This is a genomic window from Achromobacter sp. SIMBA_011, assembly GCF_046535435.1.
GTDB lineage: Bacteria > Pseudomonadota > Gammaproteobacteria > Burkholderiales > Burkholderiaceae_B > Achromobacter > Achromobacter dolens.
Genome location: NZ_JAWRWN010000002.1, coordinates 1,082,971 through 1,139,816 on the forward strand (window position 1 = coordinate 1,082,971; position 56,846 = coordinate 1,139,816).

The window sequence follows — 56,846 nt, forward strand, 5'->3', positions numbered from 1 at the left end:
CGCCCCGCTGGTTCCAAAACCCGCCTTCTGGCGGGTTTTTTTATTGCCGGTCGCCGGCGGACCCGCGGCGCGGCTCGGGTGTGCCGGCGCCGAGGGGCGGCGGCCAGGCAAGGCTTCGGCGGTCCGGGGAGGGCTGATTCGTGATCGGGTGTTTCGGGGTTTTCCCTGTAATTTCTCAATCAGTGGGAAAAATTTCCATCGTTACCACCATAAATTGATAATCTCGCTGCCATCACCACCAGGAGTGCTTGTTGATGGATCAGTCGGTAGGACCGGGCGCGGACCGGGTGCTTTACGTGTTGGCCACGCTGGCCCGGCACGATGGCCCGCTGAGCATTGCCGCGCTGGCTGAGAAGACCGGCCTGGCGCAGAGCACGCTCTACCGCCAGGTGGCGCTGCTCAAGCGCTGGGGCTTCGTCGCCGAGCACGAGGGCGAGTACGGCCCCGGTCCGCTGTGCGTGCAACTGGCCTGGGGCTTTGACCAGTCGTCGTTCCTGATCCACGAGGCGCAGCCGGACATGGCGGCGCTGGCGGCCGCGTCGGGCGAGACCATCGGCCTGCTGGTGGCGGTCAAGGACCAGGCCGTTTGCCTGGACATGGTCGAGAGCCAGCATCCGCTGCGCTGCTCCTTTACCAAGGGCCGCGGCCTGCCGCTGGCGCGCGGCGCCTCGGCCAAGTCGCTGCTGGCCTTCATGCCGGCGCCGCGCCTGCAGGCCGCGCTGGTCATCCTGGCCCGGGAGTCGGGCGTGGATCCGGCGCGGCTGGCCGACGAACTCGAAGCCATCCGCGCCCAGGGCTACGCCGTGACCGACAGCGAAGTCGACGCCGGCGTCTGGGGCGTGAGCGTGCCGATCTTCCAGCGCGCCAACCAGGCGGTTGCCTCCATCACGCTGATGGCCCCGTCCACCCGCGCCGCCCAGCGGCCGCAGGCCTTCATCGACCTGACCGTCGCGGCCGCCCGCCGCATCTCGGGCAGGCTGCAGGCGCACTGACGCCGCCCGTTTCCGGATTCCATGTTGTCCCCGATATTCCTGCCGCCTCTCTAGACGCCATACCCCACGCCGTACCGATCGCCGTATCCGTATCCACTTTCTCCTATCAGGATTTGCCATGACCACTCGCCGCACCCTGCTGACCGCCGCCCTGACCCTGGGCCTGGCCTGGAGCATGGGCACCGCCCACGCTCAGGAAACCATCCGCGCCGTGACCGACGCCACCTTCCCGCCCATGGAGTTCGTCAAGGACGGCAAGCGCACCGGCTTTGACATCGAACTGGTCGAGGCCCTGGCCGCCGCCATGGGCAAGAAGGTCGAATGGATCGACATCGACTTCAAGGGCCTGATTCCCGCCCTGCAGGCCGGCCGCGCCGACATCGCCGTGTCCGCCATCTACATCACGCCCGAGCGCAGCAAGGTGGTGGATTTCACCGACCCGTACTACGCCGGCGGCCTGGTCGTGCTGACCAAGAAGGATGGCCCGGTCAAGACCCTGAAGGACCTGGACGGCCGCAAGGTGTCGGTGCAGGTCGGCACCAAGTCGGTCAACTACCTGAAGGAACACTATCCGTCGGTGCAGCGCGTCGAGGTCGAGAAGAACCAGGAGATGTTCAACCTGGTGCAGATCGGCCGCGCCGATGCCGCCGTGACCGGCAAGCCGGCCGCCAAGCTGTTCGCCCAGAGCACCACCGACCTGACCGTGCTGGCCGACCAGGTCACCACCGAGGACTACGGCATCGCCGTGCCCAAGAACAAGCCGGAACTGACGCGCGGCCTGAATGAGGCGCTGCGGAAGATCAAGGCCGATGGCAGCTACCAGGCCATCGTCAACAAGTGGTTCGAGGCGCCCGCGAAATGAACCTGGATTTTGCTCCCGTCTTCGCCGACTTCGACGCCCTGCTGCGCGGCGCGGTGGTCACCATCGAGGTGACCGCCGGCGCCTTGCTGCTGGGCTGTGTCATCGGCCTGCTGGTCGGCGTCGGCCGGCTCAACCCGCAGCGCAGCATCATCTACAACCTGTGCAGCGTCTACCTGCTGTTCTTTCGCGGCACGCCGCTGCTGGTGCAGTTGTTCATCTGGTTCTTCGGCCTGCCGCAGTTCGGCGTGACGCTGCCGGCGTTCGCCTGCGGCGTGCTGGGGCTGGGCATGTATTCCGGCGCCTACGTGTCGGAAATCGTGCGCGGCGCGATCCAGTCGGTCGACCGCGGCCAGACCGAGGCGGCCCGCTCTCTGGGCATGTCGTCGGGCCAGGCCATGCGCATCATCATCCTGCCGCAGGCGGTGGTGCGCATGATCCCGCCGCTGGGCAACGAGTTCATCGCGCTGATCAAGAATTCGGCGCTGGTGTCGCTGCTGACCATCCATGACCTGATGCACGAAGGGCAGAAGATCATCAGCGTGTCGTACCGGTCGCTGGAAACCTATCTGGTGGTGGCGCTGATCTATCTGGTCCTGACCACGGCCGCCATGTTGATACTGCGCAGGATCGAGCAACGCCTGCGCGCGGGGGGGATGGTGCAATGAACGCCGCGAATCCGAAAGAAATGATCCGCATCCGCGGCCTGCAGAAATCCTACGGCGACCACGCCGTGCTGCGCGGCATCGACTTCGATGTGTTGCCGTCGCAGGTGGTGGTGGTGATCGGCCCCAGCGGTTCGGGCAAAAGCACCTTGCTGCGTTGCTGCAACGGGCTGGAAGTGGCCCAGGGCGGCACCGTCGAGATCTGCGGCCAGATGCTGCAGAACGAGGGCGAACAGTTGCCCGAGGCGGCGCTGAACCGACTGCGCATGCAGGTCGGCATGGTGTTCCAGGGCTTCAACCTGTTCCCGCACCTGTCGGTGCTGGACAACGTCACCGTCGGGCCGCGCACGCTGCGCGGCATGGGGCGTGACGAGGCCAACGCGCTGGCCGAAGACCTGTTGCGCAAGGTCGGCCTGGCGCAGAAGATGTCGGCCATGCCGGCCAGCCTGTCGGGCGGCCAGAAGCAGCGCGTGGCGATCGCCCGCGCGCTGGCCATGCAGCCCAAGGTCATGCTGTTCGATGAACCGACCTCGGCGCTGGATCCGGAACTGGTGGGCGAAGTGCTGCAGGTCATGAAGCTGCTGGCGCGCGAAGGCATGACCATGATGGTCGTGACCCACGAAATGGGCTTTGCCCGCGACGTGGCCGACGTGGTCGCGGTGATGGACGGCGGCGTGATCCTGGAATCGGGCGCGCCCGAGGTCATCTTCAGCCAGCCGCGCGAGGCCCGCACCCGCGAGTTCCTGCAGGCCGTGCTGAGCACGGGGCAGGGGGCGGCATGACGGCGGCGCAACTCGACCGGAGCCTGTGGACCGCGCGCGACGACAGCGCCGAGCGCGGCGACACGCGCCGCCTGGCGCACATCGTCGAGCCGGCCGCGGGCCAGGCGCCGGTGGCGGGCGAGCCGGTGCTGCTGGGATTCGCCTGCGATGCGGGGGTGGCCCGCAACCAGGGGCGCGTAGGCGCGGCCGCCGGCCCGGCCGGCATCCGCAAGTACATGGCCGGCCTGCCGGCGCATGGCCTGACGCGCCTGCTGGACGCGGGCGACGTGGCCTGCGAGGGCGACCAGTTGGAGGACGCGCAGGAGCGCCTGGGCCTGGCGGTGGCCGACCTGTTGCGCCAGGGCGCGCGCCCGGTGGTGCTGGGCGGCGGCCACGAGATCGCCTGGGGCAGCTTCCAGGGCCTGGCGCGCTGGCTGGCGGACCGGGGCGATGAGGGCCCGGTGCTGGTGCTGAACTTGGACGCGCATTTCGATCTGCGCACCGGCCGGCCGGGCAGTTCCGGCACGCCGTTCGACCAGATCGCGCATTACTGCGAGGCGCAGGGGCTGGCGCTGCAATACGCCTGCCTGGGCGTGTCGCGGCTGGCCAATACGCCGGCGCTGTACGCGCGGGCGGCCGAAGTGGGCGCGGTGTGGGTCGAGGACCGCGACATGCAGGAACGCCATCTGGCGGCCCGCCTGGCGAACGTCGACGCCTTGCTGGCGCGGGCCCGCCACGTCTACCTGACCATCGACCTGGACGTGCTGCCGGCGGCGGTGATGCCGGGCGTGTCGGCGCCGGCGCCCTATGGCGTGCCGATGGCGGTGATCGAGGAGATCGTGCTGCGCGTCAAGGCCAGCGGCAAGCTGCGCCTGGCCGACATGGCCGAGTACAGCCCGCGCTTCGACATCGACGGCCATGGCGCCCGCGCGGCGGCGCGCCTGGCCTGGCAACTGCTGTCCGCCTGACACGGTCCGCGGCGGACTTCCGGCCCGCCGTCATGGCCGCTCGCGCGGCGCATGGCGGCGGGCTTTTTCACGCCTGCGGCGCGGCCAGCGGGATCGACATCTCGTGGTGGAAGAGATTGTCGGGATCGACGCTGCGCTTGGTGGCGATCAGCGCGGCGGTCTTGTTGCCGTAGTACAGGTCGAGCCACTGCGGATCGACGTGGCTGTGGCTGGCGTCGGTGTACTTCATGTCGGTGTCGGGGTAATTGATGTAGCACCCCTCGAACGGCGAGCCCGGCTGGTTGCTGGGCTTGCCGCCGTACTGCGCGAAGTACTCGTCGTACAGGTCGGCGATCCACTTGATGTGGAAGGCGTCCTGCGCCGGATCGGTCCAGTACACCTGGAACTGCGACTTCAGCAGCGACGAGCGCTGGCATACGCTGGTCGGGTTGGCCGTCTCGTCGTTGCGGTTGATGCGGCCGCCGTACGAGTCGATCTGCACCAGCGCCTGGTTCAGGCGCGGATCGTCCGAGCCGTTCAGGTATTCCCACAGGGCCATGATCTCGACGTCGCTGAAATTGGCCTTGTGATAGGCGGACTTGTACTTGCCGCGCTGGTTGCTGCCCGAGCCGTTGATGCTCTGCGTCAGCCACAGCCAGTCCATCTTCTGCGCATCGTTGACCGCATGGGCCAGCATCCGCGGCGCCGGATGGACCACGCGGTGCGACGGGCCGTGCCAATGCGTGGACAGGTTGACGGCGGGGGCGGCGCTGGCCGCCGTGTTCATGGTGGCGACGAAGTCCAGGAACGGCTGGTCGCGCGCGCCGCCGACCTTGCCGTCCTTGCCGGTGTACTGGATGCTCAGCACCACGTCGCCGGTCGAGCGATGCTGCACCTTCAGCAGCGTGAACAGGCCGCCGTTGGCCTTGGCCGGGTCGGGGCTGTTCCAGTCGGCGTCGTGGTCGGCGAACCACTGCCAGTAGGCGCGCATGAAGCGCGCGAAGTTGGCGCGGCCCGTGGCGCCGGCGCCGAAGCTGGCCCAGGGGTAGGACAGCGACAGCCAGTAGGCTTCCTGGGGCGCGGCGGGCAGGTCGGCGTAGTAGTAGGTCAGGATGATGCCGTAGTTGCCGCCGCCGCCGCCGCGGCAGGCGATGAAGAGGTCGCGGTCGGTGCCGGCGCTGTGCAGGTTGACGTGCTTGGCGACCAGCTTGCGCGAACCCGGGCCCTGCGGCACCAGGATGTCCACGCCCGAGAGCCAGTCCACCGTCAGCCCGTGCAGGCGCGACAGCAGGCCGTAGCCGCCGCCGACGATGTGCCCGCCCGAACCGACCGAATAGCACGAGCCGCCGGGCAGGGTGCGGTTGGCGGTCTTGTACAGGTCCAGGTAGCCGTCCCAGTTCTGGTTGCCGGACGCGGCCGCGAAGCGGTAGCGCGCGGCGGGGTTCCAGGGCGAGGGGATGTCGCCGGCCTCGCGGTAGCGCAGGCCGGTCATCAGGCTCAGGTCGATGATGGCCAGCGGCTGGCCGTGGTCCTCGGGCAGTTTGTTGGCCACGAAGCCCTCGTAGCAGTGGCCGCCGCTGCGCACCGTGATGCGGCAGCCCTGGGCCAGCGCGGCGTTGGCCGCGTCGAGCACGTCCTGCGGGGTCTTGCAGACGTAGATGGCGTTGGCGCCCCGGCCCGTGGTGGGGAAGCGCAGGTTGAAACCCTTTTGCAGGGTCGCGTAACGCGGGTCATTGCTGTCAATCAGGGAAAAATCCGACATGCGCACCTCTATGGTTGATTTTCATGAGTGCAGTGATGCCAGCGGGAGTCGCCCGCCGGCAACGCGGGATGACAAGCTTTGGAACGCCGCCGGTGCCGGGTACCGCTAAAACCGGGGCCGGTTGATTCTGATTTAACTGGATGACGCTTTCAAGCAAGGTGCGACAGGCGCCCCGGGTCGAACTGACACGCGAATGTGATGTGGCGTCGGGGGGCGCAGGCAAGAGGGCGGGAGGGGGCGACCGGCGCCCGGTACGCAGGGCCTTGCTGGCGCCGGTGACTGGCCTGGGGCGAGTCGAGTGCTCGGGGCGGGCGCGCACAGGGTGGACGCTGCCGACGAGCGGGGCTAGGATAGGCGCAGCGTTTCGGCAGGCTCGGCAACGCTCGCGGTCTCCGTTTCCGTATTATGTCCCTAATTAATATTTTTTCATAAAATAGGGGGACACAATAAGGATATGGATAAAATGGCGCAACTTTGTCAGGAGAGCATGTCCATGTCTCAAACTCCCACCCATGCCTTGCCGTCTTATCTGAATGCCGACGATCTCGGCCCCTGGGGTAATTACCTGCAACAAGTCGACCGGGTCACGCCGTACCTCGGTTCGCTGGCGCGCTGGGTCGAGACCCTGAAGCGCCCGAAGCGCTCGCTGATCGTCGACGTGCCGATCGAGCTGGACAATGGCAGCGTGGCCCACTTCGAGGGCTATCGCGTGCAGCACAACACCTCGCGCGGCCCGGGCAAGGGCGGCGTGCGTTTCCATCAGGACGTGACGCTGTCGGAAGTGATGGCGCTGGCCGCCTGGATGTCGGTCAAGAACGCCGCGGTCAACCTGCCGTACGGCGGCGCCAAGGGCGGCATCCGCGTCGACCCGCGCAAGCTGTCGCAGTCCGAGATCGAGCGCATGACGCGCCGCTACACCTCGGAAATCGGCGTCATCATCGGCCCGTCCAAGGACATTCCCGCCCCTGACGTGAACACCAACGCCCAGACCATGGCCTGGATGATGGACACGTACTCCATGAACGAAGGCTCGACCGCCACCGGCGTCGTGACCGGCAAGCCGATCGCGCTGGGCGGCAGCCTGGGCCGCGTCGAGGCCACCGGCCGCGGCGTGTTCGTGGTCGGCTGCGAAGCCGCGCGCGACCTGAACATCGACGTGTCCAAGGCGCGCGTGGTGGTGCAGGGCTTCGGCAACGTGGGCGGCACCGCCGCCCGCCTGTTCCATGAGGCCGGCGCCAAGGTCATCGCGGCGCAGGACCATACCGGCACGGTGCACAACGCCGCCGGCCTGGACGTCCACAAGCTGCTGTCGCACGTGTCGCAGCATGGCGGCGTGGGCGGCTTCTCCGGCGGCCAGGCGATGGACAAGAACGAGTTCTGGACGCTCGAAACCGAATTCCTGATCCCGGCCGCCCTGGAAAGCCAGATCACCGCCGACAACGCCGCCAAGGTGCGCGCCAAGATCGTGGTGGAAGGCGCCAACGGCCCGACCACCCCGGAAGCCGACGACATCCTGTTCGAGCACGGCGTGTACGTGGTGCCGGACGTGCTGGCCAACGCCGGCGGCGTGACGGTGTCGTACTTCGAATGGGTGCAGGACTTCTCCAGCTTCTTCTGGAGCGAGGACGAAATCAACCAGCGCCTGGAGCGCATCATGCGCGAGGCCTACGCCTCGATCGCGCTGGTGGCCAAGGAGCACAAGGTGACGCTGCGCACCGCCGCCTTCATCGTGGCTTGCACGCGCATCCTGCAGGCCCGCCAGGTGCGCGGCCTGTACCCGTAAGTCCTTCTGGCGCCGGGCCCGGCCCGGCGCGCGGAGGAGCCAGAGGAAGACAGGAAAACCGCCCCGACAGGGGCGGTTTCCATTTCGGGCCGCGGAGTGGGCGGGCCGCGTCGCTTACGGCCGGATGGCGGCCACCGGCGCCGCCGGCCGGAACGCGCGGGTCCTCAGGACTTGGGCAGCAGTTCCGGCTTGAGGATGCCGCGCAGGTCCGAGTACGGAATGCTCAGTTCCGGCTCGCCATGCGAGTAGGGGGCGATCGAGTAGGCGTCGTACTTGACCACGATGCCGTCGCGCGTGAGCGCGAAGTTGTCGCTTTCCTGGAACGGCCACATCTTGTTATAGGCGGCCGGGTCGCGCTTGGCGTCGCTGTTTCCGGCCAGCCACTTGGCGTGGGCCTGCCGCAACGCGGCGACGTATTCGGCGCGGCGCCCGGGAATCAGCGCTTCGTCCAGCGCCATGACGCGGCCGCGGCTGCGTTCCCAGTTCAGGTACTGGGTGGCGGGAATGCCGTGCGCGGCGCCGGTCAGGAACTGCTCGGTGTGCAGCTCGATCGAGACGATGTCGCCCACGGTGTCCTTGACGCTGGCCTTGAAGTAGGTGGCGTCGCGCGGCCGCGCGGTGGACCAGAAATATTGCGTGTATTCCGACAGCGTCTCGTACGGGCCGCGGCGATTGGCGTCGGTGCCGGTCATGTAGGCCAGCACGTGGTCAACCAGCGCGGTCAGCTTGGGGATGCCGGGAAAGGCCACGCTGTCGATTTCGATGCGCGGGCAGTCGCCCTTGCAATCGGGCTTGTTGGACGCCCACTTGATGCGCTCGGTGGCCAGGTCGCCGATCTTCTCGGGCGTGGCCGTGCTGGCGGCCGCCGTCGGCGAGTCCAGCGTGATGTTGGCGGGGGGCGAACTGCCGCAGCCGGCCAGGGCCAGCAGGACGGCTCCCAAACCCGCGGCGGACAGGCCGCGCGGCTTGCGGGGAAGACGCATTGAACTACCTCCAGAAAACCCGGCCGCGCCCGCGGGCGCGACCGTCCGACTCAAACCCGCGGCGCCTCAGGGGACGACCGCGGTCCATTCGGGCGTGGAGAACTTCTCGGCGGCCTGAGCCTCGGCCTGCGCCAGCGTGGCCGCGCCCACTTGGCCCGGCGTCAGCCGGTGCAGGCTCGCGAAAGTGTCCACCATGCGCTGGATGATGACCTCGCGCGCCAGCCCGGTCTGGGTGCGCAGCGGGTCGACCCGCTTCTTGGCGCTGGTGGTGCCTTTGTCCGACAGCTTCTCGCGCCCGATGCGCAAGACTTCCACCATTTTATCGGCGTCGATGTCGTACGACATGGTGACGTGGTGCAGCACTGCCCCTGCGCGGCGCGCCTGGGCGGCGCCGCCGATCTTGCCGATGTCCGAGGCGATGTCGTTGAGCGGCTGGTACCAGGCCTTGATGCCCAGCCCCTGCAGGGCCTGCAGCACCCACGCGTCCAGGAAGGCGTAGCTTTCCTGGAAGCTCATGCCGTGCACCAGCGCCTGCGGCGCGCTCAGCGAATAGGTGATGCTGTTGCCCGGCTCGATGAACATGGCGCCGCCGCCGCTGACGCGGCGCACGACCTCGATGCCGTGGCGCCGGGCGCCCTCGGGATCGACTTCGTTCTTGAGCGATTGGAAGCGGCCGATCACGACCGCGGGCGCCGACCATTCCCAGATGCGCAGCGTGGGCGGGCGGGTGCCGGCGCCGACTTCGTCGGTGATGACGGCATCCAGCGCCATGTGCAGCGCGGGGCGTTGCGGCGCTTCGTGGATCAGTTGCCAGTCGTAGTCGTTCCAGTCGGTGCGGGTCATGCCAGCGCCCTCCGCAGCACCACCGCCACGGCCTCGGCCGAGAAGCCGAACATTTCGGTGTCGGGCGGCAGCGCCGACTGCACCGCCAGCGCCAGCTCCAGTTCGCCGGCGTCGGCCGGCAGGCCGTTCAGGCCGCGGTTGATGGCTTCCAGCGCCTCGGGCGGCTCCAGGAAGAAATCACCGCTGATGCGGACATCGGCCAGGCGGCCGTCGCGGACTTCCAGGTCCGCGACCACCAGCTTGCCGCCGGGGACTTTGTATTCGCCGTGCATGGGCGCTCCTTTGTGTATCAGGCCTGGCGCCGGAGGCGGCGCTACAGGCTCAGTTTCATGCCGTCATGGCTGGCCACGAAGCCGAGGCTTTCGTAGAAGCGGCGGGCGTCGGGCCGGGCGCGGTCGGTGGTCAGTTGCACCATGGCGCATCCCTGCGCCCGGCACTGCTCGATGGCCCACTCGAACATGGCGCGTCCCAGGCCCTGGCCGCGCGCCGACGAGGCGATGCGCACGCTTTCGATCTGTCCGCGCCATTGGCCCAGCCGCGACAGGCCGGGTATGAACGATAACTGCAAACAGCCGATCAGGCGCGCGTCGCGCTCGACCACCGCGAAGAACTGGTTCGGGTCCTGCTCGATGGCGGCAAAAGCCGCAGTGTAGCGGGGGTTGAGCGGAATCGAGGGATCTTCGCGCCTGGCGCCCAGTTCGTCGTCGGCCAGCATGGCCACGATCTCGGGCAGGTCGCCCAGGCGCGCGCGGCGGAACCGCAGCGGGGAATCGGTCATGGCGGCCTCGCTCAGCGCACGTTCTGGGCGGTCTGGCCGAACAGGATGCGGCGCGACTCGTCGTCGCTGACCGAGGGCGCGGTGTTGACCTTGTCGGCCAGCGCGTAGGCGCGCTGCACGGCCGGGCGCGCGGCGATGGCGTCGAACCAGCGCTTCAGGTGCGGGAAGTCGTTCAGGTCCTGGCCCTGCTTGGCGTGCGGCACGATCCAGGGGTAGGACGCCATGTCGGCGATGGAGTAGTCGCCGGCGACGAACTCGCGGTCGGCCAGGCGCTTGTTCAGCACGCCGTAGAGGCGGTTGGTTTCCTTGACGTAGCGCTCGATGGCGTAGGGGATGCGCTCGGGCGCGTAACCCGAGAAGTGGTGGTTCTGGCCGGCCATGGGGCCCAGGCCGCCCATCTGCCAGAACAGCCATTGCGAGACCTCGGCGCGGCCGCGCAGGTCGGCGGGCAGGAAGCGGCCGGTCTTTTCGGCCAGGTACTGCAGGATGGCGCCGGACTCGAACAGCGACAGCGGCGCGCCGCCGTCGGCGGGCTGCTGGTCGACGATGGCCGGAATGCGGTTGTTGGGCGCGATGGCCAGGAATTCGGGCTTGAACTGGTCGCCCTTGCTGATGTTGACCGGGTGGATCTCGTAAGGCAGTCCGGCTTCTTCCAGGAAAATCGTGATCTTGTGGCCGTTCGGGGTGGTCCAGTAATAGAGATCGATCATGGGGATTCCTCAGCGTCTTGGCGCCGCCGGCCACTGCCGGCGGATCGGAAGGTCCATGATAGCGGCGCCCCGGGCGGGCGGCCGAATACCCGGGGGCGCGGTGCGGGTTTGGCGCGGGCCCGCTCAGGCCGCGCCGGGCCGGGCGCCGCCGCGCAGGCGCCACTGCCAGTTCAGGCTGACGCCGGCGGCCGCCAGGAAGATCAGGGCCACGCCCAGCACCTGGGTGGCGTCCATGCGGTGGCCGTACACCACCAGGTCCAGCAGGATCGCCACGGCCGGATAGATGAAGCTGAGCGCGGCGGTCGAGGTGGTCGGCAGCTTCTGGATCGCCGAATACATCAGGATGTACATCAGGCAGGTGTGGATCAGGCCCAGCGCCACCAGGTAGCCCCATTGCAGCGGGGCCGCGGGCAGCGCCTGGAAGTCGGCCATCGGCAGCAGCATCACCGCGCCCAGCGTCACCTGCACCAGCGCCAGCACCTGCGGCGGGATGCCCTTCAGGCGCTTGACGATGACGGCGGTGACGCCGTAGAGCGCCGCCGCGCCCAGCCCCAGCAGCAGGCCCGACAGGTAGGCGTCGCCGCCGCTGTGGTCGGTGAGCTTGAGCACCAGCAGCAGGCCGGCGAAGGCGATCACCGACCAGGCCAGCTTGCCGCGCGTGGGGCGCTCGCCCAGGAACAGCGCGCCCAGGCCGATCAGGAAGAAGGGCTGCACGTTGTAGACGGCGGTGGCCAGCGAGATCGACGCCAGCCGGTAGGCCGAGAACAGCAGCACCCAGTTCAGCACCAGCGCGGCGCCGGCGGCCAGGGCCAGCGCCAGAGTGCGGGCCGTGAACAGGCCGGGCTTGAGCAGGCCGCGCGCCCAGCAATACAGGAACAGCGACAGGGCGCCGAAGACGCAGCGGAAGAACACCACGTTCCAGGCGCTCTGGCCGGATTCCAGGACGAACACGCCCAGGGTGCCGGACAGGGTCATGGCGGCGGCCATCTGCGCCAGGCCAATGCGATCGGATGAGGGGGACATGGAAGGCTCCAGGGGACCATGCGGTCCGTGATTCGATGGAGAAATTATCCCAGGCCGATCAGCACGGTTATATGATGTTGCTGCGGCAGTTTTGTGTTTGAACCTTCGTTCGGGTGGAATTTATGCAGAATGACCTAAAAAATGAAAGTCCGGTCCTGGACGGCATCGACCGCCGCCTGGTGGAGATGCTGACGGCCAATGCGCGCACCACCACCGCCGACCTGGCGCGCCAGGTCGGGATGTCCGCGCCGAGCGTGGCCGACCGCCTGCGGCGGCTGGAGGAATCAGGGGTGATCCGCGCCTACACGCTGGACGTCGATCCGGTGGCGCTGGGCTACACGCTGGAGGCCATCGTGCGCATCCGGCCGCTGCCCGGGCAGTTGCGGCGGGTCGAGGGCCTGATCCAGGAAATTCCGGAATTCGTCGAATGCGACAAGGTCACCGGCGATGACTGCTTCATCGCGCGGGTGGTGCTGCGTTCGATCACGCATCTGGACGGCATCCTGGAACGCGTGACCGAGTTCGCCGAGACCAACACCGCCATCGTCAAGGCGCACACCGTGCGCCGCCGGCTGCCGCCGTTGCGTTGAACGGGCACGGCGGAATCGGGCGCGTCGCCGGCGCGAAGGCCAGCGCGGCACGTCCTGCGGCGGCGCCAGGATCCGGGCGCGGCTGGCGGGCTTGGCAGCCGTCAGGCGGCCGGCGCGGCCAACGCGCGGACGATGTCGTCCTTCAGCCCGGCCGGCGTGTCGGTGGGGGCGTAGCGCTTGATCACCTGGCCGTCGCGGCCCACCAGGAACTTGGTGAAGTTCCACTTGATGCCCTCGGTGCCGAAGACGCCGGGCTTCTCGCCCTTGAGCCAGCGGTACAGCGGGTCGGCGTTGGCGCCGTTGACGTCGATCTTGGCGAACAGCGGGAAGGTGATGTCGTACTGCGTGGTGCAGAAGTCGAGGATCTCGGCCTCGTTGCCCGGCTCCTGGCGGCCGAACTGGTCGCACGGGAAGCCCAGCACGGTCAGGCCGTCGTCGCGCAGGGCGCGGTACAGCTCTTCCAGGCCCGAATACTGCGGCGTAAAGCCGCATTTCGAGGCCACGTTCACCACCAGCAGCACCCGGCCGCGGTAGGCGGCCAGCGGCTGGTCGGCGCCGTGGATGTCGCGGGCCGAGAAATCGTAGATCGTGCTCATGCGGGCTCCTTGGGGTCAGGCGTCGGAACGGGACGAGGCCAGCGCGCCGGTTTGCGGCGGCTGCGCCATCCCGGCGTGGCGCCCATAGTAGCGCGTGCCCCACAGGGTCAGCAGCAACACCGCCGCGGTGATGGCCGCCGACATCCACGGCAGGTCGGTCAGCGGCAGCCCGTGGCCCAGCGCCAGGCTGCCGAGCCAGGCGCCGCCGGCGTTGCCCAGGTTGAAGGCGCCCTGGTTCAGCGTCGAGGCCAGGTTGGGGGCCTCGGCCGCCTGGTCCACGATCAACGTCTGCAGCAGCGGCACCACGGCAAAGCCGAGGGTGCCCCAGATGAAGGTCATCACCAGCATTGGCGCCAGCGCGTGGATGGCCTGGCTGAGCGCCAGGAACACCAGCAGCAGGCCCAGGAAGATGCGGCGCAGCGATACTTCCAGATTGCGGTCGCCCAGCTTGCCGCCGAGCGTGCTGCCCACCGTGAGCGCCACGCCGAACAGCAGCAGCACGCCGGTCACGCCGCGTTCTGACACGCCGGTGATGTCGCGCAGGATCGGCGCGATGTAGGTCAGCACGCAGAACAGCGCGGCCGAGGCCAGCACGCTGGCGACCAACGGCCACAGCACGCGCACGTCGCGCAGCACGCGGAATTCGCGCAGGATGTTGCCGGGCTGCATCGGGATGCGGCCCGGCAGCCACGCCGCCAGCGCCGCCACCGCGACCAGCCCGATGCCGCTGACCACCCAGAAGGTCGAGCGCCAGCCCGCCACCTGGCCCAGCGCGGTGCCCAGCGGCACGCCCAGCACGTTGGCCAGCGTCAGGCCGGTGAACATCAGCGCGATGGCGCTGGAGCGCTGGTGGCGCGGCACCAGGTCGGCCGCCACCACCGCGCCGATGCCGAAAAAGGCGCCGTGGCAGAAGGCGGTGAAGACGCGCGCCGCCATCAAGGTGGCGTAGCCGGGCGCCAGCGCACAGAGCAGGTTGCCCAGCACGAACGTGCTGGCCAGGCCGATCAGCGTGGCCTTGCGCGGTAGCCGCGCGGTGACGATGGCCATGATGGGCGCGCCGATCACCACGCCCATGGCGTAGCCCGTGATCAGCAGGCCGGCGATGTCGATGCTGACGTCGAGGTCGGCGGCCACGTTGGGCAGCAGGCCCATGATGACGAATTCGCTGGTGCCGATGCCGAAGGCGGCGGCGGCGAGCGCGATGAGATGCAGGGGCATGTAAAAGCGGGGAGAGGGCCGGAGACGCACGGGGCCGCGGCGGCAGGGAAGGGAGCGTGGATTTTAGAGCAGCGGCCCGCGCGCGCCGGCGCAAATCCCTGTTGCCGATACGGGTATACCCTTAGTTCAGGCCAGTTTCAGGTCCAGCGGCGTGATGCCCGGGAACACCTGCGCCAGCCGCGCCGGACTCAGGCCGTACAGGCGCGAGAACAGGCCGGCGAATAGCGCGCGGTATTCGTTGAGCACCGGATAGTCGCGGTCCTGGAACAGGGTGTCGCGCCTGACCGCGACCTGGCGGCCGGCAATGCGCCCGCCCCGCACGTTGCCGCCCATCACCCAGTAGACCGTGCCGTGGCCGTGGTCGGTGCCCTTGTTGCCGTTCTCGCGGAAGGTGCGGCCGAATTCGCTGATGACCACCACCGTGGCCTGCTTCCAGGCCGGACCCATCGCATCGGCGTAGCCGGCCAGCGCCCGCCCCAACTGGCCGAGCCGGTTGGCCAGCATGCCGCTGGCGCCGCCCTGGCCGACGTGCGTATCCCAGCCGCCGACGTCGACGAAGCCGAGGTTGTAGCGGTCGCGCATGAAGCGGCCGATACGGCGCGCTTCCTGTTCCAGCCTGTCGGCCGATACGGCGTTGCCGCTGGCGGCCTCCATCTCGGCGTCGAGTTCGGCGCGCGTGGCGCCCATGATGCGCTGGCCCTCGGCGACCGAGGCGCCCAGGTCGGTGTGCTGGTACATGGCGGCGATGGCGCGGTTGTCGGCCTCGGACAGGCGCGACTTGCGGGCCGCGCCGCCCAGGTCGATGTTGGGCACGCGTTCGGCGCCGCGGAAGATCTGCGGCACCTCGGAGGTGAAGGCCGCCGCCTGTTCGTCCTTGCCGCCAAGCGTCGCGGCCAGGCGGTTCAGGAAGCCCGAGCGGAAGTCGCCGTTCCTGTCGCGGGCCGCGCCCTGGCCGAGTTCGATGCGGTTCTGGGTCTCGAAGTGGCTGCGGCTGGTGTCGTCGGTGCCGGCGAACGGCACGAAGGCCAACTGGCGCTTCTGGTAGAAGGGCATCAGGCTGTCGGCCAGCGCCGGGTGCAGGGCCCAGCCGTCGGCCAGGGGCAGCGCGGCGCCGGCGCCGCTGCCGGGCCTGGCGATGGCGATGCTCGGGCGCGACTCGTAGTAGAAGTCGCTGCCGGCCGGCACCAGCAGGCTGGCGGCGTCGTACGCGCCGCGCATGAAGACGACCAGCAGCTTGTTGCCGGCGGCGGCCGGCGCGGCGTACAGGCGGTTGGCGCCGAAGACGAGCGGCGCCGAGGCCAGGAGTTGCAGGATGCGGCGGCGGTCCATGATGGGTTTCTCCCGCGGCGCCTCAGCGCCGCATGAATTTGGGCGAGGCCAGCAGATAGGTGTTGGCGTCCCTGGGGTTCTTCGCCTGCGCGATGGCGTCGCGGGTGGCGGGCGACAGGCGCGCGAACAGGCCGTCGCCGGCGTTCTCGCGCAACAGTTCGGGCAGGCGCGGCAGTTCCACCGGCCCCTTGTCGTCGCCTTCGCGATAGAAGGCCTGCGGCGCGGCGGCGATGGCGCGCGCCACTTCGAAGCGCGCGGTCATCTGGCCCGAGCCGGCCCAGTCCGACTGCGCCTGCGGGTAGCCGTCGGGCGTCAGGCGCTGGTTCAACGGCTGACCCAATTGCCGCAGCATGGCCAGGCCCGGCCGCGGGTTGATGATGGGCGGCAGGTCGGCATAGGTCAGGCGCAGTGCCGAGTAAACGTAATGCACCGGGTCCTTGAACACGCCCGTCTTGAGCGACTGCGTGAATTCCGGCGAGCCATACAGTGTCTGCAAGGTGGCGGCGATGTCGCCGTCGCTGGCCTGGAAGGTCTTGGCCATCTTGTCGATCACGGAGGCCGGCGGCGCGTCGCCCATGAAGTAGGCGGCCAGCTTGGCGCTGATGAAGCGCGCGGTGGCGGGATGGCGCGCCAGCAGGTCCACGGCCTCGTCGACCTCGGCCAGGCCGGCGCCGCGGATGATGTGCCCCAGGAAGCGCTTGTCGCCGTAATCGTGGCGCGCCGGGTTGAACACGAACAGGCCGTCCAGCACCACCTGATTGCGCAGCGCCGGCCGGACCTTGGGCGGCCCGTCCTGGTTGTGGATGCCCAGGCCAGTGAGGATGCGCGCCAGTTCCTGCACGTCGGCCTGCGTGTAGCCGCCCTTGACGCCCAGCGTGTGCAGCTCCATCAGTTCGCGCGCGTAGTTTTCATTGATGTGCCCGGCGGCGTTCTGGGTGTTGTCCAGGTACGCCAGCATCGCCGGCGATCGCAGCGTGGCCGCCAGCAGGTCGCGGAACTTGCCAAGCGCGTGCGGGCGGATGGCGCGTTCCTCGTACTGGTCGATGTAGGTGCCGATGTCGTTCTTGGCCGCGTAGACGTTGAAGTGGTTCATCCAGAACCAGGTCATCTGTTCCTGCAACTGGTTGGGCGAGTACAGCGCGCGGTAGAACGCGCGGCTGGCGGTGTCGTCGGCGCGCTGGCGCGAGATGGCGCGGGCGTCGCGCTGGGCCTGCTGGCTGGCGTCGGGGGCGGCGTTCTTGGCGCCCTGGCGCAGGCTGCGCTGTTCGGCGTGCGCGTCCTCGGCGCTTTGGCGCGAGATCGACAGCGCGTCGATGCGCTGCTGCACGGCGGCGGGCAGGCGCGCCTTCGGGTCGGGATGCAACTGCGCCTGCAGGTAGCGCTGCGGGCCGAGTTGGCGCATGCGCGCCAGCTCGGCGGGGGTGGCGCCCCAGGTGATGCGGTTGACCAGCGCGGCCTCGAGCGCCTGGGCCTCGGAGCCGGTGGCGGGTCTGGATGCGGTGGGCGGCGCGGCCGTCGCAGGGGCCGCGGCCAGCAGGGGGGCGGCGAGCAGGTGCGCGGCGAGCGCCAGGGCCGCCAATGGCGGCCGCCGGGCCGCGAGGCGGCGCAGGAAAAAGCGACGCAGGAAAAAGCGACGCAGGAAAAAGCGACGCAGGAAAAAGCGACGCAGGAAAAGGCGGCGCGGGAAAAAGAGACGCGGGAAAAGGCGCATGTTCGGCATGAAGCGGCACCTTGCGGGTTGACGGTTGCGGCCTGCCTTCAGCAGGCGGTCAGGGTCGGCCGCGCGCGTTGCGGCCGAGTCTGAGCATGTGACAGGATAGTCGCACCGCCATTCCCGTCGCGGCGCTGCTTGAAACGCAAGGAAACCGATGCTTGTGCAATGCGCCGCCGCTTTCCCTGCGCGGCGCGGGGCCATTGCCGCCGATGGGCGGTCCGCGGCCTATCATGTGCCATCGCAGTCAGCGCAAGCGGCGCAAAGGAGGCCGGGCATGCGGGAAATGATCGATCGACTGGAAACCATGTTGGCCAAAGGCACCGACAATATGTTGTTGCGATTCTCGCTGGGCAAGGCCTACGCCGAGCAGGAATGCTATGGCGACGCCGAGACGCATCTGCGCGCCTCGCTGGTGTTCGATCCGGCCTACTCGGTGGCCTGGAAGTGGCTGGGCAAGGCCTGCCTCGGCCGCGGCGACAAGGCTGGCGCCCGCGCCGCCTGGGAGTCGGGCCTGAAGGCCGCGCAGGCGCGCGGCGACAAGCAGGTCGAGAAGGAATTGCTGGTATTCCTCAAGCGGCTCGACAAGGAGGCCGCCGCGCCGCAAGAGTGACCCGCTATTGCCGCTTGGCCGGCCCGGGTCCGCGCCCGAATCCACGCCGGCGCCGGGCTATGAGGGGCGCCGTTCCAGCAATGGTTGTCCTTGCCGGGGCGCGGTGATCAACGCCGCTGTCACGGGCGCGGCGGCGCGCTTGGGCAACACGGTCTGGGCGCCGGCGATGCGGAACACCTCGATGGCGTGGCGCAGTTGGGCCCCGCGTGTGCGCAGGTTGTCGACCGCCTGGCTGGCCTGCTCCACCCGCGCCGCGTTGCTTTGCGCGGCGCTGTCGGTTTCCGAGATGGTGCGGCTGACGTTGTCGATGCCGGTGTGCTGCTCGTTGGACGTGGCGGCAATCTCGTTGACGATCTGGGTCACCTGCTGCACCGAGCCGACGATGTCGAGCATGGCCTCGCCGGCGCGCTCGACGTGGCGCACGCCGTCCTCGACCTTGTGGTTCGACGCCTCGATCAGTTCCTTGATCTCGCGCGCTGCCGTGGCGCTTTTCTGCGCCAGGCTGCGCACTTCGGAGGCCACCACCGCGAAACCCTTGCCGGCCTCGCCGGCGCGGGCCGCTTCCACTGCGGCATTGAGCGCCAGGATGTTGGTCTGGAAGGCGATGCCGTCGATGATGCCGACGATCTCGCGGATGCGCGCGGTGCTTTGCACGATGCCCTGCATCGCCCGCACCGCGTCGTCCACAACCTCGCCGCCGCGCTTGGCCACGTCGGACGCCTGGTTGGCCATCTGGTCGGCGCCGTGCGCGTTGGTGGCGGTCTGTTTCACCGTGGACGCCAGTTGTTCCATGCTGGCCGCGGCTTCCTCCAGCGAGGCTGCCTGGCGCTGCGTGTGGGCCGAGAGGTCGGCATTGCCATCGGCGATTTCGGCGGCCGAGGTCAGCGCGCTTTCGATGCCGCTGTGGACGTCGCGGGTGATGCTGACCAGGCTCTTGCGCATCACTTCCAACGAGAATTTCAGGGCCCCGATCTCGTCGCGGATGCTGGCGGGGGGCAGCGGCGTGCTGAGGTTGCCAGCGGCGATCTGGCGCGTGAAGTCGGTGGCGGTGACCAGCAGGCCGGTGATCGAGCGGGCAAAGCCCCAGCCCGAGGCGAAGATCAGGATCACGCCGCCGGCCAGCATGGCCGCCGCCAGCGCGATCTCCTCGGTGCTCATGCGGTCGAGCATGCCGTACAGCGCCACGCCGGCCGCGCCCAGGAACAGCGTCGAAGCCAGCATGGCCCAGGCCAGCATGCGCGAGCGCACGCCGGTCAGGCGCCAAATCTTGAGACGCGCCAGTACGCCGCGCAGGCCGGTCGGCTTGACCTGGCCGCGGCTGAGCCTGAAGCCGCGCGCGGTGCCGGCGCGCAGTTGCCGGTAGGCCGCGTCCGCGGCGTCGATCTGGGCCCGGGTCGGCTTGACCCGCACCGAGGCATAACAGACCGTCTCGCCGCGCTCGATGATGGGGGTGACGTTGGCCAGCACCCAGTAGAAGCCGCCATCCTTGCGGCGATTCTTGACCACGCCGGTCCAGGATTCGCCGCGCTGGATGGTGCGCCACAGGTCCTCGAACGCCTCTTCCGGCATGTCGGGGTGGCGCACGATGTTGTGGGCCGCGCCCACCAGTTCCTCGCGGGCGAAGCCGCTGACCTCCACGAACGCGGGATTGGCGTAGATGATGCGGCCGCGGGCGTCGGTGCGCGAGATCAGGTACTGCTCGTCGTGAAGCGTGTATTCCTTGTCGTAGACCGGCTGGTTGTTGCGCATGCGTCTTTCGTCCTCTGATGGGCGGGGGCGTGTTGCTGCTGCCGGATCATCGGGGACGGGCGATATCGCCGGGTTGATCTACATCAAAATATTTTGAAACGATGCGAAACGTAAACGGCCGCAAGCGGGCTGGGCCGTGATGTGATGGACGATTTTTGGCCGGCCGGCTCAGGCCTTGGGCAGGTTGCCGAAGGCCTCCAGCGCGCGCAGGCGGCTCTGCGCCAGGTCGACGATGGGCAGGGGATAGCCGGCCGCCGCGCGTTCCATCGGGCTGGGATCGTGGATGGCGCTGTCGTCCAGGTGGGCCAGCTCGGGCAGCCATTCGCGCAGGAACACGCCGCGGGGATCGAACTTGCGCGATTGCGACAGCGGATTGAAAACGCGGAAGTAGGGCACGGAATCCGCGCCGGTGGACGCGCTCCATTGCCAGCCGCCGTTGTTGGCGGCCAGGTCGCCGTCGACCAGATGCGCCATGAACCAGGCCTCGCCCAGGCGCCAGTCGATCAGCAGGTTCTTGGACAGGAACATGGCCGTGACCATGCGCAGCCGGTTGTGCATCCAGCCCAGCGCCAGCAATTGGCGCATGGCGGCGTCGACGATCGGCAGGCCGGTGCGGCCCTGCTGCCAGGCCGCGAGGTCGTCGGGCGCGTCGCGCCACGGCACCGCGGCGGTTTCCGGCTTCATCGGCCGGTGCATCGACAATTCGGGGCAGGCCGCCAGCAGATGCTGGTAGAACTCGCGCCACAGCAGTTCGTTGATCCAGGTGGCGGCGCCGGCATTGCCGCTCTCCAGCTCGCCGTGGTTGGCCGCCTGCGCCGCGCGCAGGGCCTGGCCCGGCGACAGCACGCCGGCGGCCAGGTACGGGGACAGGCAACTGGTGGCCGGCAGGCTGGGGAAGTCGCGTTCGTCGCGATAGGCGTCGATGACCCCATCGACGAAGGCGTCCAGTCGTTCGCCCGCCGCGGTCTCGCCGGCCGGCCACAGCGCGCGGATGGCGTCGCTGGCGGGCGGGTAGCCGTCGAACGCGTCGGGCAGCGGGTCGGCCTGCCAGGCCGGCGCGGCCTGCGGCCTGGGCGCCGGCGTCGCGCGCAGCGGGGCGCTGCGCAGGCGTTCGCGGCAGGCGCGCGCATATGGGGTGTAGACACGGTAGCAGTCGCCCTTGCCGGTCACCACGGTGCCCGGACGCAGCAGCGAGGCGCCGTGGTGCAGGTGCCAGTCGATGTCGGCCTCGGCCAGCCGCTGCGCCACGGCGTCGTCGCGGCGGCGCTCGTTGACGGCCCATTCGGTGTTGGCGTGCACCTGCGCGATGCCGTGTTCATGGCAGAAGCCGGCCAGCGCCTCGGGCACCTGGTCCCAGGTGTCCAGCGTCAGCAGCTTCAGCGGAATGCCGAGGCGGCCCAGGTCCCGCGACAGCTCGCGCAGGTTGCGCAGCCAGAAGTCGACCTTGGCCGGCGCCTCGCCGTGGCGGCGCCATTGGCCCGGCGCGGCAATGAACAGGGCAGTGACCGTGCCCGCCTGCGCCGCGGCTGCCAGGGCGGGGTTATCGTGCAGGCGCAGGTCGGTGCGCAGCCAGATCAGGGTATGCATGAGGGCGGTCGTTCCGGAAAGGGGCGGCGGGAAGGGCGCGGCAAAGGCAGGCATTCTATCGCGCCCCGGCGGCGCCTCCGCGAGCCGGGCGGCTGCCCACACCATGTAAAAACTACGAGTAGATGTGACGGCGGTGACGGCGCGTGCGCCGCCAGCGGGCGCAGGGGGGGACGGCGGATGCCCGGGCGATGCCGCCCGGCCGGCGGTCAAACCATGAAACACGCTGGCGCCGCCGCCTTATTGACGCCGCCGCGGCCCGCACCATGTAATCCAATTACCGACAAAGCAAAGAATGAACGCCATGGGACATCTGATGGATTTCCGCGCGTCCTTCCTGAGGGGACGCGCACCCGCCGCCAAGACGCCAGGCGATGTGTTGCAGGATCTGTGGCGTTCCTTCGACCTGCCCGGCGAATCGCTCGAGCACGTGGTGCTGATCGGTAACGAGCCGGTGCTGCCGTCCTCATTCGCGGTGGGGACGGCGGCCCAGGTCAGCATGGCGGCGGCGGCGCTGGCCGCGGCCGAGTTGTGGCATCTGCGCGGCGGCGAGCGGCAGCAGGTCGGCGTGGACATGCTGCATGCGGCGCAGGAATGCCGCAGCCACTTCCTCATCAACGGCGCCTCGCCGGATCCGCGCGATCCGATCACTGGCGTGTATCGCTGCGGCGATGGCGGCTGGGTCCGCATCCATGCCAATTTTCCGCACCATCGCGACGGCGCCCTGGCCTTGCTGGGCTGTCCGACCGGCGACGGCGCCACCCGCGAAGCGGTCGAGCAGGCGCTGGGCCGCTGGCGCGCGCAGGATTTCGAGCAGGTGGCGGCGGACGCAGGCATGGTGGTCACCGCCATGCGCAGTTTCGATGAATGGGACCGCCACCCCCAAGGGCAGGCGATCGCGGCTCAGCCGCTGCTGACGGTCGAGCGCATCGGCGAGGCCGACCCGCGGCCCCTGCCCAAGTATGGGCACGATCCGCGTCCGCTACAGGGCATCCGCGTGCTGGACCTGACCCGCATCATCGCCGGCCCGGTCTGTGGCCGGGCGTTGGCGGCCTACGGCGCCGACGTGATGCTGGTGAATTCGCCGCACCTGCCCAATATCGCCAACCTGATCGACACCAGCCGCGGCAAGCTGTCGGTGCACGCCGACCTGGATACCGCCGACGGCCGCATCGCGCTGGCCAATCTGCTGCGCAGCGCGCATGTGTTGGTGCAGGGCTATCGGCCCGGCGGCATGGCCGCGCTGGGGTTCGGTCCGCAGGACGCGGCGCGCCTGCGGCCGGGCATCGTCTACGTGTCCCTGTCCGCCTACGGCGCCTCCGGCCCATGGGCGGGCCGGCGCGGCTTCGATTCGCTGGTGCAGACCGCCGCCGGCTTCAACCATGCCGAGGCCGAGGCCGCTGGCCAGGACGCGCCCAGGGCGCTGCCGATGCAGATCCTGGATCACGCCTCGGGCTACCTGATGGCGTTCGGCGCACAGGTGGCGCTGGCGCGCCAGGCCACCGAGGGCGGCAGTTGGCATGTACAGGTGTCGCTGGCGCAGACCGCGCATTGGTTGCGCACGCTGGGCCGCATCGAAGGCGGCCTGAACCGCGCCATGCCAGGCTTCGAGGGCATGATGGAAACGGAGGCATCGGGGTTCGGCGAATTGATCGCGATGCGCCATGCCGCGCAGTTCTCTCTCACGCCGGCCCGTTGGACCCGGCCGTCCAGCCCGCCCGGCACGCATCCGACGGTGTGGCCGTTCAATTGACGGCATCGCGGCCGCGTTATTTCTTGCCGGCCTTCCAGTCGCGCAGCGCCTTCATGGTGTTGGTGACATGGGCCTCGGGGTTCATGTTGGTGTATTCGTACAGGATCCTGCCTTCGGGCGAGATCACGTAGGACACGCGCTGGGCGCGCTCGGGCCGCGCGTCCAGCACCGCGTCGTAGGCCTTCATGATCTTGCCGTCGCCGTCGGCCGCCACTGCGAACTTGCTGCGGCATTCGCTGACCGAAAATTTGTTCAGGGTGTCGATGTCGTCGGCCGAGACGCCGATGACGGTGGCGCCCAGCGACTTGTATTCGTCGGTGGCCTCGGCGAAGTCATGGGCCTCGATGGTGCAGCCCGCCGTGAAGGCGGCGGGGTAGAAATACAGGACGACCGGACCCTTCTTGAGCGCCTCGGCCAGCTTGAAGGTGAACACATTGCCGCCGAGCGAGGCCTGGGCGCTGAAGTCGGGCGCGGGCGCGCCGACGTTGAGGGCGGCCTGGGCGGCGGGGCCGGCCAGCAGGCCGCAGGCGAGGAACAGGGGGGCAAGGCGCTTCATAGGGGTCTCCGCGAATCGATGGGCCGTGGGCCGCGTGGACATCGACGGGGCCGGGCCTGACCACTGTAGCCGCGTCGTCCGCAGGAATCCAGCCCGACGGACGACGCGGCCGTGGTTGCGAGGTCAGTCGCGGCCGCCACGTTCATGCGGCGCGCCGCGCTCGCCGCCACCGCCGCGTTGCGGTTCCTGGCCGCCGGATGGCCGCCCGCCGCCGTGTTGCGGATTGCCCTGGGGCCGGGCCTCGGGGCGGTTGGCGGGAACCGCATGCGACTCGCGTGGCGCACGGGGCGCCAGGTTGTCCGGGGCCTGGCCGGGACGCGGCCCTTGCTGCGGCCGAGCCTGGGGCTGGGCTTGCGGCGGTCGCGATTGCATCTGACTGGGCGGCTGGGCCTGTGGCGGCCTCGATTGCGCTTGACTCGGCGGTTGGGCCTGCGGCGCGTTTTGCGGTTGCCGCGCTTGCGGTTGGCCGGGTGTCTGTGCCTGCGGCGGGCGGGCCTGCTGCCCCGGCGCCTGCGCAGCAGGCGGGCCGCCGGCACCGCCACGATTGAAATCCGCCCGCGGGCCGCCGGGCGTCGCGGCGCCCGGTCCACGGTCCGGGCCATTGCCCGGTCGATTCTGCGCGCCGCTTCCCGGACCGTTTCCTGGGCCATATCCTGGCCCATTTCCAGGCCCATTTCCAGGCCCATTTCCAGGCCCATTGCCCTGGCCCGCGCCGGGGCGCGGTCCCGCAGCCGGCCCGCCGCGGCCCGGCGCATGGTCCACGAACGCCTGCGGCGGCCGCCCCTGGTTGTGGTCGAAGAACTGGGCGCGGTTGCCGCCGGCCTCGCGCACGAAGCCGCGTTGCACGTCGGTGGGCGGATGGTGTGGCTCGTTGCGCGCGGCGACCTCGCGCGGGTCGGGCCGGCGCTGGATGCCGGCCGGGCCGCCGTTGTAGCTGATGCGGCGGTTGTCGATATTGTTGTTGACCACCACCGTGTGGTTGTAGACGTTGGTGACGCGGGTGACGTTCACGTTGGTCACGGCGCGGTTGTAGAAGAAGCGGTCGTGATCCCAGTAACCGCCGACGTAGCCGATGCCGATATAACCAAAGCCGTAGTTGACGCCGCCGTAGAAGCCGATGTGCGGTCCCCAGTAGCCCGCATGCCACAGGTAGACGCCGTCGACGAAGCCCCAGTAGCCCGGGGTCCACAGCGCGCCGGTGTAGGGCGCCAGCACCCAGGCGCCAGGCACCCAGAAGTAGCCGTAGCGATTCAGGCTCCAGTAACCCGGCACCCACATGTAGCCGTCGCCGGGGGCGGGCGGCTGCGTGTAGACCGGCAGGGGCGGAGGCGGTTGCGGGCTGCGGTCGATCGGCGCCAGGTTGGCATTGGCGGGATCGCCGTTGTCGTAGGCGGGGGCGGCTGGAGCGGCGGGCGGCGCGTACGTCTGCGCCATTGCGCCGGCGCAGACGGTCATCAGCACGACGGCGGCCAGGGGGCGCAGGTGGGGAAGCGGGGCGAGGGCATTCATGGCGTTTCCTTTGCGCGGCGCGGCGCGCGGATCAATAGCCGTGGTAGTAGCCACCGTGATAGTAATAGTGCGGCGCGGGGTAATAGTAATAAGCAGGCGCCGGCCGGTAATAAGCCGGGCGCGCCGGCACCACCACACAGCCGGTCAGGGCGCTGGCCATCGCCAGCATCAACAGAATCGTCTTCTTCATTTGGGATCTCCTGCCGAGCGCCTGGCGTGCGTCACGCCTTCCTTGGGCTCGTAGGGATTAGGCCATGACCGCGGGGGCGAGTTCTGGGTCTGTAATGGATCCGAAACAGCTTTCAGGTGACGGATGTTTGCGCCGACGTGACCGTTGATGTCGTTCGTAGCAATTGTTCCGGCCCGCGGCCCAGCGGCCGGCCGTCCATGAAAAAGGCCGCCTCGCGGCGGCCTTGAGGGGTGGCGCGAGGCGCCGGGGCGGTCAGTTCCAGCGGCCGCCGTTGCCGGCCAGGCTGAAGCGACCGGCGCCCATGAAGGCGATGGCCAGGGCCGTGAACAGGAACATGCCTTGCAGTTCCAGCGCCCAGCCGCCGTTGTTGGTCAGGCTGCCGATCTGGCCGGTATGGGCCAGCAGGATCGCGACCACCATGTTGATGGCGATGATCAGGCCGCCCAGGCGGGTGTAGACGCCGATGATCAGCAGCACCGGCGCGATGATTTCGCCGATGTAGACGCCGTAGGCCAGGAAGCCGGGCAGGCCGTGCGAGGACAGCATGCCGGCGATGCCGCCGACGCCGCCGCCGGTGATCTTGAACAGGCCATGGAGCAGAATCAGAATGCCGAGGGTCAGGCGCAGGATCAGCTTGCCGGTGTCGTCGGATTTGATCATGGTGGATTTCTCTTATGGTGGTTAAGGGGGATGCGATGCGCCGGTTGGAGCGCACGCCGAGCCTTTGGTTCCCGCTCCCGCGCCGGCTGGCGCGGGGTGGGCCATTATTACAAATCCGGAATGTGACCAGCAAGCGTTTTGCCGGGGGGGACGGCCAGTCGGTGCTGACGAATGCTTACAGTTCCTCGAGATAGCGCATGCGGAAGCGCCGGCCCTTGATGTTGCTGTTGGACAGGCGCGAGAAAGCCTGCTTGGCGATCTTGCGGTCCAGCGCCACGTAGGCGTTGAACTCGGTGATGTTGATCTTGCCGACCTGCTCGAAGGCCAGGCCGCCGTCGCCGGTCAGGGCGCCCAGCAGGTCGCCGGGGCGCAGCTTGTCCTTCTTGCCGCCCTGGATGCACAGCGTCACCATGGGCGCGCGCAGGGGGCGGTCGGCCTTGGGGCGCAGCGATTTCAGGTCGCCCCAGGTCAGCGGCGCGCCCTGGTATTGCTCGATCAGGTTGGCCCAGCGCATTTCGTCGGGCGAGCACAGGCTCAGGGCCAGGCCCTTCTGGTCGCCGCGGCCGCTGCGGCCGATGCGGTGCACGTGGACTTCGGTGTCCTTGGTGACGTCGACGTTGATGACCGCGCCCAGGTTCTGGATGTCCAGGCCGCGCGCGGCCACGTCGGTGGCCACCAGCACGGCGCAGCTCTGGTTGGCGAACTGGATCAGGATCTCGTCGCGCTCGCGCTGTTCCAGGTCGCCGTTCAGCGCCAGGGCGCTGATGCCGTCGGCCTGCAAGCGTTCGACCAGATCGTGGCTGCGGATCTTGGTGTTGCAGAAGGCCAGCGTCGAGACCGGGCGGAAATGCGCCAGCAGCCTGGCCACCGCGTCCAGGCGTTCGGCCGGGTCGATCTCGTAGAAGATCTGTTCGATGCGGCTGGCGTCATGCTGCGCCTCGACCTTGACCTCGGCCGGGTTGCGCAGGAAGCGCGCGCTCAGCTTGCGGATGTTGTCGGGGTAGGTGGCCGAGAACAGCAGGGTCTGGCGCTTGGCGGGGCAATGCGAGGCGATCGCCACGATGTCGTCGTAGAAGCCCATGTCGACCATGCGGTCGGCTTCGTCCAGCACCAGCGTGGTCAGGCCGGACAGGTCCAGGCTGCCGCGTTCCAGGTGGTCCTGGATGCGGCCGGGCGTGCCGACCACGATGTGGGTGCCGCGCGCCAGCGATTCAGCTTGCGGGCGGGCCGCGGCGCCGCCGCACAGCGTCAGGATCTTGACGTTGGCGATCTGGCGCGCCAGCCGGCGCAGCTCCTGCGCCACCTGGTCGGCCAGCTCGCGGGTCGGACAGAGCAGCAGCGCCTGCGGCGTCAGGCGGGTGGGATCGAGCTTTTGCAACACGCCCAGGCCAAAGGCAGCGGTCTTGCCGCTGCCGGTCTTGGCCTGCGCGATGAGGTCGCGGCCTTCCAGGATCAGCGGCAGGCTTTGCGCCTGGATCGGCGTCATCTGCTCGAACCCCAGGCTTTGCAGGTTTTCGAGCAGGGCGGGCAAAAGGGGCAGGGAAGTAAAGGGCGTCTGGGTCACGGCAGGGGCTCTCGCAGGAACTGCGATAAATACGGATTCGGCCGACAGTGTAAGGCCTGCGGGTCCCCAGGGCGCCCGGACCGGCGCACGCACCGGCCGCCGGGCGCGCGCCAATTCGGGGGCGCGTGGCGCTATCCGGCCGACGGTTCGTAGGTGCCCGCCAGCGCCCGCGCCGCTTCCTGCATGCGCGGCAGCCAGGCGCGCGCGCCGTCGATCGACAGCCGCGCCATCGGCGCATGCAGCGCCACCGCGGCGATGGCGCGGCGCCCGCGCATGATCGGCACCGCCATGCAGACGATGCCCAGCAGGAATTCCTCGCGGTCGAAACTGGCGCCTTCCTTGCGGATCGCCAGTAGCTCGCGTTCCAGCGCCGCCGCGTCGCATAGCGTGTTGGGCGTGTAGCGCGGCAGCGGCGCCGCCGCCAGCAGCCGCGCGCGCGCCTCGCGCCGCATGTGCGCCAGGAACAGCTTGCCGCTGGCGCTGCAATGCAGCGGCACGCGCGAGCCGGGCTGCAGGTTGACGCGCAGCGGCCAGGCGGTCTCGACCCGGTCCAGGTAGATGACCTCGTCGCCGTCCAGCATGGTGCAGTTGCAGGTTTCGCCGATCTCGTCGACCAGGCTGTCGAGGATGCGGTGGCGTTCGGCCCGTAGCGGCGAATTGAGCAGGGTGTCGCGCGCCAGCAGCGCCAGCCGCGGGCCGGTGATGTAGCTCTTGCCTGCGGGCTCGCGCAGCAGCATGCCGGCGTCCACCAGCCGCGACACGATGCGCAGCACGGATGGCTTGGGCAGGCCGGTGGCCTCGGTCAGCGCCGCCAGCGATACCGGCGTCTCGGAACCGGCGACCTGTTCCAGCAGGGATAGCGCGCGCAGCGCCGCGGAGGATTCGTCTTTCATCTTTCAATATTTGAAGATTTGGCGAAAGGCAGCCAGGTTGATGCGGATTCTGCAGAAAATGGAACGCTGCAGGGTGGGAAATGCGGCAGTTCTGCTGCAGTATCGGTTCACCCCGGCCAATATGCAATCCAAGCCGCGCCGGTCCGCCAGGAGAGAGACCATGAGCAGCAAACAACACATGACCCCCAGCGAAGCGTTCGTCGAGACGCTGGTGGCGCAGGGCGTCAAGGACGTTTTCGGCATCGTCGGCTCGGCCTTCATGGACGCGCTGGACCTGTTCCCGGCCGCCGGCATCCGCTTCGTGCCGACGGTGCACGAGCAGGGCGCCGCCCACATGGCCGACGGCTATTCGCGCGTCACCGGCCGCCACGGCGTCTGCATCGCGCAGAACGGTCCGGGCATCACCAACTTCGTCACCGGCGTGGCCGCGGCCTACTGGGCCCACAGCCCGGTGGTGGCGATCACGCCCGAGACCGGCACTTCCGGCATGGGCCTGGGCGGCTTCCAGGAAACCGAGCAGTTGCCGATCTTCTCGCGCATCACCAAGTACCAGGCGCACGTCAACCGCCCCGACCGCATGGCCGAATTCACCGCCAAGGCCTTCGACAACGCGCTGGCCGAGCGCGGCCCGACCCAGTTGAACATTCCGCGCGACTATTTCTACGGCGAGATCGACGTGGCCATTCCGGAGCCGCGCCGCATCCGCCGCGGCCCGGGGTCCGACGAGGACCTGGAAGCGGCCGCGCGTCTCTTGGCCAGCGCCAGATTCCCGGTGATCGTCGCCGGCGGCGGCGTGCTGTTCTCGGCCGGCCAGGCCGAATGCGTGGCCTTGGCCGAGCTGCTGGGCGCGCCGGTGGTCACCAGCTACCTGCACAACGACGCCTTCCCGGCCAGCCATCCGCTGTGGTGCGGGCCGCTGGGCTACCAGGGCTCCAAGGCCGGCATGAAGCTGCTGTCGCAGGCCGACGTGGTGCTGGCGCTGGGCACGCGCCTGGGACCCTTCGGCACTTTGCCGCAGCACGGGCTGGACTACTGGCCGCAGAACGCGCGCATCATCCAGGTCGACGCCGACCACCGCATGCTGGGTCTGGTGCGGCCGGTGTCGGTGGGCATCTGCGGCGACGCCAAGCCGGCGGCGGCGGCGCTCGCCGCGAAATTGCGCGATCGCGAGGTCGCCTGCGCGGCCACCAAGGCGGCGCGCGGCGAAGAGATCGCGGCGCAGAAAAGCGCCTGGGAAAAGGAACTGGACGGCTGGTCGCACGAGCGCGACGACTGGAGCCTGGACATCATCGAGCACGGCGGCGGCCGCATGCATCCGCGCCGCATGCTGCGCGAACTGGAGCGCGCCATGCCCAAGCATGTGATGGTGTCCACCGACATCGGCAACATCTGCTCGGTGTCCAACAGCTACCTGCGCTTCGACGAACCGGATTCGATGCTGGCGGCCATGAGCTTCGGCAACTGCGGCTACGCGCTGCCGGCCCTGATCGGCGCCAAGCTGGGCCGGCCCGACCGGCCGGCGGTGGCCTACGTCGGCGACGGCGCCTGGTGCATGAGCTTCCAGGAACTGCTGACCTGCGTGCGCGAACGCATCCCGGTGACGGCGGTGGTGTTCCACAACGGCCAGTGGGGCGCGGAAAAGAAGAACCAGGTGGATTTCTACGGCCGCCGTTTCGTCGGCAGCAACCTGCAGAATCCCAACTTCGCGGAACTGGCGCGGGCCATGGGCGCCGAGGGCATCCGGGTCGAGCATGCCGACCAGGTCGGCGCGGCGCTGCAGGCCGCGTGCAAGGCGCAGTCCGAGGGCAAGACCACCGTGCTGGAAATGATGGTGAGCCAGGAGCTGGGCGATCCGTTCCGCCGCGACGCGCTCAAGCAGCCGCTGCGCCTGCTGGACAAGTACAAGCGCTACGTCAACCAGCCGTTCCAGCCGGGCGAGGTGCCGCTGCCGATCGACCCGGTGCGCGGCTGACGCCATGGCCAGCGACCGCTTGTTCGAGCCGCTGCGGGCCGCGGCGCTGTCGGCCGGGCGGGTGCGCACGGCGGTGGCCTATCCGCTGTGCGCGTCCAGCCTGGGCGCCGCGGTGCAGGCGCGAGAAGCCGGCTACATCGAGCCGCTGCTGGTCGGGCCGGCGGCCCGGCTGGCGGCCTTGATGGCCGAACTGGGCCTGCGTGCCGGCTCGCTGGAGATCGTCGACACGCCCGACGACGAGGTGGCCGCCGCGCGCGCCGCCGCCGGCCTGGCGCGCGACGGCGCCGTCGGCATGCTGATGAAAGGCAGCCTGCACACCGACCACTTCATGTCGGCGGTGGTGGCGCGCGAATCGGGCCTGCGCACCGGCCGGCGCATCAGCCATGCCTTCGTGATGGCGGCGGCCGCGTATCCCAAGCTGTTCATCCTGACGGACGCCGCCGTCAACATCGCCCCCACCCTGCAGGAGAAGGCCGACATCGCGCAGAACGCCATCGACCTCGCGCGCGCGCTGGGCGTGGCGCGGCCCAAGGTGGCGGTGCTGTGCGCCACCGAATCGGTCAACCCGGCGATGCCGGCCACGCTGGATGCGGCGGCCCTGTCGAAGATGGCCGATCGCCAGCAGATCCGCGGCGGCCAGATCGACGGCCCGCTGGCGTTCGACAACGCCATCTCGCGCCAGGCGGCCGAGCAGAAGGGCATCGTCTCGCCGGTGGCGGGCGACGCCGACATCCTGCTGGTGCCCGACATCGAGGCCGGCAACATGCTCTACAAGGAGCTGACCTGGCTGGCCGGCGCGGCCACCGCCGGGCTGGTGCTGGGCACGCGCGTGCCGGTGCTGCTGACCAGCCGTTCGGACGCGGTGCAGGCGCGGGTCGACAGTTGCGCGGTGGCGGCGCTGTACGCGCGGGCGTTGGCGGCCGGCGCGCGTTGAAGCGGGGCGCGCGCCGGCCTGGCACCATCAAGTCCGGCGGTTTGGTACTAAGCGGGGGCCCCGGGGTTGACTAGGCTAGCGCCATAGCCATCGTTTGAATGGCTCATGCCAACAATGCCAAGGGGTGGATGATGCGCAGCGCGACACGCGGCTTTGCCGCAATACTGACTGCATGGGCAATGGCGGCCGGTGCGCCGGCTGCGCAGGCCGCCGATGCGCCCAAGCCGGGCGGCACGCTGGTGATCGGCTCGACCCAGGTGCCGCGGCACCTGAACGGCGCGGTGCAGTCGGGCATCGCCACGGCGCTGCCCAGCGCCCAGCTTTTCGCCAGCCCGCTGCGCTACGACGCCAACTGGAAGCCGCAACCCTACCTGGCGCAGTCGTGGGAGCTGGCGCCGGACGCCAAATCGCTGACCCTGCACCTGCGCCACGACGCGCTGTTCCACGACGGCCAGCCGGTCACGTCCGAGGACGTGGCGTTCTCGGTGATGGCGGTCAAGCAGAACCATCCGTTCCAAAGCATGCTGGCGCCCGTCGAAAGCGTCGACACGCCCGATCCCTACACGGCCGTGCTGCGCATGAGCAAACCGCACCCGGCGATCCTGCTGGCGCTGTCGCCGGCGCTGATGCCGGTGCTGCCCAAGCACATCTACGGCGACGGCCAGGACCTGAAGAACCATCCGCGCAATTCGGCCAACGTGGTCGGCTCGGGCCCCTTCACGCTCAAGGACTTCAAGCCGGGCCAGGAGATCGTGCTGGAGCGCTTCGACAAGTTCTTCGAAAAGGGCAAGCCCTACCTGGACCGGGTGGTGGTGAAGATCAATCCCGACGCCACCAACCTGCTGATCGGGCTGGAGCGCGGCGACATCGGCGTGCTGCCGTACATGACCGAGCCGACCATCCTGCGCCGCGCCAAGGACAATCCGCAGATCGTCATGACCAACCGTGGCTACGAGGGCATCGGCGCGCTTGGCTGGCTGGCGTTCAATACCGCGCGCAAGCCGCTGGACGACGTGCGCGTGCGGCAGGCCATCGCCTACGCCACCGACAAGGGGTTCATCACCAAGGCGCTGAACGCCGGCTTCGCCAAGCCGGCGGACGGGCCGATCGTGGCCTCCAGTCCCTACGCGACCCAGGACCTGAAAAAGTATCCGCTGGACCTGAAGAAGGCCGAGCAGTTGCTGGATGAAGCCGGCTTCAAGAAGGACGGCAAGGGCGAGCGCATGGCGCTGACGGTCGACTACATGCCGGGCAGCGACGTGCAGGGCAAGAACGTCGCCGAATACCTGCGCAGCCAGTTGAAGAAGATCGGCATCGCGGTGCAGGTGCGCGCCTCGCCCGATTTCCCGACCTGGGCCAAGCGCATCGCCAGCCATGACTTCGACATGACCACCGACATCGTCTTCAACTGGGGCGATCCGGTGATCGGCGTGCACCGCACCTATCTGTCGAGCAATATCCGCGACATCATCTGGACCAACACGCAGTCCTACAGGAATCCCAAAGTCGACGAACTGCTGGCGCAGGCCGGCACCGAAACCGACGAGGCCCGGCGCCGCGCGCTGTATGCGCAGTTCCAGCAGATCGTGACCGAGGACCTGCCGATCGATTTCCTGACGGTCATCCCGTACCACACGCTGTCCTCCAGGAAGGTGCATGGCCTGCCCGATGGCATCTGGGGCCTGTTGTCGCCGCTGGACGACACCTGGCTGCAATAGGAGAGCGGCCATGTTGCGCTATCTCGCGCGTCGCATCGGCTATGCCGTGGTGCTGCTGCTGGCGGTGGTGACGCTTAACTTCCTGTTGATCCACATCTCGCCGGGCGATCCGGTCGAGACCATCGCCGGCTCCATGGGCGGCATCAGCGAGGAACTGCGGGCCCAGTTGCGCACCCAGTACGGGCTGGACCGGCCGTTCCTGGTTCAACTGGGGCTGTATCTGTCGCAGGTGGCGCGCGGCGACCTGGGCTATTCCTACTTCTTCAACCTGCCGGTGGCGCAGTTGATCTGGGAGCGGGTGCCGGCCACGCTGCTGCTGGTGCTGACGTCGGTGTCCAGCGCCTTCCTGGCGGGCACCGCGCTGGGCGCGCTGGCGGCGCGCAAGCCCAACGGGCCGCTGTCGCAGGGCATTACGCTGCTGTCGATCGTGGGCTATTCCGCGCCGGTGTTCTGGACCGGCATCATCCTGATCATCCTGTTCGCGTCGCTGCTGCCGTGGTTCCCGGTGTCGGACATGCGCTCGGCGGGCGGGCCCGAGGGCGGCTGGGCCGGCGCGCTGGACGTGCTGCACCACCTGGTGCTGCCGGCCTTCACGCTGGCCTTCGTGTACCTGGCGCAGTACAGCCGGCTGGCGCGCGCCAGCGTCATGGATGCGCTGGCGGCCGACTACATCCGCACCGCGCGCGCCAAGGGCCTGCCCGAGCGCACCGTGCTGTACCGGCACGCGCTGCGCAACGGCGTGCTGCCCGTGGTGACCATGCTCGGCCTGCAATTCGGCAACGTGCTGGCCGGCGCCATCCTGGTGGAAACGGTCTTCAACTGGCCGGGGCTGGGCCGGCTGGCGTTCGATTCCGTGCTGCGGCGCGACTATCCGACCCTGCTCGGCATCCTGCTGTTCGCGTCCCTGCTGGTGGTGGTGATGAACCAGCTTACCGACCTGGCCTACCGGCTGATCGATCCCAGGATAAAGACCTCATGAGCCACGTTCCTCCCGCTTTGTCCGGCGCGCCCGCGCCGGCGGCCGCCCGTGCGGCGCGGCCATCGTACGAAGCGCTGCGCGCGTTCGTCCGCAATCCGGGCGCGCTGATCGGCTTGCTGTTGCTGGCCGCCATCCTGGCGGTGGTGCTGATCGGCCCCCTGGTGATGCCGGCCGATCCCTTCGAGATCGCCAGCGCGCCGATGGAGCCGCCCGGCGGCGAGCTGCTGCTGGGCTCGGACTATATGGGCCGGGACGTGCTGACCGGCATCATCCATGGCGGGCGCGCCACCTTGCTGGTCGGCGTGGTGGCGGCGGTGCTGTCGATGGCCATCGGCATCACCGTGGGCGCGCTGGCCGGCTACTACGGCGGCTGGGTCGATGAAACGCTGATGCGCATCACCGAGTTCTTCCAGGTGCTGCCGGCGCTGTTGTTCGCCATGGTGCTGGTGACGCTGTTCTCGCCGTCGCTCGGCACCATCGCCGTGGCCATCGGCGTGGTTAGCTGGACCGCCACCGCGCGCCTGGCGCGCGGGGAATTCCTGAGCCTGAAGCGGCGCGAATACGTGCTGGCCGAAAGAGTGATCGGCTCCAGCAACGCGCGCATCATCTGGCGCGTGATCCTGCCCAACGCGCTGGCGCCGCTGATCGTCTCGGCCACGCTGGCCATCGGCACCGCCATCCTGTTCGAGGCGGGCCTGTCGTTCCTGGGGCTGGGCGATCCCAACGTGATGAGCTGGGGGCTGATGATCGGCAGCAACCGCCCCTACATCCTGACCGCCTGGTGGGCGGTGACCCTGCCGGGCGCGGCCATCTTCCTGACCGTGCTGGCGGTCAGCCTGATCGGCGACGGCCTGAACGATGCCCTCAATCCCAAGCTGGCCAGCAAACGGAGAAGCTGATGGGCGCCTTGCTTGAAGTCCGCGATCTCGGCGTGTCCGCCGCCCACGGCGGCCCGGCGGTGGTGCGCGGCGTGTCCTACACGATCAACCGCAACGAAATCCTGTGCGTGGTGGGGGAGTCGGGATCGGGCAAGTCGGTCACCGCGCAGGCCATCATGGGGCTGCTGCCGCCGGATCAGTTGCGCGTGACCCAGGGCCGTATCCTGTACGACGGGCGCGACCTGGTCGGCCTGTCGGCGGCCGAATGGCAGGGGCTGCGCGGCCGCAGGTTCGGCATGGTGTTCCAGGAGCCCATGACCGCGCTCAATCCCGTCATGCGCGTGGGCCGGCAGGTGGAGGAGGTGCTGGCCTGGCACACGGACATGGACGCCGACGCGCGCAGGCAGCGGGTCCTGGAGCTGTTCGGTCAGGTGCTGCTGCCCGATCCCCGCGCCATGTACGCGGCCTTTCCATTCCAGTTGTCCGGCGGTCAGCGCCAGCGCGTGGTGATCGCGATGGCGCTGGCGCTGGAGCCGGACGTGTTGATCGCCGATGAGCCCACCACCGCGCTGGACGTGACCACGCAGGCGCAGATCCTGGCGCTTATCAAGGACATCCAGCGGCGCATGGGGATCGGCGTCATTTTCATTACCCATGATTTTGGCGTGGTGGCCGACATTGCCGACCGCATCGTGGTGATGCGCCACGGCGCGGTGGTGGAGGCTGGCGCCGCCGCCGAGATCCTGAACCGGCCGCAACATCCCTACACCCGTCAATTGATCGCGGCGGTGCCGCACAAGCCCGAGGGCAAGGACGAGGCCGCCGCCACGCCGCCGCTGATGACGGTGGCCAAGCTGTGCAAGACCTACGTCGCCGGCGGCCGCCGGGTCGAGGCATTGCGGGATATTTCGCTGGAGATCCGCCAGGGCGAGACCCTGGGACTGGTGGGCGAATCGGGCTCGGGCAAGTCCACGCTGGGCAGCGCGCTGATCGGCCTGGTGGCGCCAGACAGCGGCAGTGTGCGCCTGGACGGCCGCGAACTGGTCGGCATGACGCCAAGGGATTTCCGGCCCTACCGGCGTCAGATCCAGATGGTGTTCCAGGACCCTTACGCTTCGCTCAACCCGCGCCAGCGCGTGGTCGATTCGGTTGCGCAGGGGCCCATCGGTTTCGGCGAAAGCCGCCAGACCGCGCTGCGCGAGGCGCGCGAACTGCTGGCCCTGGTGGGGCTGGGCGGCGACGCGGGCGAGCGCTATCCGCACCAGTTCTCGGGCGGCCAGCGCCAGCGGGTCGGCATCGCCCGCGCGCTGGCGCTCAAGCCGCGGCTGCTGGTGGCCGACGAGGCGGTCTCGGCGCTGGATGTGTCGATCCAGGCGCAGGTGCTGGACCTGCTCAAGACCATCAGCGGCCAGTTCGATCTGTCGGTGCTGTTCATCACGCACGACCTGCGCGTCGCGGCGCAGATCTGCGACCGCATCGCCGTGATGCGGCACGGGCAACTGGTAGAGCTGGACCGCGCCGCCACGATTTTCTATCACCCGCGACACGAATACACGCGCCGCCTGATCGATTCGGTGCCGGGCAAGGCCTGGAACAAGCCCGACCTTCAGGCGCTGTCGGCCATCACGAACGGGAGCAAGCAGCATGCATGACACCCCGCATCCGGGACCGGCCCCAACCGCCCGCACCACCATTTTTGCCGCCCGCGCCATCCTGACGATGAACCCGGCCCAGCCGCGCGCCACGCACGTGGCGGTGCGCGACGGCCGCATCCTGGGCGTGGGCAGCCGCGAAGACCTGGCCGGTTGGGGACCCGCCGACCTGGACGAGCGCTACGCCGACCACGTCCTGATGCCGGGGCTGGTGGAGGGGCACTGCCATCTGCCGGAAGGGGGCATGTGGCAGTTTGCCTACGTCGGCTACTACGACCGCCGCGGGCCCGACGGCCGCGTGTGGCCGGGCCTGCGAAGCTTCGCGGCGGTGGCCGCGCGCCTGCGGGAATTCGCCGCCGGCCTGGCGCCGGAACAGACACTGATCGGCTGGGGCTTCGATCCCATTTTCTTCGGCGGCCAGCGCATGAGCGTGCGCGACCTGGACGCGGTGTCGGCCGACAGGCCGGTGGTGGTGATGCATGCCAGCATGCATCTCATGAATGTGAACACGCCGATGCTGGCCCGCGCCGGCATCGACCGCGATACGGATATCGAAGGCATCAGCCGCTTCGCCGACGGCCAGCCCAGCGGCGAGCTGTGCGAATTCGCCGCCATGTTTCCGGTGATGCGGCTGATCGGCAATCCGTTCCGCACCGTGGGCCTGTCGGAAAACGGCCTGCGCATGTTCGGCAAGGTGGCGCAGTGGGCCGGCGTCACCACCGCCACGGATCTCGTCAACGAACTGGGCGACGAGGGCCTGGCGACGCTGGCGCGGGTCACGGCCGAGCCCGACTACCCGGTGCGCATCGTGCCGGCGGCGTCGGCGCTGACCTACGCCGGCGACCCGGCCGCCTGCCTGGCGAAGCTGCGCGAGGCGGGCCGGCTCAATCATGGCAAGCTGCGCCTGGGCATGGTCAAGCTGGTGGTGGACGGCTCCATCCAGGGCTTCACCGCCAGGGTGCGCTGGCCGGGCTATTACAACGGCGCGCCCAACGGCATCTGGGTGATCGCGCCGGGCGAGCTGGACGGTCTGGTGCAGGCCTATCACGACGCCGGCGCGCAGTTGCACATCCACACCAATGGCGACGAGGCCACCGAGCTGGCGATCGACGCCATCGACCGCGCCTTGCGCCGCAGCCCGAGGCGCGATCACCGCCACACGCTGCAGCATTGCCAGATGGCCGATGCCGCCCAGTTCCGCCGCATGGCCAGCCTGGGCATGTGCGTGAACCTGTTCGCCAACCACATCTTCTATTGGGGCGACGCCCACCATGCCCTGACCATGGGGCCGGACCGCGCCAATCGCATGGACGCCTGCGCCTCGGCCGCGCGCGCGGGCGTGCCGTTCGCCATCCACTCGGATGCGCCCATCACGCCGCTGGGGCCGCTGTTCACCGCCTGGTGCGCCGTCAACCGCCAGACCGCCTCGGGCCGGGTGCTGGGCGAGTCCGAGCGCATCAGCGTCGAGGCGGCGTTGCATGCCATCACCCTGGGCGCGGCCTACACACTGCACATGGACCACCTGGTCGGCTCGATCGAGGTCGGCAAGCACGCCGATTTCTGCGTGCTGCGCGACGATCCGCAGGAGGTGCCGCCGCAACGGCTCAAGGACATCGAGGTGCTCGGCACGGTCATCGGCGGCCGGCCGTTGGCGCTCCAGGCCGCCTGACATGGCGCGCATCCCGCTGACGGTGGTGGGCGGTTTCCTGGGCGCCGGCAAGACCACCTTGCTGAACCACGTGCTGGCGACCGGCCGCCGCCGCGCCGCGGTGCTGGTCAACGATTTCGGGCCGGTCGATATCGACGCCGGCCTGCTGGCCGAGCGCGCCGACAACGTGATCCGGCTGGCCAACGGTTGCGTCTGTTGTTCGATGGCGGGCGGCCTGGACGACGCGCTGGCGCGGGTGCTGGCGCTGGATCCGGCGCCCGGGTGGATCGTGATCGAGGCCAGCGGCGTGTCCGACCCGGGGCGCATCGCGCAGGTGGGGCTGTCGGATCCGCTGCTGCAACTGGAGGCGGTGGTGGTGCTGGTGGACGCGGGCGCCATCCGCGAGACGCTTGCCGATCCGCTGCTGGCCGACACGGCGCAACGCCAATTGCACGCCGCCGACCTGCTGGTGCTGAACAAGACGGACCTGTTGCCCGCCGCCGCGTTGCCGGCGCTGCGCGACTGGCTGCGGACGCAGGCGGGCGGGGCGCCGATCGTAACGGCGCGCGAGGCGCGGGTGGACCTAGGCGCATTGCTTGGCGCGGACGATCGCGGCCATGAAAACTGCGCGGCGCATTGCTGCGATCCGGCGCACCGCCACGCGGCGGCCGGACAGGCGCATGCCCTGGACGCCGACGAGCCGCAACATCCATTCCAGAGCTGGCTCTGGTCCGCGCCCGCCATGCTGCATGCCGACCGCCTGGCCGATGCGCTGCGGCAGTTGCCGCGCCATTGGCTGCGGGCCAAGGGCTGGGTGCGCACCGAACGCCATGGCTGGGTGCTGGTGCAACTGGCCGGACGCCGGGTGCGCTTCGATACGCGGGCGGCGCGCCCCGCCGGGGTGCGTTCGCCGTCGCTGGTCTTCATCGGCATGCGCGGCACGGCGCAAGTCGATGAATTGGACGCGCGGCTGGCGCCCGCCGCCGAGTCAGGCGCCACGTCAGGCGCTACGTGAGGCGTCGTGAAGGCAGGCGCCGCGCCGGCGGGGCCGTTCTGGTGCAAGCGATTTGCCGCGTCTGGTTCTAGACCCTGCCCAGGCCCCCCGCGTACCTTGGGCATGGAGCCTGGGCGCACGTCGCGCCCGGCGATCGAGGAGGGTAGGCAATGCAAAAGACCGTCACCGTGGACATGCTGGCCGAATTCGCGGCCGCATGGAACCGCCACGATATCGACGCCCTGATGTCCTTCATGAGCGAGGACTGCGTCTTTGAAACGGTGGGGGGCCCCGAGCGCTGGGGCGCCCGGCACAGCGGCCGCGAGGCGGTCCGCGCCGCTTTCGAAGCGGCCTGGAAGAACTTCCCGGATGCGCAGTGGAACAACGGCCGCCACTGGGTGGCGGGCGAGCGCGGCGTGTCGGAATGCACCTTCACCGGCACGGCCGCGGACGGCTCGCGGGTCGAGGCCGACATGGTCGACGTGTTCACCTTCCAGGACGGCAAGATCCGCGTCAAGAACGCCTTCCGCAAGCAACGCCCGGCCTTGCCGGCCCGCGCCTGAGCCGACGCCGCCACCGGACACTGCCCCATGGATGCCGCTATGTCTTCCGATCCGTCGAATACCGCCGGTACCCTCATCGACCCCGCCGGCATGCCGGCCGCGCCGCCCGCCGCCAGCCCAGCCGCCAACGCCTACGATCCGCTCTACGATCCGCTGGTGTCGGGGCCGGGACGCGGGCAGGAATACGCGCCAACCTACTGGGTCGACACGGCCGGGCCGCCGCCCGCGGACGACGGCCCGATCCAGGGCGACATCGAGGCCGACGTGGTCATCGTCGGCTCGGGGTTCACCGGCCTGTCGGCGGCGCTGGCGCTGGCGCGCGACTACGGCGTGCGCGCGGTGGTGCTGGAGGCCAACCGCGCCGTGTGGGGCTGCACCAGCCGCAACGGCGGGCAAGGGCAGAACGCGTCGGGGCGGCTGTACCGCTCGCAATGGATCGAACGCTGGGGGCTGGATGTCGCGCGGCGCCTGGACGCCGAGATCCACGAGGGCTTCGATTACTGGAAGAGCCTGGTGGCGCAGATCGATTGCGACGCGCAGCCCGGCGGCCACCTGTACACCGCGCACCGCGAGAAGAAGATGGCCTTCCTGCGCAACGAGGCGCGCGTGATGCGCGAACTTTTCGGCTACGACACGCACATGCTGACCAAGGCGGAACTGCGCGAGCGCTACGTCGACGACCACGAGGCGGTCGGGGCCTTGCACGAGCCGGACGGCATCGGCGTGCATCCGTTGAAACTGGCCTATGGCTACATGCGCCAGGCCCGCGCGCTGGGCGCGCGCGTCCATCCCGGCAGCCCGGTGTCGGGATGGAGCGAGGAGGGCGGCGGCTACCGGCTGCATACGCCGGGCGGCACGGTGCGCGCCAGGCGGGTGGCCTTCGCCACCGGGGGCTACACGGCGCAAGGGGTGAACGGCCTGCTCGACAACCGCATCATGCCGATCCTGTCCAATTCCATGGTGACCCGGGTGCTGACGCCGGACGAACGCGCCCGCGCCGGCCTCAAGAGCACGGTATTCATCACCGACACGCGCACGCTGCGCTTCTATTACCGGCTGCTGCCGGACGGCCGCATGCAGATCGGCAGCCGCAGCGCGTTGCGCGGCGCCGACGCGCAGCATCCGCGCCACCTGGCGCTGCTGCGGGAAGGGCTGGCGCGCAAGTTCCCGTCGCTGCGCGGCATCGAACTGGACTATGCATGGACGGGCTGGGTCGACGTCAGCCACGACATGATGCCGCGCATCACCCAGCCGGACCCGGCGCGGCAGGTTTATTACGCCTTCGGCTATGGCGGCAACGGCGTGTCGTTCTCGGCCCATGCGGGTCGCCGCCTGGCGCAGCGCATGATGGGCCAGGACGGCCTGTCGTGGAACCTGCCGATCTATGACTCGCCGCTGCCCGGGCACCTGTTCGCGCCGTTTCGCCGGCTGGGACAGGCGTTGCTGTATCGCTGGTATTACCTGCGCGACGAAGTGCTGTAGCGGCGGGGGCGTGGCGCGGAACGCGCCCGGACCATCGGCGAAGCCGGGCCGGGCGCGGTGGGCCGCGTTCAGAAAGGGGCGCGCTCAGAACTGATAGCGCACGCCGATCTGGCCGTTGTAGTCGTGCTTGAGCTTGCCGGCGAAACTGCTTTCCACCTGGCTGTAGAGGCGCCAGTTGGCGGACAGCCTGGCGTTCAGCGACAGGTTCACCAGATAGCGGCTGTCGTCCGCCATCGGCTTGCGCAGCACGTCGTCCGGATTGCCGTTGTTCACGATGTCGACGCTGCCGCCGCGCCGCAGGTTCTGCAGCCGGAACAATCCGGCGGACACGGCCAGCGCCTGTTGCTCATCGGACTGCAGGTTCAGGCCGACGGCCGCGCCGATCTTGGCGTAGACCGGCCGGCTGGCATTGACGCGCACATCGACGCTGTCTTTGCCGCCATGCAGGGTGTAGCCGCTGGTGGCGCCCGCGACGACTTCGGCCGATGGCTCGATGAAGGCGCTGCCGTTGAACAGGTTCTGCCGCCATCCCGCCTGCACGCTGGCCAGCAGCGAGGTCGAGCGCGCACTCCGCGCGCCAATGTCCAGTTGGCCCGGGAACTGGTAGGTCTGGTTGGTTTTCAGGTACTTGGCGACGACGTCGATGAACGGGCCGTCCTCGTGGATCAGGGCGTAGTAGAGACCGATGCCGCCCGTGGTGTGCCGCTCCGACAACTGGCCTTCGCCCTGGCCGGAACCCTGTGTGTAGCTGCCCATGATGCCGTATAGCTGCCTGCCCTGCTTGCGGTCGAGGCCGAATTGCAGCGTGGTGTGCTTCAGGCGGATCTGCTGGTAGTCGGCCCGTCCATGGCTGGTCTTGATCCAGAGTCCGGCGTCTTCATTGAGCTGGCGCACGTCGCCCAGGCGCTTGTCGAGCTGGTTGGTTTCGAGCACGAAGGCGACGCGCGGCAGGCTGGCCAACGCGCCGGTGCGGTCGATCTGCCGGCGCACCTCGGTGATCTGTCGGATGGTGCTTTCGTCCGCCGCGACGCCCGCCTGTCCCAGGCGCTTGATGATTTCCTCGCGCGACCGCAGGCTGTCCAGCTCGGTCAGCCTCAACGACACGGCCGTGAACAGCGACAGGCCGGGCCTGGCCTGCGCGCCGCCGCCGGCATCCGGGGTGACGACAAGGACGGGATCGTCGGCGGGCTGTGGCGCGGGTTCGGTTGCGGCGGTATCGCCGGGGGCTTCAGGTGAGCCGGAGGAATCGCCCGTTTGCGGCGTGTCGGTGGCGCCGGGGTTGGTGGCGGGGCCGGGATTGACGCTGGGCGCGGGATCGACGGGGGCATCATCGTTGCCGTCCGTTTGCGGCGTGTCGTTGGTCCCGGGTTGGGTGGCGGGGTCGGGATCGCCGCCGGGCGCGGGATCGACGTTGGCATCGTCGTTGCCGCCCTGCGGCGTCTCGATCTCTGGCGTTTCGGCGGGCTTTTCGACCGGCGGGTCAGCAGGTTTTTGAACCGCCCTGTACGCCAACTGCCATTTTTTCTCCGTGTCGGTGCTGACGATTTCAAGGTTGGGTACGTAGACGGTCAGGCCCTGCGTGACCGAACCGGTCTTGAAATAGCTGTCGGCCGTGCTCACGGGCGCGGACGCCAGCAGCAGACTGCCGCTGGCGTTGTCCGGCACCTCGCCAGGAACCAGGAGCGTGAGGTCCAGGCTGTTGTCATCGCCCACCGCCTCGGTGGCGACGTGGATGCTGTCGCTTGCGCCGTCCTGGGGCCGCGCGGTCAGGGCGAAATGCACGCCGCTGGCGTTCAGGGTGCCGGTTTGCAGGGTGCGCGGCGTCCAGTCGGCCGCCTGGGGCCGGGACAGCTCCACGCGGCCGCCCGTCGGCAAATGCAGCGCGTCGAACTGGCGATCCTGGCTCAAGCGCCAGGGGGCGTCGCCGCGCATACTGATGAACCACCATTGCCGCTGGTCGCCGTCATGGCTGACCGCGAGGCCGCCGAGCCACGGGTTGGTGTCCTCGCTGGCGCTGGCCGTGCCATGGATGTCGGCCCGCTCCAGTTGAAACAGGTCAGCCGGCGCAGAGGAGGGGGCGCTCAGCAACAGGTCTTCGCGCGCGACTGGCGCGGCGCTGGCGGGGCGGTCGCCGAAGTCGGTGATCCGCAAGCGGTTGCCGCTGCCGCTCAGCCCGGTGGTGATAATCAGGCGGTCATGATCGCCTCCATTCGGATCGACCCGCAAGGCAAACGTGCTGTCCGTCGCGGCGACGGTGTCGGCCGTCAGCGTGTAGGCGGACGGGCTTGCCGCCGCTGGCGACAAAATGCCGGCCACGTCGGGGCCGGACTGCGCCTGCGCCATGAATCCATTCCGGGTCTGGGTCATGTCGTCGAAGCTCAACAGCGCCTGGGTCGCCTGGAGTTGTTTCAGCGTGGAATCGCCCGTGACGATCCAGTGGGCCTTTTCCTGGATCCGCATGCTGGCCTGCGCCGCGTTCACGCTTCCCGCGTAGATCGTTTCCGGCGCGTCGGTCGTGGCCGAGGCGCCCAGCGTGATGCGGCTGGCGGCCGGGCTGGACAGGTCGCTGAACGAATGGCTGCCCGGCGCCAGATACAGGTTCGCATTGTCGCCCTGCAACGCGATGGCCTGGGTGAAGTAATGGGCCGGGCCCGCGGACGCGCCGGACAACGTCAGCGCCGCGCCGTCCGCCAGCGTGACGGCGCCGTCGTCGTACCAGCCGCCCGAGGCCTTGAGATGCGCGCCGCGTTCCAGCGTCAAGGGACTGCCGGCGAACCGGCTATGACCTGTCAGCACCGCCTGATCGGAAAGCACGCTGACGGCGCTGCCGCGGGCGTCGATGGCGCCGTTGAATCTCTCGCGGATTTCCAGCGTGGAACTGTCCTGCAAGGTGACCTTTCCGTGGTAGCTGCTCTTGTCGGCATCCTTGGCGGCGATGGAGGTGCCCCGTTCCGGTTCCTGCGCCAATGGGCCGCCGTCGTTCTTGTTGATGTACAGCGACGGGCTGCCCAGGATGACCCGCGCGCGGCGCGCGTCGATGTCGCCCTGCAGCGTGGCGTTGCGCGCCAGGCGGAAAGTGGTGTCCGTCAGCGCCAGCTTGCCGAGGGTGAAATGGCGCGTTTCCCAATCCGGCTGGTCGAACGATACGGATTGAGTCAGGACCGAGTCATCGCCGAGATCCCGCAGCATCTGGGCGACATCCGGCGTATTGGTGGCATGGATGACGGGATGCCCCTGGAAAACCACTTCGCCCTGGCGCGCGCTGACGGCGTTGTCGCCAATGGCAATGTCGCCGTCGGCGATGAAGGCCGTGTTCGCCTGGTTGACGATGTCGACGTCGAGATTGTCTTTCAGGGATCCGGCAAAAATGAATGCCGTGCGAGGGGGAAAGTACTCCCGCTTGCGCGCATTCGCGATTTCCAGCGCGGGATCCAGGAATTGTCCGGCGTATTCCCAATAATCGTCGCTGGCTTGGGAAGCCGTGGAGGGAACGGTGGCGAAGCTGTTCTGCTTCAAGACAAAAAAGCTGAGGCCGCGCTTGTACAGGTCGCCCCGCGATCCGGTGCCCGCGCGCGACGGCATGATGATGTAGTCGGTGACGGCAGCGGGGCCGACCGGGCTCAGGTTGACCGTCACGCCGGCCTTTCGGGCGGCGTGGTTGGCGATCGTGGCGCCATGGTCCAGGGCGTTGTCGGCGAGCTGGTTGAACGTGATGTCGTTGCCGTTGATGTCCAGCACGCCGCCGCGCGCGCCCCACTGGATGCGGTCGGGATTGACCTGCCTGGCGTCGCCCAGCACGACTTCGGCGCGGCCGCTGGCAATGGTGATGCCGGCGAATGCCTGGACCTTGTCGTCAGCGCCTGGCTGTTGCGCGAGGATGACCTTGCCCTCACCCACGCGCAGGCCGCCCGGGTTGACGCCGGTGCCGCCGATGGCCAGGGTGCCGGCGCCGATCTTGTGCAGGTTGTCGCCGGCTACGCCATTGACGTTCCACGCGACCGTGACGTCCTGCTTCACGTCGATGCCCGCGCCCATCCAGGTCTGGTTCGTGTCGGGGGAAACGGTGTAGTCGTTGTGGAAAGTCAGCGCGCCGGCGCCCTGGTTGACCGAGTCTTTCAGGCGGATCTGGCCCGCGCCCGTGCCGCTCGCGGTGCGAAAGGCGAGGTTCTTTCCCGCATCCAGGCCAGGGAAGTCCAGCGCGCTGTTGGCCAGCGCAAACGTCGGCGACTTCTTGTAGCCGTGCATGGCGTAGGCGGGGCCGGCGGTCTGTTGCAGGGCGCCCGTGCCTTGCGTACTGTCGAAGGTCCAGGCCAGCGCCCCGTTGCCGGCCGTGTGGATGACGTCCGGATCGTTGTCCTTCTTGAGAATGCCGTCGATGAAGTCATCGGGCAGGTGCGACCAATAGACGTAGCTGCCCTGTTCGGACATTTTCAGGTCCGCCGCCGTGCCGGCGACCACCCATTGTGCCTTCGCGGCGTCCCAGGCAAACAGGGGGGAGCCGCTGTCGCCTTGCTCCACGTATGACGGCAGCAGGCCCTTGTCTCCCTGGGCGATGACGAAAGTCTCGTTCGACCAGGTCGGCGTCACCATGCCGCCCGTCGCCCATCGGTAGGCATAGCCGAGATAGTGCTCGCCGTCCTTGAGGGGCTTATTGGCAGGGTTGGGATCTTCCCCCGCCATGTTGACGCCCAGGTCTGGATTCGGGCCGACGAACTGGATACCCATGCCGACGCGGTAGAACAACGGAAACTGTTGGCGCTGCACCTCTGTCCAGCGATCCTTGTCGTTGCCGTCCAGCGCCGGCACCGGCGCCCGCGCCACCACGGACCTGGCGATGGGCGCGACGTCGGTCACCAGTTTGCTCATGCGGGTAAGGTCGAAATCCCATTCCTGGGTGTAATCGCGGATCGCATGATAGTCGGGATGCGGGTCTCTCCTGACCTGCGAGTAGACCGTGCCGCCGAAGCGGGCCTCGTCGTGATCGACGTTGTGCGCCACGCCCACGGCGTATTGGGGCGCGATCAGGGTTTCAATGGCGCGATCGTTGCTGACGCTGGAAAAATCGATGAACGGGATGGCGGCGCTTGAATGGCCGCGCAGCGTGCCATCCTTGTTGAGGATGGGAATGCCCAGGGCGCCGGGCTGGAAGGCCCCCTTGTTCTCGGCGAAATCGCGGTAGGTCTGGTAGGGAATGTCGATGCTGACGTAGCTGGCGCAGGCCGCGCCCGGCAAGAGGGCGGCGGCCAGCAGGGGCAGGCAGGCCGCGAGCGCCGCGCGCCGGCCTTGCCCGCGAGCGCGCCGGGTGGCGCCGATGGTCGAGCCCCGCTTGCGCGCGCCGCAGACTTCGGAGACCGGGACCAGCAGGTTTTGATGGTTGTACTTGAGCGAGTGGATCTTGTTCATGAGGAGAGGGGGCATGCGCCAATGGAGAGCGCAGGGGCGGGCATCGGGGGGGCGGTCGGCATCGCCTCGAGCAGGCGAAGGGTGTTTGCCGGGCCGCGCATCGTGGGATGGGATTGAACTTGAGTTTGGCGAGCCTGGCGTCGCAATCGTCGATAAATCAGACGGCTTCAACCTCACGGCATCGGACCAGCGGATGCGACCGAATTCCTGGTAATGTTCTGCAACCCTGGAACCTCCCATTTGCAGAGATGCGTCGCCCGCCGCTTGCCATGCCGTCGCCCCGCGCCAATCCGCCATGCCTCGCGCCGCACGCGGCCGCCGCCCTGTTGGGCGACCGATTGCCCGCGCGGCTGCTGGTGCCTTATCTATTGGCGGCGCTGGCGCTGGCGATCGCCTATGGCGCCAGCTTCCTGCTGGTCGATGCCTTGCGCGCGGCCGGCTTTGACGCGGCCGATGCCGGCACCGTCATCAGCATTGGCACGGTGGCGACACTGATCGGGGCCGGCGCGGCCGGCAGGCTTGCGCAGCGCGCCGGCATCCTGCCCGTGATCGCGGCGGCCGCGGTGGTCATGGCGCTGGCGATGGCCTGCTTTGCCGTGGTTGGCACGGCCGGCATCGGGATGGCCTATGCCGGCGGCGTGCTACTGGGGCTGGGATGGGCGCTGTTCTACATGCTGGCGCCGATCCAGTTGATCCATTGCCTGAAGCCGGCGGCCCGGCTGGAGGCCCTGACCCTGTTGTCCGGTTCGCAGATGCTGGGTCTGGGGCTGGCCGCGCCGCTCGGCCATTTCCTGGCGGACAGGTTCGGCGGCGCCGCGTTCGCCTTTGCCGTCTATGCGGCGCTCAGCGCCGTGGCGGCCGCATTGGCGTGGCGGCTGCGGCGCCCGCTGGCGCGCCTGCCGCAACTGCCGCTGGACGCCGTGGCGCTGACGCCGCCGGCGATGGCGCGGGTGCTGGGATCCCGGGCCGCGTTGCCGGTCCTGATGATGGCCTTGTCCGCCTGTACGTTTGCCGGTTTGTCCACTTTCCAGAGCCTGTACGCGCGCCCCTTGCGGTTGACGCCGGATACGTTCTTCTTGACCTTCACGCTGACTACGGTGGCGCTGCGCTTTTCGGTGGCTTCGCTCATCGGCAAGCTGCCGTTGCGGCCGCTGGCGCTGTGCCTGTTCCTGTTGACCCTGGCGGGCATCGCGCTGCTGGCGCTGAACCCCGGCAGCGTCTGGCTCTATGTCGGCGCCACCGTGCTGTTCGCCACTGGCTATGGCCTGACGTATTCGACCCTGAACGCGATGGTCGTGAACCTGGCCGGCGAGTCGAACCTTTCCATTCCGGTGGCGTCGCAGGTATTCACCCTGGGCTACTTCGCCGGGGCGTTCGGCTTTCCGTACGTCGCGGGCAGGCTGATCGCCGGCCACGGCATCGGCTTCGCGTTGGCCGCGATGATGGCGCTGATCGCGGTCAACATCGCGATCATCGGCGTGGTGCTGCTGCGGGGCCGCCAGGGCTGACCGTCGCGGCGTTCGCGCCGGGCGGCGTCATGGCGACGCCCGGCGCACGGAGGCCATCAGGGCTGCCCGGATGCCTGCTTCTTCCACAGCTCCCAGGGGCGGTTCATGACGCCCGCCATCATGTCGTCGGCCATGGCGGCTTCCTCGTCGGACAGGTAGGTGATCTCGCCGTTCAGGCCGATGGCCTTCTGCTGGAGCGCCGCATTCATCTCGGTGTAGATGGCGCGGTAGACCGCCACGGGGATGTCGCCGCCCACCGCGACGAAGCCATGTCCGCGCATCAGCGAGACCTTGCTCTGGCCCAGGGTCCGCGCCAGTTCGCGGCCATGGTCGCGATTCCTGACGAGCATGTCGGTGTGGCCGAAGCAGCAACGGATGTCGAACACCGGGGCGCCGGCGCCGAGAAACCCCGCCATGTGATAGATCGGGCGCAGGCGCACATTCGATCCGGCATAGGGGATCACCGACGGCGAATGGCTGTGGACGACGGCCTGCACGTCGGGCCGCGCGCGATAGATCTCGCCGTGGATGTAGCGCTCCAGATAGGGCTTGCGCGCGTCCGCGCCGGCCGGCTCGGAGGTCTCGTCGAATTCCATGATGTCCTGCGCGGTCACCAGTTCCGGCGCGAGCGAGCGCGACAGCAGGAAGTGCGCGGGATTGCCCGGGTGGCGGACGCTGACATGGCCGAAGCCGTCAAGAACGCCGAAACGCGCCAGGATGCGGTTGGCGGTGACCAGGTCGTCGATGACCTGTTGGTGTTGCGTGGGGGTGCTCACGTGATTTTTCCCTTGTCGTTCGTGGTGGCTATTGGGCGTCCAGCGAAATGCCGGATCTGCTGGCCAGCGCGCTGTACAGGCCGAGATCGCCGTCAAGCTGCCGCGCCATCGCGGCCGGGCCGGTCTCGACTGCCTCGTAATAGCGGTCGCGGAATTCCTGCTGCACCGCCGGGTCCTTCATCGTCGCGGCTACGGCCTCTTCGAATTTCGCTTTCACGCCCGCCGGCAGATCGCGCGGCCCGAGGATGCCGAACCAGACGGAGATGTCGAGGTCGCCGAAGGGCGCGGTCTCGGCGATGGCGGGCACGTTCGGCAGGAACGAGACCCGCTGCCTGGATGCCACCGCGATCATCCGCAGCTTGCCGGCGTCGGCGTGGGGCGCCAGGTTGGGAATGGTGCTGAACAGCACCGGCACCTGGTTGCCCAGTCCGTCGTTGATGGCGGGCGCGCAGCCCTTGTACGGCACGTGGACGATGTCCAGCTTGGCCATCTGCTTGACCGACTCGCCCACGAAATGCTGGGGCGTGCCGTTGCCGCAGGACGAATAGCTCAGCTTGTCCTTGTTCTGCTGGATATAAGCGACCAGTTCCGGCACTGTCCTGGCGGGAATGGCGGGGTTCACGCCCAGCGCGACCGGCGCCGAAACCAGCAGCGAGATCGGCGCCAGGCTTTTCTTTACGTCCGGCGTGCCGCGCATCTGCAGCGCGGCGTTGATCGTCAGCGTGCTGTTGGTCAAGAGGAAGGTATAGCCGTCAGGCGCCGCGCGCGCCACCTGCTGAGCGCCGATGTTGCCCGAGGCGCCCGGCTTGTTATCGACAATGACGGTCTGGCCGCCCAGCCGCTGCGGCAGTTTCGCCGCCACCAGGCGGGCCACGACGTCAGCGCCGCCGCCCGCGGCGAAGGGCACGATCAATGTGATGGGCTTGGCGGGATAGGGGGCCTGGGCCCACGCGGGCGCACCTCCCAGCGCGAGCGCGATGGCGGCGCCCAGCCGCCAGCGCCTCGCCATGCGTGGCTTGGTCATGTTGATGTCTCCGTATGGTGTTTTTATGTGGAGCCATTATCTGGACCCGGCCATGCGAGTTCCAATGAAAAAATATTATTTTCCATACGATGCCGCGTATGGCTGTATGGGCCCGCAGGGCTATGGCGCCGTCATCGGTGGCAGTCAGGCGAGGCGTGGCCTCACCGTGATGGCGCGGCGAACGGCGTCCTCACGCGGCGGCCCGCAGGCGGAAGCGGTGCACCACCTGTGCGAGTTTCTCTATGCCCGGGCCGATATGCTCGGCGCGGATGGAGGTGAAGCCGACGCGCAGGAAGTTGCGCGGCGCGCCGGCGGCGTCCATGAAGAACACCTGGCCCGGCTCCACCACCACGCCTTCGGCCTGCGCCGCCTGCGCCAACGCGGTGGCGTCCAGCCATTGCGGTCCCCTGAGCCAGCACGATGACGAGCCGGTGATGGGCACGGCGGTGAAGTCGGGCAGCCAGCGCGCCAGCGCATCGGCGAGCTCGGCGCCGCGCTTCTGGTAGGCCTGCGACTGGCGCCGCAGCAGCGAATGGTGGTGCCCCAGCGAGATGAACAGCGAGAACGCGCGCTGGATATAGGCCGATGGGTGGCGCAGCATCAGGCGGCGCAGCGCGCGCAGTTCGGCGGTGAGTTCGCGCGGCGCGACGATGTAGCCGATGCGCAGCCCCGGCGCGAATGACTTGGCCAGGCTGCCGACGTAGATGACGCGGCCGTCGCGGTCCAGGCTCTTGAGCGCCGGGATGGCGCCGTCGCCCCAGCGGCTTTCGCTTTCGAAGTCGTCTTCGATGATGAGGCTGTCGGCCCGGCGCGCCAGCGTCAGCAGTTCCTCGCGTCGCGCTGGCGACAGGGTCACGGTGGTGGGGCACTGGTGGCCCGGGGTGACGAACACGTAGTCGCAGCCCAGCAGTTGGGTGCCGGTGCGCAGGCCCTGGTCGTCCACCGGCAGCGGCAGCAGGTGGCGGGTATGGCTGGCGAAGATGTTGCGCGCGTCCGGGTAGCCGGGGTCTTCCATGCCGACCACGGTGTCCTCGTTGACCAGCAGGTCGGCCAGCAGGTAGAGCGCGTGCTGGGCGCCGACGGTGATGACGATCTCCTCGGCATCGGCCCACACGCCGCGGCGCGGCAGCACCTGGGTGCGGATCTGTTCGATCAGCGCGGGATCGTCATGGGTGATGAGGTCGGGCGCCCAACTGCGGATGTCCAGCACCGACAGCGCCTTGATGCAGCATTCGCGCCAGTCGGCGGTGGGGAACAGGTCCTGGTCGAACTGGCCATAGACGAAAGGGTAGGGCTGCGTTTGCCAGTCGCGCGGCTTGACGATGTTGCGCTGGCGGCTGGGACGAAAGCGCAGCCGCTCGTCCCAGCGAACGTGGTCGACCGACGAGGCGGGCCCGCTGTCCATGCTTGGAGGCGCGGCGCGCCCTTCGAGCACGCCGTCGTGGACGAAATGACCGCTGCGTTCGCGCGATTCGAGGTAGCCTTCGCTGACCAGTTGCTGATAGGCGAACACCACGGTGTTGCGGGCAATGCGCAACTGGTCTGCCAGGTAGCGGCTGGATGGCACCGGCGCGCCGGGCGGCAGGTGCCCGCTGAGGATCGCCGACACCAGCATCTGCCGCACGCGGCCCTGCAGGCTGAGGTTGGGGGCGCTTTCCCGTTCGAACAGGCGTTCCCACAACACAGGCTTGAGCATCGAGGCCTGGCTGGACATGGCGGCTCCTTGTAGGGGGCGCGTCTGGCCCGGTCGGCACGCTGGAGCGGCCGACACCGGGGACGCGCTCCCAGGATAGAGTAGCCGTGCGAAAAAAAGGAATGCGGGATTGCCCTGTCGATGGGCAGGGTTTGGGCGTATCGGCGCAAAAATGGAACGGTGAGCGTCCTAGACCCGTCCCTTCCAAGGAATTGCGAACCTCTCCAGATACCGCACCAGCAGATCGAACGCGAAGGCGAACACGCCGATCACGATGATGCCCATGATGACCGTGTCGCTGGCCAGGAACTGCGCGGCGTTCAGCACCATGAAGCCCAGCCCGCGATCGGCCGCCACCATCTCGGCGGCCACCAGCGTGGTCCAGCCGACGCCGATGCCGATGCGCATGCCGGTGAAGATCTCGGGCATGGCGGCCTTCAGGATCACGTGCCAGACGATCTGCATGCGGCTGCCGCCCATGGCGTAGGCGGCGTGGATCTGCTCGATCGACACCGAGCGCACGCCGGCGCGCGCGGCGATCGCCATGGGCGCGAAGATGGCCAGGTAGATCAGCAGGATCTTGGGGAACTCGCCGATGCCGAACCAGATGATGATGAGGGGCAGGTAGGCCAGCGGCGGCAGCGGACGGTAGAACTCGATCGGCGGATCGAAGATGCCCCGGGCGTAGCGGTTCACGCCCATCAGGATGCCGACCGGAATGGCGGTGGCGCAGGCCAGGAAGAAGGCCGAGAACACCCGCGTCAGGCTGGCCAGGGCATGCTCGGCCAGGGTCGAGTTGGCCACGCCGTCGGTCATGGCGGATACGAACTTGCCGTACACCGCCTGCGGCGACGGCAGGAACAGCGGCTTGACCCAGCCGGCGTTGGTGGCCAGGAACCACAGCGCCAGCAGCGCGATGCTGGTCAGCAGGCTGATGTGGCCGCTGTAGCCGGCCCCGGGCGCGCCGTACACCTTGCCGGGCGCGGCGGGCCGGCGGCCGCCCAGCCCGCTAGGCATGGACGGCCTGCGCGTCGGCGGCGGCAAGTTCGTCGCCGTAGATGATGCCGAGGACTTGTTCGCGCATGGCGATGAAGTCGGGACTTGATTTGATGCCGCGGCCATCGCGCGTCTCCAGGTAGCGCCGGTTGAAGTCCGGCTGGAAGGTGTGGGTGATGCGTCCGGGGCGCGGCGACATGACGATCAGCCGCGAACCCAGGAACAGCGCCTCTTCCACGCTATGGGTGATGAAGAAGAACATCTTGCCGGTCTGGCGCCAGATATCCAGCAGCAGCTCCTGGATGGTCTCGCGCGTCAGCGCGTCCAGCGCCGCCATCGGCTCGTCCATCAGCAGCATGGCCGGATCGCAGGTCAGGGCGCGGGCGATGCCCACGCGCTGCTGCATGCCGCCCGACAACTGGTAGATCATGTGGCGGTGGAAGTCCTTCAGGCCCACCAGCTCCAGGTTGCGGCGCGCGCGGGCGCGCCGCGTCTCCTTGTCCACACCCTGCAGCTTGAGGCCGAATTCGGTGTTTTCCAGCACGTTCAGCCAGGGCAGCAGCGCGTGCTTCTGGAACACCACGCCGCGGTCGGCGCCGGGGCCGGTAATGGGGCGTCCGCCCAGCGTGATCTCGCCGTCGGTGGGTGACAGGAAACCGGCCAGGAGGCTCAGCAGCGTGGTCTTGCCGCAGCCGGAGGCGCCCAGCGCGACGACGAATTCGCCGGGTTCGATGGTCAGGTTGACGTCCTGCAGCGCGATCACCGGTCCGCTGTCGTGCAGGCCGGGGTAGGTGACGCTGACGTGGTCCGCGCGCAGGGCCTGCGCGGCGGGCGTGGCGGGTGGAGTCATGCGGGGTCCCCTTGCATGGTGCGACGCCCGCGGCCAGGCGGGCGCCGGGACCGGGCGCGGCTTGCGGCGCGCCCGGCGTCTCGCCGCGGCTATTTGGCGGCCGCTTTGGCGTACTGGTCGGTGACGTGGGCGCTGTAGTCGTCCAGCGCCTTGTCGATCTGCTTCTGGTCCTTGAGGAATTTGGCGCTGGCGGCGAAGGCGCGCGCGGCGCCCGATTCCTTGCCGCCGCCCAGCCATTCGGGCGAGGCCTGTTCCTGGGCGGTGGGGAAGGTCAGCAGCGTGAGCGCGGTGGCGACGTCGTCAGGCTTGCCGCCGATCAGCTTGACGATGCTCTTGACCTGCGCCGAATCGGCGGTCCAGGCGGCCGGGTTGGCGCGATAGGCAGCGTACGACTTGGCCAGCACGGTGGTGAAGGCGGCCATGAACTTGGGGTTCTTGGCGGCCCAGGCGCGATCGACCACCAGGCCGTCGAAGGTCGGCACGCTGGCGCGGCCGATGGCTTCGGAGTCGGCGATGACCTTGCCCGTCTTCTCGATCTCGGTCAGCGCGGGCGGCCAGACGTAGGCGGCGTCGATGTCGCCGCGCTGCCAGGCGGCCACGATCTGAGGCGGCTGCATGTTCAGGATGCGCACGTCGCGCGGGTTGATCTTCCAGACCTGTTCCAGCCCCACCAGCAGGTGAAAGTGCGAGGTCGACACGAACGGCGTGGCGACGCGCTTGCCCTTCAGGTCGGCGGTGCCGTTGATGCCCGAGCCGTTGCGCGCCACCAGCGCTTCCGACTTGCCGATGTTGTCCAGGATCCAGAACAGTTGCAGGTCGACGCCCCGGGTGGCGGCCGAGGTGATGCCGGTGGAGCCGAGCACGCCGACCGGCACGTTGCCCGAGGCCAGGGCGGTGGAAATGTCGCCGCCCGAGGTGAACTGGCGCCAGTCGACCTGGTAGCCGGCGTCTTTCAGGGCGGCATCGAAGCTGCCGTCGGCGATGGCGGTCAGGAAGGGGCCGACGATGAGCTGGTAGCCCACGGTCAGGCGGGTCTGGGCGTGGGCGGGCGCGGCCAGCAGGGTGGCGGCCAGGCCGGCCAGGATGCCGCGGCGGATGAGGCGGTATAACGCGTTCATGGGTGATCTCCGATAGAGAATGGGCCGCGCCCCGACGCGACCGGCTTGTGCCGGTGCGGCCTGTGGTGCCAGTTTGCCCGGATGGGGCCACAGCGCTAGGGCCAGATGCCGTATTCGATAGGAGCCAAGGGGGTTGCCCCACCTTGGGGCGGCGGCCCCGGGCGTCCTACGTCTTTTGGGGGAGGGGGGGCGGAACAAGGGTGCGAGCCGGGCGGACCCTTGCCGTCAGGTCTCGCCGTGACCGGCGATCCCGCTCGTCGCGCTAGAGCCTGAAATGCCGCCGCAGGGTCTGTTCCAGCAGGTCGGTGGCCGGGGCGGTTTGCGCCGAGGCCGAGCGCAGCAGAACGATCTCATGCGCGGCAATGGCCGGCAGCGTGTCCAGCACCCGCATGGCGCTTGTCACCCGCGAGCGATCGATCAGGCTGACGGCCAGGCCCGACTCGACGCAGGCTTCGACCGCCTGGCTCGACGGACTGCTCAAGATCGTCCGCCAGGCCAGGCCCGCGCGATCCAGGCTGGTGGTCATTGCCTCCCGGTAGGGGCAGTGCGCCGCGTGCAGGGCCAAGGGCAGGGGATCGGGCAATGGCGTCCCCAGCCTGGCGCTTCCCACCCACACCGGCGTGGTCGAGGCCAGTGACTGCGGGTCCGGCCGCCGGGCCATCGCCTGCGCCGCCAGCGCCAGATGCAGGCGACCGCGCCCGACCTGGTCGCGCAGCGCCAGGCTGGGCGCCGTCGTCACTTCCAGCACGACGCCCGGCCAGTCCGCGGCGAACAGCGGCAGGATGTCGCGGATGACGTGGGCCGCGTACTCGTCGGGCAGGCCCAGCTTGATACGGCCGGCAAGCGCCGTCCCCTGGATACCGCCCAGCACCCGGTCGTGCACGCGCAGCAGCTCGGCCGTGCTGCCCAGCACGCGCTGGCCCAGGGGCGTCAAGGTCACCGACTGGTTGTCGCGCTCCAGCAGCCGGCCGCCCACCACGGCCTCCAGCCGCTGGATGTGGACACTGACCGCCGCCGGGCTGCGGTGGACATGTTCGGCGGCGGCGCGGAACTGCCCCAGCCGGGCCACGGCATGGAATGTGCGCAACAGGTCGATATCCAGGGAGGCGCTCATGGTTTTGATTTCATGAATCAGATGGCAAATATATTTTGATTTATTTGATTATGGCCTGGCTTTAAGGTCAAGGGCATGAGGACGCCCACCACGAGCAAGCCAGCCATGCCCCGCCGGGACGCCCGTAACGCCACATTCGCCCCGGGAACGGCGCCGCGCGCCGCCCTGGCGGCCGTGCCCCTGCTGGTCCTGGAGGCCGCCTTGATCGTGACGTGGAGTTCGGGGTTTGTCGGCATGCGCTTTTCGATCGATCACGCCTCGGCTTTCCTGGTGGTGTTCTGGCGCTGCGTGGTGGTGGCGCTCGCGCTGCTGCCCTGGGTGGCGGGCGAGCTGCGACGCACGCCGCCGGCGCTGCTGCTGCGCCACGCCGGCATCGGCCTGCTGGCGATGGCGGGCTATCTGGCGGGCGTTGCCAAGGGCATTGAGTACGGGGTGCCCGCGGGATTGGCCGCACTGATCGCCGACCTTTTGCCGATCGGCACGGCGCTGCTGGGCGTCGGGCTGCCTGGCCAGCGCCTGCGCCGGCAAGCCTGGCTGGGATTGTTGCTGGGATTGCTGGGCGTGGTCCTGGTCACGCGCGATGCCCTGGCCTGGGGCGGGACGCCCCTATGGACCTACAGCCTGCCGCTGCTGGGCATGCTGTCGCTGGCGCTGGCCACCCTGTGGCAGAAGCAGGCCGATTCCCCTGCGTCCATGGGGCTGCTGTCCAATCTGTGGGTGCAATGCGCGATTTCGGCGGTGGCTTTCGCCGCGTTGGCGGGCAGGGAAGGCAGCCTGCTGCCGGTTGCCAGCGCGGGGTTCGCGCTGAGCGTGCTGTGGACAGCGGCGCTGTCGACGCTGGGCGGCTACGGCCTGTATTGGATCTGCCTGCGGCGCTCGTCTCCCACCCGTGTCGCCAGCGTGCTGTACCTGAGCCCGGCGGT

At 68.9% G+C, this 56,846-nt stretch carries 49 protein-coding genes (1 of these 49 running past the window's edge); 22 read left to right on the forward strand and 27 right to left on the reverse strand.

Annotated features, from left to right (window positions below):
* The first annotated feature begins 254 nt into the window (after positions 1–254).
* The 5 genes from SB816_RS12105 to hutG all read left to right on the forward strand — a co-directional run bounded on the left by SB816_RS12105 (position 255) and on the right by hutG (position 4,245).
* Positions 255–992, forward strand: coding sequence for an IclR family transcriptional regulator (locus SB816_RS12105; protein WP_410547044.1), 738 nt, complete (start codon positions 255–257; stop codon positions 990–992).
* Between the two features lie 118 nt (positions 993–1,110).
* Entirely contained in the window at positions 1,111–1,854 is a 744-nt protein-coding gene (locus tag SB816_RS12110; RefSeq protein WP_116793408.1) for a transporter substrate-binding domain-containing protein, read from the forward strand.
* Positions 1,851–2,519, forward strand: coding sequence for an amino acid ABC transporter permease (locus tag SB816_RS12115; RefSeq protein ID WP_049074183.1), 669 nt, complete (start codon positions 1,851–1,853; stop codon positions 2,517–2,519). The genes SB816_RS12110 and SB816_RS12115 overlap by 4 nt, the downstream gene beginning before the upstream one ends.
* The gene (locus SB816_RS12120; protein WP_047992730.1) at positions 2,516–3,298 is read left to right on the forward strand and encodes an amino acid ABC transporter ATP-binding protein; all 783 of its coding nucleotides are present in this window, start codon (positions 2,516–2,518) and stop codon (positions 3,296–3,298) included. Before SB816_RS12115 ends, SB816_RS12120 begins: the two co-directional genes overlap by 4 nt.
* Positions 3,295–4,245 (forward strand): formimidoylglutamase, encoded by a 951-nt coding sequence (gene hutG / locus SB816_RS12125; protein WP_054504447.1) that lies wholly within the window; start codon positions 3,295–3,297, stop codon positions 4,243–4,245. Before SB816_RS12120 ends, hutG begins: the two co-directional genes overlap by 4 nt.
* A gap of 67 nt (positions 4,246–4,312) precedes the next feature.
* Here the strand turns inward: hutG and SB816_RS12130 are convergent, their stop codons facing one another.
* Positions 4,313–5,986: a BBE domain-containing protein gene (locus SB816_RS12130; protein ID WP_410547045.1), complete on the reverse strand. Its 1,674-nt coding sequence runs from the start codon at positions 5,984–5,986 to the stop codon at positions 4,313–4,315.
* A gap of 493 nt (positions 5,987–6,479) precedes the next feature.
* Here SB816_RS12130 and SB816_RS12135 point away from each other — a divergent pair, with 493 nt between their 5' ends.
* Positions 6,480–7,769 carry a Glu/Leu/Phe/Val family dehydrogenase gene (locus SB816_RS12135; protein WP_054504449.1) on the forward strand — a complete coding sequence of 430 codons (1,290 nt, stop codon included), beginning with the start codon at positions 6,480–6,482 and terminating at the stop codon, positions 7,767–7,769.
* A 164-nt stretch (positions 7,770–7,933) separates the two neighbouring features.
* On the opposite strand, the gene SB816_RS12140 is transcribed toward SB816_RS12135, so the two are convergent.
* The 6 genes from SB816_RS12140 to SB816_RS12165 form a co-directional block, all read right to left on the reverse strand.
* Positions 7,934–8,752: an RsiV family protein gene (locus SB816_RS12140; RefSeq protein ID WP_054504309.1), complete on the reverse strand. Its 819-nt coding sequence runs from the start codon at positions 8,750–8,752 to the stop codon at positions 7,934–7,936.
* A 66-nt stretch (positions 8,753–8,818) separates the two neighbouring features.
* Positions 8,819–9,595, reverse strand: a complete 777-nt coding sequence (locus SB816_RS12145) for a biotin/lipoate A/B protein ligase family protein (protein WP_049074166.1) — start codon at positions 9,593–9,595, stop codon at positions 8,819–8,821.
* On the reverse strand, positions 9,592–9,867 hold the full coding sequence (locus tag SB816_RS12150; protein ID WP_006385315.1) for a lipoate protein ligase C-terminal domain-containing protein: 276 nt from the start codon (positions 9,865–9,867) through the stop codon (positions 9,592–9,594). Before SB816_RS12150 ends, SB816_RS12145 begins: the two co-directional genes overlap by 4 nt.
* Positions 9,868–9,908: 41 nt before the next feature.
* The gene (locus tag SB816_RS12155; RefSeq protein ID WP_054504307.1) at positions 9,909–10,373 is read right to left on the reverse strand and encodes a GNAT family N-acetyltransferase; all 465 of its coding nucleotides are present in this window, start codon (positions 10,371–10,373) and stop codon (positions 9,909–9,911) included.
* Positions 10,374–10,384: 11 nt separating this feature from the next.
* On the reverse strand, positions 10,385–11,083 hold the full coding sequence (locus SB816_RS12160; protein WP_054504306.1) for a glutathione S-transferase N-terminal domain-containing protein: 699 nt from the start codon (positions 11,081–11,083) through the stop codon (positions 10,385–10,387).
* Between the two features lie 123 nt (positions 11,084–11,206).
* A complete protein-coding gene (locus tag SB816_RS12165) occupies positions 11,207–12,106 on the reverse strand; it encodes a DMT family transporter (protein WP_410547046.1) in 900 nt (299 codons plus the stop codon).
* 122 nt (positions 12,107–12,228) lie between these two features.
* Between SB816_RS12165 and SB816_RS12170 the strand changes: the two genes are divergently transcribed.
* The gene (locus SB816_RS12170) at positions 12,229–12,696 is read left to right on the forward strand and encodes an Lrp/AsnC family transcriptional regulator (protein ID WP_054504305.1); all 468 of its coding nucleotides are present in this window, start codon (positions 12,229–12,231) and stop codon (positions 12,694–12,696) included.
* Between the two features lie 101 nt (positions 12,697–12,797).
* Here the strand turns inward: SB816_RS12170 and SB816_RS12175 are convergent, their stop codons facing one another.
* From SB816_RS12175 to SB816_RS12190, 4 genes are all read right to left on the reverse strand, one after another.
* Positions 12,798–13,292 (reverse strand): glutathione peroxidase, encoded by a 495-nt coding sequence (locus SB816_RS12175; protein WP_049074158.1) that lies wholly within the window; start codon positions 13,290–13,292, stop codon positions 12,798–12,800.
* Between the two features lie 15 nt (positions 13,293–13,307).
* On the reverse strand, positions 13,308–14,510 hold the full coding sequence (locus SB816_RS12180; RefSeq protein WP_116792668.1) for an MFS transporter: 1,203 nt from the start codon (positions 14,508–14,510) through the stop codon (positions 13,308–13,310).
* Positions 14,511–14,636: 126 nt separating this feature from the next.
* Positions 14,637–15,839 carry a DUF1501 domain-containing protein gene (locus tag SB816_RS12185; RefSeq protein WP_054504303.1) on the reverse strand — a complete coding sequence of 401 codons (1,203 nt, stop codon included), beginning with the start codon at positions 15,837–15,839 and terminating at the stop codon, positions 14,637–14,639.
* 22 nt (positions 15,840–15,861) lie between these two features.
* On the reverse strand, positions 15,862–17,418 hold the full coding sequence (locus SB816_RS12190) for a DUF1800 domain-containing protein (protein ID WP_410547047.1): 1,557 nt from the start codon (positions 17,416–17,418) through the stop codon (positions 15,862–15,864).
* On the opposite strand from SB816_RS12190, the gene SB816_RS12195 reads away from it, so the two are divergent.
* Positions 17,392–17,643 (forward strand): hypothetical protein, encoded by a 252-nt coding sequence (locus SB816_RS12195; RefSeq protein WP_410547048.1) that lies wholly within the window; start codon positions 17,392–17,394, stop codon positions 17,641–17,643. The genes SB816_RS12190 and SB816_RS12195 overlap by 27 nt on opposite strands.
* A gap of 184 nt (positions 17,644–17,827) precedes the next feature.
* Complete coding sequence (locus tag SB816_RS12200) at positions 17,828–18,163, forward strand: hypothetical protein (protein WP_144657606.1); 336 nt, start codon at positions 17,828–17,830, stop codon at positions 18,161–18,163.
* 57 nt (positions 18,164–18,220) lie between these two features.
* On the opposite strand, the gene SB816_RS12205 is transcribed toward SB816_RS12200, so the two are convergent.
* Both SB816_RS12205 and phrB read right to left on the reverse strand, forming a co-directional pair.
* Positions 18,221–19,912: a methyl-accepting chemotaxis protein gene (locus SB816_RS12205; RefSeq protein WP_410547049.1), complete on the reverse strand. Its 1,692-nt coding sequence runs from the start codon at positions 19,910–19,912 to the stop codon at positions 18,221–18,223.
* Between the two features lie 168 nt (positions 19,913–20,080).
* Positions 20,081–21,499, reverse strand: coding sequence for a deoxyribodipyrimidine photo-lyase (gene phrB / locus SB816_RS12210; RefSeq protein WP_410547050.1), 1,419 nt, complete (start codon positions 21,497–21,499; stop codon positions 20,081–20,083).
* A gap of 301 nt (positions 21,500–21,800) precedes the next feature.
* Here phrB and SB816_RS12215 point away from each other — a divergent pair, with 301 nt between their 5' ends.
* Entirely contained in the window at positions 21,801–23,249 is a 1,449-nt protein-coding gene (locus tag SB816_RS12215; protein WP_081273531.1) for a CoA transferase, read from the forward strand.
* A gap of 16 nt (positions 23,250–23,265) precedes the next feature.
* On the opposite strand, the gene SB816_RS12220 is transcribed toward SB816_RS12215, so the two are convergent.
* The 6 genes from SB816_RS12220 to SB816_RS12245 form a co-directional block, all read right to left on the reverse strand.
* Positions 23,266–23,805 (reverse strand): peroxiredoxin, encoded by a 540-nt coding sequence (locus SB816_RS12220; protein WP_054504300.1) that lies wholly within the window; start codon positions 23,803–23,805, stop codon positions 23,266–23,268.
* A 123-nt stretch (positions 23,806–23,928) separates the two neighbouring features.
* A complete protein-coding gene (locus tag SB816_RS12225; RefSeq protein WP_410547051.1) occupies positions 23,929–25,314 on the reverse strand; it encodes an adenylate cyclase in 1,386 nt (461 codons plus the stop codon).
* A 31-nt stretch (positions 25,315–25,345) separates the two neighbouring features.
* Positions 25,346–25,504 carry a hypothetical protein gene (locus SB816_RS12230; RefSeq protein WP_006385045.1) on the reverse strand — a complete coding sequence of 53 codons (159 nt, stop codon included), beginning with the start codon at positions 25,502–25,504 and terminating at the stop codon, positions 25,346–25,348.
* A gap of 252 nt (positions 25,505–25,756) precedes the next feature.
* Positions 25,757–26,164: a DoxX family protein gene (locus SB816_RS12235; RefSeq protein WP_049074147.1), complete on the reverse strand. Its 408-nt coding sequence runs from the start codon at positions 26,162–26,164 to the stop codon at positions 25,757–25,759.
* A 175-nt stretch (positions 26,165–26,339) separates the two neighbouring features.
* The gene (gene dbpA, locus SB816_RS12240; RefSeq protein WP_410547052.1) at positions 26,340–27,728 is read right to left on the reverse strand and encodes an ATP-dependent RNA helicase DbpA; all 1,389 of its coding nucleotides are present in this window, start codon (positions 27,726–27,728) and stop codon (positions 26,340–26,342) included.
* A gap of 131 nt (positions 27,729–27,859) precedes the next feature.
* The gene (locus tag SB816_RS12245) at positions 27,860–28,621 is read right to left on the reverse strand and encodes an IclR family transcriptional regulator (RefSeq protein ID WP_054504298.1); all 762 of its coding nucleotides are present in this window, start codon (positions 28,619–28,621) and stop codon (positions 27,860–27,862) included.
* A 160-nt stretch (positions 28,622–28,781) separates the two neighbouring features.
* Here SB816_RS12245 and xsc point away from each other — a divergent pair, with 160 nt between their 5' ends.
* From xsc to SB816_RS12295, 10 genes are all read left to right on the forward strand, one after another.
* Positions 28,782–30,593, forward strand: coding sequence for a sulfoacetaldehyde acetyltransferase (gene xsc / locus SB816_RS12250; RefSeq protein ID WP_410547053.1), 1,812 nt, complete (start codon positions 28,782–28,784; stop codon positions 30,591–30,593).
* Positions 30,594–30,597: 4 nt separating this feature from the next.
* Positions 30,598–31,527 (forward strand): bifunctional enoyl-CoA hydratase/phosphate acetyltransferase, encoded by a 930-nt coding sequence (locus SB816_RS12255; protein WP_144657596.1) that lies wholly within the window; start codon positions 30,598–30,600, stop codon positions 31,525–31,527.
* 131 nt (positions 31,528–31,658) lie between these two features.
* Positions 31,659–33,245, forward strand: a complete 1,587-nt coding sequence (locus tag SB816_RS12260; protein WP_410547127.1) for an ABC transporter substrate-binding protein — start codon at positions 31,659–31,661, stop codon at positions 33,243–33,245.
* Between the two features lie 10 nt (positions 33,246–33,255).
* On the forward strand, positions 33,256–34,224 hold the full coding sequence (locus SB816_RS12265; protein ID WP_054504295.1) for an ABC transporter permease: 969 nt from the start codon (positions 33,256–33,258) through the stop codon (positions 34,222–34,224).
* Positions 34,221–35,123 (forward strand): ABC transporter permease, encoded by a 903-nt coding sequence (locus SB816_RS12270; protein ID WP_410547054.1) that lies wholly within the window; start codon positions 34,221–34,223, stop codon positions 35,121–35,123. Before SB816_RS12265 ends, SB816_RS12270 begins: the two co-directional genes overlap by 4 nt.
* Entirely contained in the window at positions 35,123–36,754 is a 1,632-nt protein-coding gene (locus SB816_RS12275; protein WP_410547055.1) for a dipeptide ABC transporter ATP-binding protein, read from the forward strand. Before SB816_RS12270 ends, SB816_RS12275 begins: the two co-directional genes overlap by 1 nt.
* Positions 36,747–38,423 carry an amidohydrolase gene (locus tag SB816_RS12280; protein ID WP_410547056.1) on the forward strand — a complete coding sequence of 559 codons (1,677 nt, stop codon included), beginning with the start codon at positions 36,747–36,749 and terminating at the stop codon, positions 38,421–38,423. The genes SB816_RS12275 and SB816_RS12280 overlap by 8 nt, the downstream gene beginning before the upstream one ends.
* Before the next feature lies 1 nt (position 38,424).
* On the forward strand, positions 38,425–39,417 hold the full coding sequence (locus SB816_RS12285; protein ID WP_410547057.1) for a CobW family GTP-binding protein: 993 nt from the start codon (positions 38,425–38,427) through the stop codon (positions 39,415–39,417).
* A gap of 149 nt (positions 39,418–39,566) precedes the next feature.
* Complete coding sequence (locus SB816_RS12290; RefSeq protein WP_064526043.1) at positions 39,567–39,959, forward strand: nuclear transport factor 2 family protein; 393 nt, start codon at positions 39,567–39,569, stop codon at positions 39,957–39,959.
* A gap of 90 nt (positions 39,960–40,049) precedes the next feature.
* Positions 40,050–41,441: an NAD(P)/FAD-dependent oxidoreductase gene (locus tag SB816_RS12295; RefSeq protein WP_081273532.1), complete on the forward strand. Its 1,392-nt coding sequence runs from the start codon at positions 40,050–40,052 to the stop codon at positions 41,439–41,441.
* Between the two features lie 84 nt (positions 41,442–41,525).
* On the opposite strand, the gene SB816_RS12300 is transcribed toward SB816_RS12295, so the two are convergent.
* On the reverse strand, positions 41,526–46,859 hold the full coding sequence (locus SB816_RS12300) for a S6 family peptidase (RefSeq protein ID WP_410547058.1): 5,334 nt from the start codon (positions 46,857–46,859) through the stop codon (positions 41,526–41,528).
* A gap of 254 nt (positions 46,860–47,113) precedes the next feature.
* Between SB816_RS12300 and SB816_RS12305 the strand changes: the two genes are divergently transcribed.
* Positions 47,114–48,352, forward strand: coding sequence for an MFS transporter (locus tag SB816_RS12305; RefSeq protein WP_343718940.1), 1,239 nt, complete (start codon positions 47,114–47,116; stop codon positions 48,350–48,352).
* 56 nt (positions 48,353–48,408) lie between these two features.
* On the opposite strand, the gene SB816_RS12310 is transcribed toward SB816_RS12305, so the two are convergent.
* The 7 genes from SB816_RS12310 to SB816_RS12340 form a co-directional block, all read right to left on the reverse strand.
* A complete protein-coding gene (locus SB816_RS12310; RefSeq protein WP_175143798.1) occupies positions 48,409–49,128 on the reverse strand; it encodes a class II aldolase/adducin family protein in 720 nt (239 codons plus the stop codon).
* 28 nt (positions 49,129–49,156) lie between these two features.
* Positions 49,157–50,152, reverse strand: coding sequence for a tripartite tricarboxylate transporter substrate binding protein (locus SB816_RS12315; protein WP_054504290.1), 996 nt, complete (start codon positions 50,150–50,152; stop codon positions 49,157–49,159).
* A gap of 190 nt (positions 50,153–50,342) precedes the next feature.
* Positions 50,343–51,866 carry a PLP-dependent aminotransferase family protein gene (locus SB816_RS12320; RefSeq protein ID WP_410547059.1) on the reverse strand — a complete coding sequence of 508 codons (1,524 nt, stop codon included), beginning with the start codon at positions 51,864–51,866 and terminating at the stop codon, positions 50,343–50,345.
* Positions 51,867–52,034: 168 nt separating this feature from the next.
* Positions 52,035–52,862 carry an ABC transporter permease subunit gene (locus SB816_RS12325; RefSeq protein ID WP_063583226.1) on the reverse strand — a complete coding sequence of 276 codons (828 nt, stop codon included), beginning with the start codon at positions 52,860–52,862 and terminating at the stop codon, positions 52,035–52,037.
* On the reverse strand, positions 52,855–53,691 hold the full coding sequence (locus tag SB816_RS12330; RefSeq protein WP_049074125.1) for a taurine ABC transporter ATP-binding protein: 837 nt from the start codon (positions 53,689–53,691) through the stop codon (positions 52,855–52,857). The genes SB816_RS12325 and SB816_RS12330 overlap by 8 nt, the downstream gene beginning before the upstream one ends.
* Positions 53,692–53,780: 89 nt before the next feature.
* Positions 53,781–54,809, reverse strand: a complete 1,029-nt coding sequence (gene tauA / locus SB816_RS12335; RefSeq protein ID WP_175146797.1) for a taurine ABC transporter substrate-binding protein — start codon at positions 54,807–54,809, stop codon at positions 53,781–53,783.
* Between the two features lie 262 nt (positions 54,810–55,071).
* Positions 55,072–55,923: a LysR family transcriptional regulator gene (locus tag SB816_RS12340; RefSeq protein WP_116792651.1), complete on the reverse strand. Its 852-nt coding sequence runs from the start codon at positions 55,921–55,923 to the stop codon at positions 55,072–55,074.
* A gap of 105 nt (positions 55,924–56,028) precedes the next feature.
* Here SB816_RS12340 and SB816_RS12345 point away from each other — a divergent pair, with 105 nt between their 5' ends.
* Positions 56,029–56,846 carry the 5' portion of a DMT family transporter gene (locus tag SB816_RS12345; RefSeq protein WP_244976947.1) on the forward strand. The gene runs 115 nt beyond the window's last position, so the window shows 818 of its 933 coding nt (coding positions 1–818); it begins with the start codon at positions 56,029–56,031; the stop codon falls past the right edge of the window.

Bases quoted from the DNA above. Each gene is read 5' to 3' on its own strand.
- SB816_RS12105 (WP_410547044.1), top strand. From the start codon at position 255: ATGGATCAGTCGGTAGGACCGGGCGCGGACCGGGTGCTTTACGTGTTG.
- SB816_RS12110 (WP_116793408.1), top strand. From the start codon at position 1,111: ATGACCACTCGCCGCACCCTGCTGACCGCCGCCCTGACCCTGGGCCTG.
- SB816_RS12115 (WP_049074183.1), top strand. From the start codon at position 1,851: ATGAACCTGGATTTTGCTCCCGTCTTCGCCGACTTCGACGCCCTGCTG.
- SB816_RS12120 (WP_047992730.1), top strand. From the start codon at position 2,516: ATGAACGCCGCGAATCCGAAAGAAATGATCCGCATCCGCGGCCTGCAG.
- hutG (WP_054504447.1), top strand. From the start codon at position 3,295: ATGACGGCGGCGCAACTCGACCGGAGCCTGTGGACCGCGCGCGACGAC.
- SB816_RS12130 (WP_410547045.1), bottom strand. From the start codon at position 5,986: ATGTCGGATTTTTCCCTGATTGACAGCAATGACCCGCGTTACGCGACC.
- SB816_RS12135 (WP_054504449.1), top strand. From the start codon at position 6,480: ATGTCTCAAACTCCCACCCATGCCTTGCCGTCTTATCTGAATGCCGAC.
- SB816_RS12140 (WP_054504309.1), bottom strand. From the start codon at position 8,752: ATGCGTCTTCCCCGCAAGCCGCGCGGCCTGTCCGCCGCGGGTTTGGGA.
- SB816_RS12145 (WP_049074166.1), bottom strand. From the start codon at position 9,595: ATGACCCGCACCGACTGGAACGACTACGACTGGCAACTGATCCACGAA.
- SB816_RS12150 (WP_006385315.1), bottom strand. From the start codon at position 9,867: ATGCACGGCGAATACAAAGTCCCCGGCGGCAAGCTGGTGGTCGCGGAC.
- SB816_RS12155 (WP_054504307.1), bottom strand. From the start codon at position 10,373: ATGACCGATTCCCCGCTGCGGTTCCGCCGCGCGCGCCTGGGCGACCTG.
- SB816_RS12160 (WP_054504306.1), bottom strand. From the start codon at position 11,083: ATGATCGATCTCTATTACTGGACCACCCCGAACGGCCACAAGATCACG.
- SB816_RS12165 (WP_410547046.1), bottom strand. From the start codon at position 12,106: ATGTCCCCCTCATCCGATCGCATTGGCCTGGCGCAGATGGCCGCCGCC.
- SB816_RS12170 (WP_054504305.1), top strand. From the start codon at position 12,229: ATGCAGAATGACCTAAAAAATGAAAGTCCGGTCCTGGACGGCATCGAC.
- SB816_RS12175 (WP_049074158.1), bottom strand. From the start codon at position 13,292: ATGAGCACGATCTACGATTTCTCGGCCCGCGACATCCACGGCGCCGAC.
- SB816_RS12180 (WP_116792668.1), bottom strand. From the start codon at position 14,510: ATGCCCCTGCATCTCATCGCGCTCGCCGCCGCCGCCTTCGGCATCGGC.
- SB816_RS12185 (WP_054504303.1), bottom strand. From the start codon at position 15,839: ATGGACCGCCGCCGCATCCTGCAACTCCTGGCCTCGGCGCCGCTCGTC.
- SB816_RS12200 (WP_144657606.1), top strand. From the start codon at position 17,828: ATGCGGGAAATGATCGATCGACTGGAAACCATGTTGGCCAAAGGCACC.
- SB816_RS12205 (WP_410547049.1), bottom strand. From the start codon at position 19,912: ATGCGCAACAACCAGCCGGTCTACGACAAGGAATACACGCTTCACGAC.
- phrB (WP_410547050.1), bottom strand. From the start codon at position 21,499: ATGCATACCCTGATCTGGCTGCGCACCGACCTGCGCCTGCACGATAAC.
- SB816_RS12215 (WP_081273531.1), top strand. From the start codon at position 21,801: ATGGGACATCTGATGGATTTCCGCGCGTCCTTCCTGAGGGGACGCGCA.
- SB816_RS12220 (WP_054504300.1), bottom strand. From the start codon at position 23,805: ATGAAGCGCCTTGCCCCCCTGTTCCTCGCCTGCGGCCTGCTGGCCGGC.
- SB816_RS12225 (WP_410547051.1), bottom strand. From the start codon at position 25,314: ATGAATGCCCTCGCCCCGCTTCCCCACCTGCGCCCCCTGGCCGCCGTC.
- SB816_RS12230 (WP_006385045.1), bottom strand. From the start codon at position 25,504: ATGAAGAAGACGATTCTGTTGATGCTGGCGATGGCCAGCGCCCTGACC.
- SB816_RS12235 (WP_049074147.1), bottom strand. From the start codon at position 26,164: ATGATCAAATCCGACGACACCGGCAAGCTGATCCTGCGCCTGACCCTC.
- SB816_RS12245 (WP_054504298.1), bottom strand. From the start codon at position 28,621: ATGAAAGACGAATCCTCCGCGGCGCTGCGCGCGCTATCCCTGCTGGAA.
- xsc (WP_410547053.1), top strand. From the start codon at position 28,782: ATGAGCAGCAAACAACACATGACCCCCAGCGAAGCGTTCGTCGAGACG.
- SB816_RS12255 (WP_144657596.1), top strand. From the start codon at position 30,598: ATGGCCAGCGACCGCTTGTTCGAGCCGCTGCGGGCCGCGGCGCTGTCG.
- SB816_RS12260 (WP_410547127.1), top strand. From the start codon at position 31,659: ATGCGCAGCGCGACACGCGGCTTTGCCGCAATACTGACTGCATGGGCA.
- SB816_RS12265 (WP_054504295.1), top strand. From the start codon at position 33,256: ATGTTGCGCTATCTCGCGCGTCGCATCGGCTATGCCGTGGTGCTGCTG.
- SB816_RS12270 (WP_410547054.1), top strand. From the start codon at position 34,221: ATGAGCCACGTTCCTCCCGCTTTGTCCGGCGCGCCCGCGCCGGCGGCC.
- SB816_RS12275 (WP_410547055.1), top strand. From the start codon at position 35,123: ATGGGCGCCTTGCTTGAAGTCCGCGATCTCGGCGTGTCCGCCGCCCAC.
- SB816_RS12280 (WP_410547056.1), top strand. From the start codon at position 36,747: ATGCATGACACCCCGCATCCGGGACCGGCCCCAACCGCCCGCACCACC.
- SB816_RS12285 (WP_410547057.1), top strand. From the start codon at position 38,425: ATGGCGCGCATCCCGCTGACGGTGGTGGGCGGTTTCCTGGGCGCCGGC.
- SB816_RS12290 (WP_064526043.1), top strand. From the start codon at position 39,567: ATGCAAAAGACCGTCACCGTGGACATGCTGGCCGAATTCGCGGCCGCA.
- SB816_RS12295 (WP_081273532.1), top strand. From the start codon at position 40,050: ATGCCGGCCGCGCCGCCCGCCGCCAGCCCAGCCGCCAACGCCTACGAT.
- SB816_RS12300 (WP_410547058.1), bottom strand. From the start codon at position 46,859: ATGCCCCCTCTCCTCATGAACAAGATCCACTCGCTCAAGTACAACCAT.
- SB816_RS12305 (WP_343718940.1), top strand. From the start codon at position 47,114: ATGCCGTCGCCCCGCGCCAATCCGCCATGCCTCGCGCCGCACGCGGCC.
- SB816_RS12315 (WP_054504290.1), bottom strand. From the start codon at position 50,152: ATGACCAAGCCACGCATGGCGAGGCGCTGGCGGCTGGGCGCCGCCATC.
- SB816_RS12320 (WP_410547059.1), bottom strand. From the start codon at position 51,866: ATGTCCAGCCAGGCCTCGATGCTCAAGCCTGTGTTGTGGGAACGCCTG.
- SB816_RS12325 (WP_063583226.1), bottom strand. From the start codon at position 52,862: ATGCCTAGCGGGCTGGGCGGCCGCCGGCCCGCCGCGCCCGGCAAGGTG.
- SB816_RS12330 (WP_049074125.1), bottom strand. From the start codon at position 53,691: ATGACTCCACCCGCCACGCCCGCCGCGCAGGCCCTGCGCGCGGACCAC.
- tauA (WP_175146797.1), bottom strand. From the start codon at position 54,809: ATGAACGCGTTATACCGCCTCATCCGCCGCGGCATCCTGGCCGGCCTG.
- SB816_RS12340 (WP_116792651.1), bottom strand. From the start codon at position 55,923: ATGAGCGCCTCCCTGGATATCGACCTGTTGCGCACATTCCATGCCGTG.